This window comes from Sporolactobacillus sp. KGMB 08714, assembly GCF_036598985.1.
In the GTDB taxonomy this organism is placed as follows: domain Bacteria; phylum Bacillota; class Bacilli; order Bacillales; family Sporolactobacillaceae; genus Sporolactobacillus.
Genome location: NZ_JAUUBW010000017.1, coordinates 1 through 57,671, shown reverse-complemented (window position 1 = coordinate 57,671; position 57,671 = coordinate 1). Strand labels below are relative to the sequence as shown.

At 46.2% G+C, this 57,671-nt stretch carries 38 protein-coding genes and 1 riboswitch; of the genes, 11 read left to right on the top strand and 27 right to left on the bottom strand.

Annotation, left to right across the window (positions count from 1 at the left end):
* Window positions 1–190: 190 nt before the first annotated feature.
* The 5 genes from Q6A92_RS09325 to Q6A92_RS09305 form a co-directional block, all read right to left on the bottom strand.
* Window positions 191–958, bottom strand: coding sequence for a tyrosine-protein phosphatase (locus Q6A92_RS09325; protein ID WP_332237863.1), 768 nt, complete (start codon window positions 956–958; stop codon window positions 191–193).
* A 47-nt stretch (window positions 959–1,005) separates the two neighbouring features.
* On the bottom strand, window positions 1,006–1,704 hold the full coding sequence (locus tag Q6A92_RS09320) for a CpsD/CapB family tyrosine-protein kinase (RefSeq protein ID WP_332237861.1): 699 nt from the start codon (window positions 1,702–1,704) through the stop codon (window positions 1,006–1,008).
* Window positions 1,688–2,449, bottom strand: a complete 762-nt coding sequence (locus Q6A92_RS09315) for a YveK family protein (RefSeq protein ID WP_332237860.1) — start codon at window positions 2,447–2,449, stop codon at window positions 1,688–1,690. The genes Q6A92_RS09320 and Q6A92_RS09315 overlap by 17 nt, the downstream gene beginning before the upstream one ends.
* 726 nt (window positions 2,450–3,175) lie before the next feature.
* Window positions 3,176–6,109 carry an Ig-like domain-containing protein gene (locus Q6A92_RS09310; RefSeq protein ID WP_332237881.1) on the bottom strand — a complete coding sequence of 978 codons (2,934 nt, stop codon included), beginning with the start codon at window positions 6,107–6,109 and terminating at the stop codon, window positions 3,176–3,178.
* A gap of 559 nt (window positions 6,110–6,668) precedes the next feature.
* Window positions 6,669–9,002: an Ig-like domain-containing protein gene (locus Q6A92_RS09305; protein ID WP_332237859.1), complete on the bottom strand. Its 2,334-nt coding sequence runs from the start codon at window positions 9,000–9,002 to the stop codon at window positions 6,669–6,671.
* A 1,026-nt stretch (window positions 9,003–10,028) separates the two neighbouring features.
* Here Q6A92_RS09305 and Q6A92_RS09300 point away from each other — a divergent pair.
* Window positions 10,029–11,324 carry an O-antigen ligase family protein gene (locus tag Q6A92_RS09300; RefSeq protein ID WP_332237858.1) on the top strand — a complete coding sequence of 432 codons (1,296 nt, stop codon included), beginning with the start codon at window positions 10,029–10,031 and terminating at the stop codon, window positions 11,322–11,324.
* Between the two features lie 1,661 nt (window positions 11,325–12,985).
* Here the strand turns inward: Q6A92_RS09300 and Q6A92_RS09295 are convergent.
* The 9 genes from Q6A92_RS09295 to Q6A92_RS09255 all read right to left on the bottom strand — a co-directional run bounded on the left by Q6A92_RS09295 (window position 12,986) and on the right by Q6A92_RS09255 (window position 24,109).
* The gene (locus Q6A92_RS09295; RefSeq protein WP_332237857.1) at window positions 12,986–14,146 is read right to left on the bottom strand and encodes a glycosyltransferase family 4 protein; all 1,161 of its coding nucleotides are present in this window, start codon (window positions 14,144–14,146) and stop codon (window positions 12,986–12,988) included.
* A gap of 49 nt (window positions 14,147–14,195) precedes the next feature.
* Window positions 14,196–15,278, bottom strand: a complete 1,083-nt coding sequence (locus tag Q6A92_RS09290) for a glycosyltransferase family 4 protein (RefSeq protein WP_332237856.1) — start codon at window positions 15,276–15,278, stop codon at window positions 14,196–14,198.
* A gap of 82 nt (window positions 15,279–15,360) precedes the next feature.
* A complete protein-coding gene (locus Q6A92_RS09285) occupies window positions 15,361–16,500 on the bottom strand; it encodes a glycosyltransferase family 4 protein (protein ID WP_332237854.1) in 1,140 nt (379 codons plus the stop codon).
* Window positions 16,501–16,523: 23 nt separating this feature from the next.
* Window positions 16,524–17,429: a glycosyltransferase family 2 protein gene (locus tag Q6A92_RS09280; RefSeq protein WP_332237853.1), complete on the bottom strand. Its 906-nt coding sequence runs from the start codon at window positions 17,427–17,429 to the stop codon at window positions 16,524–16,526.
* 51 nt (window positions 17,430–17,480) lie between these two features.
* Window positions 17,481–18,884: a lipopolysaccharide biosynthesis protein gene (locus Q6A92_RS09275; RefSeq protein WP_332237851.1), complete on the bottom strand. Its 1,404-nt coding sequence runs from the start codon at window positions 18,882–18,884 to the stop codon at window positions 17,481–17,483.
* 94 nt (window positions 18,885–18,978) lie between these two features.
* Entirely contained in the window at window positions 18,979–20,355 is a 1,377-nt protein-coding gene (locus Q6A92_RS09270) for a hypothetical protein (protein WP_332237849.1), read from the bottom strand.
* Window positions 20,356–20,862: 507 nt separating this feature from the next.
* Window positions 20,863–21,558: a sugar transferase gene (locus Q6A92_RS09265; RefSeq protein ID WP_274398773.1), complete on the bottom strand. Its 696-nt coding sequence runs from the start codon at window positions 21,556–21,558 to the stop codon at window positions 20,863–20,865.
* A gap of 154 nt (window positions 21,559–21,712) precedes the next feature.
* Window positions 21,713–23,434, bottom strand: coding sequence for a hypothetical protein (locus Q6A92_RS09260; RefSeq protein WP_332237848.1), 1,722 nt, complete (start codon window positions 23,432–23,434; stop codon window positions 21,713–21,715).
* Between the two features lie 420 nt (window positions 23,435–23,854).
* Window positions 23,855–24,109, bottom strand: a complete 255-nt coding sequence (locus Q6A92_RS09255) for a hypothetical protein (RefSeq protein WP_332237847.1) — start codon at window positions 24,107–24,109, stop codon at window positions 23,855–23,857.
* A 352-nt stretch (window positions 24,110–24,461) separates the two neighbouring features.
* Window positions 24,462–24,572, top strand: a riboswitch (SAM riboswitch).
* A 95-nt stretch (window positions 24,573–24,667) separates the two neighbouring features.
* Here Q6A92_RS09255 and Q6A92_RS09250 point away from each other — a divergent pair.
* The 4 genes from Q6A92_RS09250 to Q6A92_RS09235 all read left to right on the top strand — a co-directional run bounded on the left by Q6A92_RS09250 (window position 24,668) and on the right by Q6A92_RS09235 (window position 29,083).
* Window positions 24,668–26,323 (top strand): peptide ABC transporter substrate-binding protein, encoded by a 1,656-nt coding sequence (locus tag Q6A92_RS09250; protein WP_332237845.1) that lies wholly within the window; start codon window positions 24,668–24,670, stop codon window positions 26,321–26,323.
* 395 nt (window positions 26,324–26,718) lie between these two features.
* Window positions 26,719–27,636: an ABC transporter permease gene (locus Q6A92_RS09245; RefSeq protein ID WP_332237880.1), complete on the top strand. Its 918-nt coding sequence runs from the start codon at window positions 26,719–26,721 to the stop codon at window positions 27,634–27,636.
* Entirely contained in the window at window positions 27,633–28,667 is a 1,035-nt protein-coding gene (locus Q6A92_RS09240) for an ABC transporter permease (protein WP_332237844.1), read from the top strand. Before Q6A92_RS09245 ends, Q6A92_RS09240 begins: the two co-directional genes overlap by 4 nt.
* Window positions 28,668–28,705: 38 nt before the next feature.
* Window positions 28,706–29,083, top strand: a complete 378-nt coding sequence (locus Q6A92_RS09235) for an OsmC family protein (protein WP_332237842.1) — start codon at window positions 28,706–28,708, stop codon at window positions 29,081–29,083.
* Window positions 29,084–29,616: 533 nt separating this feature from the next.
* Here Q6A92_RS09235 and Q6A92_RS09230 read toward each other — a convergent pair.
* From Q6A92_RS09230 to galU, 13 genes are all read right to left on the bottom strand, one after another.
* On the bottom strand, window positions 29,617–31,983 hold the full coding sequence (locus Q6A92_RS09230) for an Ig-like domain-containing protein (protein ID WP_332237840.1): 2,367 nt from the start codon (window positions 31,981–31,983) through the stop codon (window positions 29,617–29,619).
* A 325-nt stretch (window positions 31,984–32,308) separates the two neighbouring features.
* Window positions 32,309–34,855, bottom strand: coding sequence for an Ig-like domain-containing protein (locus Q6A92_RS09225; protein ID WP_332237839.1), 2,547 nt, complete (start codon window positions 34,853–34,855; stop codon window positions 32,309–32,311).
* Between the two features lie 403 nt (window positions 34,856–35,258).
* The gene (locus Q6A92_RS09220; protein WP_274398782.1) at window positions 35,259–36,734 is read right to left on the bottom strand and encodes a flippase; all 1,476 of its coding nucleotides are present in this window, start codon (window positions 36,732–36,734) and stop codon (window positions 35,259–35,261) included.
* 70 nt (window positions 36,735–36,804) lie between these two features.
* On the bottom strand, window positions 36,805–37,719 hold the full coding sequence (locus Q6A92_RS09215; RefSeq protein WP_332237837.1) for a glycosyltransferase: 915 nt from the start codon (window positions 37,717–37,719) through the stop codon (window positions 36,805–36,807).
* 49 nt (window positions 37,720–37,768) lie between these two features.
* A complete protein-coding gene (locus tag Q6A92_RS09210; protein WP_332237836.1) occupies window positions 37,769–38,797 on the bottom strand; it encodes a glycosyltransferase family 4 protein in 1,029 nt (342 codons plus the stop codon).
* Between the two features lie 45 nt (window positions 38,798–38,842).
* Window positions 38,843–39,724, bottom strand: coding sequence for a glycosyltransferase family 2 protein (locus Q6A92_RS09205; RefSeq protein WP_274398785.1), 882 nt, complete (start codon window positions 39,722–39,724; stop codon window positions 38,843–38,845).
* 21 nt (window positions 39,725–39,745) lie between these two features.
* Window positions 39,746–40,597 carry a hypothetical protein gene (locus Q6A92_RS09200; protein WP_332237834.1) on the bottom strand — a complete coding sequence of 284 codons (852 nt, stop codon included), beginning with the start codon at window positions 40,595–40,597 and terminating at the stop codon, window positions 39,746–39,748.
* Window positions 40,598–40,657: 60 nt separating this feature from the next.
* Window positions 40,658–41,629: a glycosyltransferase family 2 protein gene (locus Q6A92_RS09195; protein WP_274398787.1), complete on the bottom strand. Its 972-nt coding sequence runs from the start codon at window positions 41,627–41,629 to the stop codon at window positions 40,658–40,660.
* A gap of 88 nt (window positions 41,630–41,717) precedes the next feature.
* Window positions 41,718–42,875, bottom strand: coding sequence for an O-antigen ligase family protein (locus Q6A92_RS09190; RefSeq protein WP_274399186.1), 1,158 nt, complete (start codon window positions 42,873–42,875; stop codon window positions 41,718–41,720).
* 211 nt (window positions 42,876–43,086) lie between these two features.
* Window positions 43,087–44,019, bottom strand: coding sequence for a glycosyltransferase family 2 protein (locus Q6A92_RS09185; protein WP_332237833.1), 933 nt, complete (start codon window positions 44,017–44,019; stop codon window positions 43,087–43,089).
* A 193-nt stretch (window positions 44,020–44,212) separates the two neighbouring features.
* Window positions 44,213–45,532: a UDP-glucose dehydrogenase family protein gene (locus Q6A92_RS09180; RefSeq protein ID WP_332237832.1), complete on the bottom strand. Its 1,320-nt coding sequence runs from the start codon at window positions 45,530–45,532 to the stop codon at window positions 44,213–44,215.
* 114 nt (window positions 45,533–45,646) lie between these two features.
* The gene (locus Q6A92_RS09175; RefSeq protein WP_443029712.1) at window positions 45,647–46,363 is read right to left on the bottom strand and encodes a sugar transferase; all 717 of its coding nucleotides are present in this window, start codon (window positions 46,361–46,363) and stop codon (window positions 45,647–45,649) included.
* Window positions 46,363–47,244 carry a UTP--glucose-1-phosphate uridylyltransferase GalU gene (gene galU, locus Q6A92_RS09170; protein ID WP_274398790.1) on the bottom strand — a complete coding sequence of 294 codons (882 nt, stop codon included), beginning with the start codon at window positions 47,242–47,244 and terminating at the stop codon, window positions 46,363–46,365. Before galU ends, Q6A92_RS09175 begins: the two co-directional genes overlap by 1 nt.
* Before the next feature lie 2,324 nt (window positions 47,245–49,568).
* On the opposite strand from galU, the gene Q6A92_RS09165 reads away from it, so the two are divergent.
* The 6 genes from Q6A92_RS09165 to Q6A92_RS09140 all read left to right on the top strand — a co-directional run bounded on the left by Q6A92_RS09165 (window position 49,569) and on the right by Q6A92_RS09140 (window position 57,076).
* Window positions 49,569–50,345: a hypothetical protein gene (locus Q6A92_RS09165; RefSeq protein ID WP_332237830.1), complete on the top strand. Its 777-nt coding sequence runs from the start codon at window positions 49,569–49,571 to the stop codon at window positions 50,343–50,345.
* The gene (locus Q6A92_RS09160) at window positions 50,342–50,632 is read left to right on the top strand and encodes a PqqD family protein (RefSeq protein ID WP_274398793.1); all 291 of its coding nucleotides are present in this window, start codon (window positions 50,342–50,344) and stop codon (window positions 50,630–50,632) included. Before Q6A92_RS09165 ends, Q6A92_RS09160 begins: the two co-directional genes overlap by 4 nt.
* A 4-nt stretch (window positions 50,633–50,636) precedes the next feature.
* A complete protein-coding gene (locus tag Q6A92_RS09155) occupies window positions 50,637–51,542 on the top strand; it encodes a S24/S26 family peptidase (protein WP_332237828.1) in 906 nt (301 codons plus the stop codon).
* Window positions 51,543–52,495: 953 nt separating this feature from the next.
* Window positions 52,496–53,302 (top strand): hypothetical protein, encoded by an 807-nt coding sequence (locus Q6A92_RS09150; RefSeq protein ID WP_332237826.1) that lies wholly within the window; start codon window positions 52,496–52,498, stop codon window positions 53,300–53,302.
* 163 nt (window positions 53,303–53,465) lie between these two features.
* The gene (locus Q6A92_RS09145; RefSeq protein WP_332237825.1) at window positions 53,466–55,241 is read left to right on the top strand and encodes an ABC transporter ATP-binding protein; all 1,776 of its coding nucleotides are present in this window, start codon (window positions 53,466–53,468) and stop codon (window positions 55,239–55,241) included.
* A 728-nt stretch (window positions 55,242–55,969) separates the two neighbouring features.
* Complete coding sequence (locus Q6A92_RS09140; protein ID WP_274398798.1) at window positions 55,970–57,076, top strand: nucleotidyltransferase family protein; 1,107 nt, start codon at window positions 55,970–55,972, stop codon at window positions 57,074–57,076.
* Window positions 57,077–57,671: the final 595 nt, after the last annotated feature.

The following is a 57,671-nucleotide window of genomic DNA, read 5'->3' as shown; positions in this document are numbered from 1 at the left end:
CTTTAACTGATTGATTCTGGAACTTGATTCGGAAGGTCAACAAAGTTTGTCCCATTTATCTGACTTGCAATCGTTTCAGGTTTCAGTTACCAAAATCAATCGGTTTTTTCATAAATTTGTCTAAATCTGTTAAACTGGGAAAGAACGACACATCCCGTGCCCATAACATCTCATTTTGCTTCCCTCCCGGCTAAAAGATTCCCCAAAACTTTCTCTCTTTTATCTCTGACGGTTCCTCGCGCTGAACAAGATCCCCGTTAACGAGCAGTTCGGAATTTTCCTTAAATAATTGCGGAGCTTCTTTGCCAAATTCTTTTTTGAGTACAATCAGGGCTTTTTGTATATAAAAAGGACGTTCGGTCACATTGTGGGCGTCTGAAGCAACAAAATGAGTCAGATTGTTTTCAATGAACTGAAACGTTCTCTTTTTAACTCTCTTTCCGTTGATGCCGATTAAGCTTGCAGCCGTCACCTGTGAGAGCGCACCGTCTGTGATAAAGGAGTAGAGAATCTCCGGATGTTCGAATATTTCCTGATTGCGTTCAGGGTGAACAATGACGGGTGTGATGCCTTTGACCTGCAGGTCATAAAAAAGCTGCTTTGCATAACGCGGAACATGCTGCGACGGGAACTCAACAAGTATGTATTTCCCATTGTCATTAACGGTGACCAGTTCCTGCTCAGCCGTGCTGTCCGCCATTTCGCCGAAAATTCTCGGTTCCTGCCCGGGCAGTACAGTCAGATTGATCTGATGTTGAGCGAATAAGTGATTTAGGTCATTGATTTTCTTCAAGACAGAATATCGCGGATTGTCCCAGTGACGGTTGCGATGATGAGGCGTAGCGACAATCTGCGTGATTCCTTCGCTGACTGCCTGGTTGGCCATGGCAAGCGAAACATTTTCGTCTCTTGCCCCGTCATCCACTCCTGGAATAATATGACAGTGAATATCGATCATCCGGCTTCGCCTCCTTTGCTTCGGCAGTTTTTATCATGCTGTATTATTTATTCATTGCCGTAGTAATAGTAATAATGGCTGTCCGATTTTGAGACTGGCCGGCCATTGAGTACAACTCCGAGAATTCTTGCCTTTGCCTTGACGAGCAGGTCTTTTGCTTTTACAGCCGCCTCTTTTTCTGTGGCACCGCTGCGAACTACAAGTACTGTTCCGTCACAGAGATTGGCCAGCAGCTGGGCATCCGTCACCGCCAGGACCGGCGGCGTGTCCAGAAGCACTGTGTCAAAGAGTGTCAGTGCGTGATTCATAAAGCTGATCATGGCCGGAGAACTCAGCAGTTCCGCCGGATTCGGTGGGATCGGGCCGCTCGTCAGCACAAAGAGATTCTCCGCTTCCGTATTTTGAATCGCTTCATCGAAGGTGCTCTTCTTGGTCAGCAAGGTGGTTAATCCATGGGTATTGCTGAGCCGGAAAGTATAATGCATCGTCGGCTTGCGAAGATCGGCGTCGATCAGCAGGACATGTTTTCCCTGCTGAGCCATCACTGCTGCCAGATTCGCTGCTGTCGTCGACTTGCCCTCACCCGGTCCGGCCGAAGTGATCATCATCGTTTTCAGATCCCCGCTGACCTGGGAAAAATCGATATTCGTCCGGATGGTCCGGTACTGTTCCGCGATGGTCGATTTGGGCTTATAAAAAGCGATCAAATGGCGCTGCTTGGAAATCTGTTTACTTGGCTTCAACATGACCGCCCCCTCTTACCTTTTGATGACCGGCTGCATGAATAGGTGCTCTCGATTCCTTCTCATGATGACGTTTAATTTCCGAAATGCTCCCGAGCACTGGCAGTCCAAGCACCTTTTCAATGTCTTCTTCCGTTTTGATCGTGTTATCCAAGTATTCAAGCAGGAAAGCAAGCCCGATTGACACCATCAGCCCGACTACAAACACAATTGCCAGATTGATGGCCGGTTTCGGACTGACCGGAATATTGCTGGAAGCGATTGTCGCCTCGGAAAGAATGCTGACGTTATCGACATTCATGACTTTCTGAACCTGTGACTTAAAGGCCTGGGCCACGCTGTTGACAATCTTCACCGACAGCGACGGGCTTTTCGACTCTGCTGTCAGCGTGAAAACCTGAGAATTCTGAGCCGTGTCCACCGTCAGCATTTTTTTTAACTGATCTGTCGTCATTTTCAGGTTTAACTGATGGATGACCTGATTCAGCACGGTCGGATTGTTGATGATTACACTGTATGTATTGACGAGCTGTACATTCGTTTGTACGGCATTGGTTGCATAAAGACTCGCATTGTTCTCATTCGCCTGATTAACAAGAATCTGCGTCGACGCGTCATATTTCGGAGCCATTATAAAATAAGTGGTGAATGCACCGGCCGCCACGGCCAGCAAAGTAATCGTTACGATTAATGTAAAACGTTTTTTCAGAGCATGAAAAATCTCCTGAAGGCTTATCGTCTCTTCCATAATATCCCCCAACCGGCAAATAGAATTTTATTAATTAGAAAGTTTTGTCAAGATAGTAGTATTATAGCACATTTTTTGTCGGGAAAAGGCGACGCCTTCATTAAAAATAAGAGGCAGCCTGACATATTGTTGTAAAGATTTTATTCTCGTTTCTTGTTAATCTTCACACCCTTTTTCCGCTAAAGTGCTGAGCAGTAGAATGGGTTTTTTCTATTTTTCACCAATTCGTTAGTGCTTAATGACCATTACCAAATGTCCAGATGCTATTATAGCACATAATTTGTTTCCATTCTGGAAAACTTTTGAATTACTTATGAATGAATTATAAATTACTTATAAATTAATCTATATTATTTATATTTAATATAGATTTTCCAAGTCGGCTATTTTAAAGTAAACATTTGGCCTCCAAGTTGCCAAGGACTCGATTGAGACTCGTTTTCAAAATCGGCCATGAATCCTTCCTGACCAACTCTACAGACAGGATTACTGGGAAATGAGTATAAAGCGACTTCTTCAAATCAGCGTCAATAAGGGGTTTAGAGAATCCCTACCGCTAATATAATTATACCACCGCCATCATCCAGAAAAGTTTCAGGTTTAAGAATCTGGATAGAAACATGGGAAGGAAAGCTGCAACTCTATGCATTTGTTCTTCGTGCGTGTCTTAAGTCTGAAGTACCCAAATGCGTTCAAAGGCTCTATTCTCCCCCGTTCTTTTGAAAGCTAATTGACATGAATGACACGGTTGAGAGAAAGCTGATCTCCGTCAGGTCCGGTTTCTGTTATTTTAAGTAAGTGTGAGCCGGCGCCGAATAAACTGCTGTTCAGAGAATATTGATAACCCGCAGTTCTGTTTCTGTAAAGCGGATAAGCTTTGTACACGTCCGGACGGGAAAGGCCGTAGGTTGCACGGCCCTGATAGCGGTTGTCCACGTACACGTCTACTTTCGATACGCCGCCCCCGTCCAGAAACCAGCCGCGGACCAGACTGGCGCCGTGTATGGAACTGTTCCCCGCGGGATTATCAATCACCCCGCGGGCCGTCAGGTTCTGCACCGTCACTTTCCGGCCGACGGCTGCCTGCGCTCCGTTTCCTCCCGTTTCTTTGACGGAAAGTGTGTGCGTGCCGTTTGTCAGTTTACTCGTATTCAGGCTGAACTGATAACCCGAATGGCTGTTGCCGTACTTCGGATAAGCCTTGTTCACGTCCGGGCGGGAAAGGCCGTAGGTCGCGCTGCCCTGATAGCGGTTGTCCACGTACGCGTCTACTTTCGATACGCCGCCCCCGTCCAGAAACCAGCCACGGACCAGACTAGCGCCATGTATGGAACTGTTCCCCGCGGGATTATCAATCACCCCGCGGGCCGTCAGGCTCTGCACCGTCACTTTCCGGCTGACGGCAGCCTGCGCTCCGTTTCCCCCCGTTTCTTTGACGGAAAGTGTGTGCGTGCCGTTTGTCAGTTTACTCGTATTCAGGCTGAACTGATAACCCGAATGGCTGTTGCCGTATTTCGGGTAAGCCTTGTTCACGTCCGGACGGGAAAGGCCGTAAGTCGCGCTGCCCTGATAGCGATTGTCTACGTACACGTCTACTTTCGATACGCCGCCCCCGTCCAGAAACCAGCCGCGGACGGTTGTCGTGCCCTGAATCGTGCTGTTCGCTCCCGGGCTGTCGATCGTTCCGCGGGCTGTCAGGCTTCGCACCGTCACTTTTCGGCTGACGGTTGCCTGCGCTCCGTTTCCTCCCGTTTCTTTGACGGAAAGTGTGTGCGTGCCGTTCGTCAGTTTGCTCGTATTCAGGCTGAATTGATAACCCGAATGGCTGTTGCCGTATTTCGGGTAAGCCTTGTTCACGTCCGGTCGGGAAAGGCCGTAAGTCGCGCTGCCCTGATAGCGGTTGTCTACGTACACGTCCACTTTCGATACGCCGCTTCCATCCAGAAACCAGCCGCGTACAGTTGTTGTGCCCTGAATCGTACTGTTCGCGCCCGGGCTGTCGATCGTTCCTTTGGCCGGCAAATTGGCGACCGTCACCGTGAGACTTTTCGTCACCATTCCGCCGTTTGTTCCGGTTTCCTTAACAGTCAGCGTATGCCGGCCTACACGCAGTTTTCGGGTATCCAGAGCATACTGAAAGCCTGAGCTGCCGTTCCCATACTGCGGATAGGCTTTTTCGACATCCAGACGGGAAAGGCCGTACTGTGCCTTCCCCTGCAGCTGGTTATCCACGTATACCTCAACCTTCGAAACGCCGTTCCCGTCCAAGAACCAGCCGCGCACGGTTGCCGTGCCCTGAATCGTGTTCCCGTTCGCCGGCGCGTCAACGTGTCCTATTGTCTGAAGAGCGGATGCGGAACCGGCCTGTCCCAGATCCGTGTAAGTCACATCCCGGCCCTTGTCGGAAGGAACGGAAGACCCGTTTATCTGCGCAACAACCGCTCCGCCTCCGTTCAGCGTCAACGGGGAACCGCCGCTGTAAGTTCTTGGCTGAATTGCCTGAAAACCGGCGTCATTGCGGAACCCGAACAGACCTGTACTCTGGTTTAAAAACAGGGCCTCGCGAAAATCAGTCATAAATTTTCCGAATGTCAGTTTCGGATCAATGTATTTTCGAATCAGATCCTGAACAGCCAGATCATTGGTGTTCGGATCATCGATCAGCTCCTTGAAAATCTGATCGCCCTGGCCGCATTGTATTTTCAAATACTGCATGAACAAATAGGACAGCGAATAGTTGGCCAGAACGTCCCCGCTATAGTCCCAGTTGAGCAGCGACTGGCCGTCCGCTATTGAATAATCGGAATTGTAATAGTCAATACGGTCGCTCAGGGCTTCCCCGGAAAATATTTGTTCGGCCGCCATGGACAGCCCTTCGTTCATCCACGTATCCATTCCCTGCTGGTTCCCCTGCACCAGCACTTTTTCGTTGTAATTAATCATGTGCTGAAATTCATGGGCCAACGTCGAGTAGGCCTGTGTCACATCTTTGGTTGATCCCGTCCCCATCAGCGGATTTGTATCAATATAAAAAATTTCCGAATCATTGGAGTACTGTGTGGCGTACAGATCTTCCGGAGAGAAGTAGCCGCCGACATAAGAGCCGCTCCCACTGAAACCGTCCTGAATGTCGTAGCATAAAATATTGATTTTACCGGTCCCGTCGACATTCGGCGCATCGCCGAAATTTGAAACATCCAGCGGATAAATTTTACTGTCGAATTCCTTCCCCAGTTCAGCGGCTTCCGCCGAGGTAATCTGATTGGCGTTGACCCAGACGTTGGCGTACGTGCCGCTGTACTCAAGCGTTGCACTGATTTGAGAAGGCGTGTTCGTCACCAGATCGGTCACCCAGAATGATTTGCTGCCGCCCAGCTGATCCGCCTGGAACCGGCGCATTTTATTCTGAATGATCTTACTGTTATTTTTCGCGGGATTAAACGGTTTGACATAGTCGATCCGATAGGCGCTTTTGCTGAGACTCTTATCAAATGCATATGAATGGCTGTTGACCTGAAAAGAACCGCTGCTTTCGCTGCTGTTCCCATCCGCCGATTCATTGCTGATCAGGACATGATCCTGAGAAGCAGCAGCATCTGTCACTGCCGGAATGGCAAAAATGAGCTGAATCACTAAAATAATCGAAAGAGCCAGTCGCATTTTTTTCAATTTGAAGACCTTCTTCCTTCTCTGCGGCAATCGAAACCGCCGTCTCTTAATCTTGCTTCATCGTTATCAATAAAAACAGACCGATCTCTATGTATCTATCATTCTCACAGATATATTTATTTTAACATTTATTCCCTGACATAATCTTATAGACAAGATAAAAAAGCAGTTAACAAACGATGCAGCAGTAACGAAAAACAGCCGAGATCGATGAAAGAACGGCAAATAAGCCGGGGAAGTGGATGATGTTCTCACGAACTTCTGCCAGCCGCCTCAACTGTTCCGGTCATCACGGGACACTTCCATCCCGGAAGCAGATGATCACGCCGGATAAACTAATTTCTTTTCGTATAAAACGGGGAGAACGCAAAATATCCGGACATTTCCGAAACTTAACACCTGCACCTGTTCGCATAATTATCTATAGAGCTGTTTCAGAAGGCCGGAGCTATTTTTCACATCACATTCCTGATCAATAAAAGTATTTTTCGGGAAATGCGAAAGCATCAAAAAAACCGCTCCGATGCTTTCGCATGAAGCGGAAAAGTGATCAAAATATCGAATTGTAGGAAAGATCCATATCGACAGAACCGGTAATGCCATTGACACTCCCGTTATCTGTAAACTGCCACAGATCCGTTGTCGTCTGGGGCCCCAGGCTTGCCGAATGCCATGCTGCCGTCCAGACCAATAAGTCCGGAAAGTGGCTCTGCAGCGTCGAAAGATCCAGATAAGTATCGTAATAGCTTAAATAAGAATAGATCCCTATCTTGGAAATGCCGTCCTGCTTTAACTGATCAAGAAAAGCATTGACACTGTTGGTCACTGAGGCTTTCGTATCTCCGGAATTTGTGACTTCGACATCGACAAACGCATATCCGTTAAAACCGATGCTCTTCAGTATGGCTGCAAACTGATTGGCCTCAACTCTTGCATTCGCCGGATCGTTTGTTGATTGAAAAAAGTGATAAGCGCTCGTATTCAGGCCCGCGGCCATGGCATTGACTATATTTGTCTTGAACGTCGGATCCACAAAAGTCGTTCCTTCAGAAGCCTTGGCAATGACAAAACTGATTCCTGAATTTCTGACGGCCTGAAAATCAATCGAACCGCCGTTATTGTTCGAAATGTCAATGCCCTCCTGAATGGCGCCGCCCGGCGGGAGAACGACATTCACCGACCGACTGATCGTGGACTGTCCTCCGTCCTTGCCGGTTTCCTTAATTGTCAATGTATGGCTGCCCGCACTTAATAAATAGCTCTTAAGGTAGAATTGATAACCGGCATTGCTGTTCCCGTATGCAGGATAAGCGCTGCCGACATCGGGGCGCGATAAACCATAAGTCGCCGTGCCTTGATACTGGTTGTCTACATAGACATCTACTTTCGACACGCCGCTCACATCCAGAAACCAGCCGCGGACGAGGGCAATGCCTTGAATCGTGCTCCCGGCGCCCGGATTGTCAATCCGTCCCTGAACGGGGAGATTCTTCACGGTCACCGTACAGCTGATCGTCGTCTGGGCGCCGTTCTTTCCTGTTTCCCGAACCGAAAGCTGATGCGTCCCGTCTGTAAACTGTGATGTATTCAGACTGTACTGATAACCCGAATTACTATTTTGGTACTGTGGATAAGCTTTGTTGACATCCGGACGAGATTGACCGTATGCCGCACTGCCGATCACTTTCCCATCGACGAGCACTTCGATTTTGGACACGCCGTTTACATCCAGAAACCAGCCGCGTACGGTGGTCGTTCCCTGCAGCGTGCTGCCGGCAGCCGGACTGTCGATCCGCCCCTGGACCGGGAGATTCTGCACATTAACCGTGCGGCTGATCGTCGTTTGAGCACCGTTTTTCCCTGTTTCCCGAACCGAAAGCTGATGCGTCCCGTTCGTTAGCTGTGCCGTGTTCAGGCTGTACTGATAACCGGAATTGCTGTTCTGATACTGCGGATAGGCTTTGTAAACATCCGGACGGGAAATGCCGTATGTCGCATTGCCGGTCACTTTCCCGTCGATAAGAACCTCGACCTTGGACACACCGCTCGTATCCAGAAACCAGCCGCGTACCGTGGCCGTTCCCTGCAGCGTGCTGCCGGCAGCCGGACCATCGATCCGCCCCTGAACCGCAATTTTTTTCACCGTCACCGAACGGCTGATCGTGGTCTGAACGCCGTTTTTGCCCGTTTCCCGAACCGAAAGCTGATGCGTCCCGTCCGTAAACTGTGATGTATTCAGGTTGTACTGATAACCGGAATTGCTGTTCTGATACTGCGGATAAGCCTTATAAACGTCCGGACGGGAAATGCCGTATGTCGCATTGCCGATCACTTTCCCGTCGACAAGTACCTCGACCTTGGACACGCCGCTCGTATCCAGAAACCAGCCGCGTACCGTGGCCGTTCCTTGCAGCGTGCTGCCGGCAGCCGGACCGTCGATCCGTTCCTGAACCGCAAGATTCTGCACATTCACCGTGCGGTTGATCGTCGCCTGAACGCCGTTTTTCCCTGTTTCCCGAACCGAAAGCTGATGCGTCCCGTTCGTGAACTGTGCCGTGTTCAGGCTGTACTGATAACCGGAATTGCTGTTCTGATACTGCGGGTAAGCCTTGTAGACATCGGGACGAGACTGACCGTATGTAGCATTGCCGACCACTTTTCCATCAATGAGCACTTCAATCTTGGACACGCCGCTCATATCCAGAAACCAGCCGCGAACGAGAACGGTTCCTTCCAGCGTCTTACCTTGAACCGGATCATCAATCATTCCCCGAGGGCCTGAAACCGTACTCGCCGCCGACGCATGAGGATTTAAAACCAGCACGAAGCAGCTTGCAAAAAACAGCAGCCCTATAAACTTAGCAATCTTTAAAATTTTTTCCACCTCCTTTCCATACTATTCATTTTAAACAGGTGAAGGAATAAATGAAATAAAAATTTCACCAATCCATAGTAGCTATAGGAAGATTTAATGGCATTTAAAAAAATCCATGTTCTCCCCCGAATCCGATTCGTCGGGTTATTGGTCCTGATTTTCAAAAAAATCCGTTGCTTCTTTCAAATGTATTGCAGCAGAATCCAATGAACAGCTATAAAAAAACAATTCAGGTGCTCACTCATTTTGATCCGTGCTTATCGGTTGAGAGTAGCTGCCACTCGTGAAAAAATCGAACTCAAAAAAATAATCGATCACTTGCCGGTTTGAAGCAGACCCACCTGCCGGTTTCCTCCGACAAGTGTCTGTTTGCTCTGAATCATTACCTGGAATTTCAGATCCGGAAAAGCTCTTTGATACTCAGTCACCCTTCAACAACTGAATGGATCGGCGCCCGCTCGCACGTTCGATTATCCGGCTGACCCAAATACGAACTTTTATCCATTTTTCTCATATATAGGATCCCTTTAATCAGGACTATGGAAAGATAAATTCTGAGGACCATCCTTCAATAAAAAGCGATGGACATTTATTTCTACGCTGGTAGAATAGACTTGTCAAATAAGTTACTGCGTTTTCCGGCGGATATATGAACGAAGGTGTTTGTAAGAAATATAAACAGGTGAACAATATTTTGGCTCCGCCATCCCCGACAAACGGATGCCGGGACGGCTCATTTATAAATAATGGGATTATGGAATCATAAAAGCGAGAATACTATAGGCTAAAATCGTTTTTTTGAAAGGGTGTTCGAACATCCGAAGTCTAAGATTTTCAGGACCGTTGAACGAGGAAACGGCGGATCTTCCGCGGAGCGGAGAAAAAAACGGTATAAAATGCGGAAACAGCCGCATTCTCTGTTTTCTTTTTTCACGCGCTCATCACATAGCTCACGCTCAGTCGGCTTCTTCTCATCATCCCAGTTCTTTTACGCATCCCGTGCAGCGCTGCATAAAAAAGTTTAAATTTAAGATTATGGATTTACTGATCCCGTTATATATTTTTTGCGGAGCAATGGGATCGCTCATCCCTTTTTCATCGGGTTCGTTCCGTTTTTTCTATGTTTTGCTGCCTTTGATTATTCTAGTTTCCCTGTTTCATCTCAGCCGCAAAAGAACGCTGTTTTTTATCGCGCTCTTTGTTCCTTATTTATTATTCAGTGCGGTTTCCGCTTATCTCACTCATTTGAATCCCCATGCGGTCAATAGCAGCCTGAGTACCGATCAGGGCCCTGTTTCACGGATCATCCTGTTAGCCTGCCTCCTGTTTTCGACGTTTCTCATGGCCGATCACGCCATGAAAAAAGACATAAAGTCAAAAGCCAATTATATAAAAGTCTTTTTGTTCAGCTATTTTATATCGATGATCATCGGATATATTTTCTTTATCGGGTATTATCTGGGCGCTGTGAGTATCAAATGGATCAGCCGCTTTCAGGTGCTCACTCAATTCTACGGCAAAGAAAACTTGTTAAGATTTTCACCGGGCTCCTATCCCAACGAATATGGTAATGCATCCAGTTTTGTGCTGGCTGTCCTCGTCTTGCTGTTTTTATCCCGGACCGAATTAAAAAAGCAAAACCTGTTCTTTAACCGTTTCGGGTCGACCGTGTTCATGGCCGTCTACTTTTTGCTGGCGCTCGGCGCATTATTTCTGACGGAAACGCGATCCGCTTACATTACACTTACTCTAAGTTTACTGTACATCGCCGTTTCCTCTCATTTAAGTCCGAAGCAAATAATGATGACGGTTTTAAAAGTGGTACCTGTCATCGCTATCATCTATCTGGTCATTCAACGTTTTCTTTTTAACATAAACGCTGTATTTATGCTGGAGTACAATGGCTTCTTCGCGGCTTACGGAAGCACAACGACGAGATTCCTCGCATGGCATCTTGCCTATATTAACTTCAGCAAGAATATAATCCTCGGTTCCGGGTTCGGGACGGCAAGCGGCATTCATAATACCTACCTGCAGCTGCTGTTTGAAACCGGATTGCTTGGAATCGCGCTGCTGCTCCTCGCTCTGTTTATTTTTTGGCGCTATTACAGAACCGGAGTGATCCGTTTTAAACGGCAGAAGGACTCGGATATCCGATCGGATTTATTATGGAAAATAACGAATATCGGGTTCATTCACGTGCTTTGGTTTGCGACCAACAATCATAATCTCAACCATTTCCTGACATGGTTTGTTATTTTCCTGTTTTTAATCCGATATCAGGAAAAGCAAACAGCCCGTGCAACTAAATCTGCCGATCGGCAGGCCTAGCTGTGACAGCCGGAAACGGTTTCATGCCTGGGCATTGCCTGGGGTGGCGGACGGCCCGCTAGACGGCCTGCCTTATTACGAGCAGGCTGCGGGCATTAGATACGGCTCTTCATTTACAAAAAAGGTGTAGCTACTGTAAATCATTTACTGAAAACGAATGATGTCGCGCAGAAGCGTCGGGCCGAGCACAAAAATAGCGGTAAGAGCGAGATAAATCGATAGGTGCGGGGTCATTGCTTGGAAAAATTTGGGATTGTGAGACTTTTTTTCATGTTGACTGAGTTAGCCGGGTTCTATTTTGATTTCAACCGGATTGGGGGGAGTCCGACGTCATTTAGTCACTCGGACACAACTCGACTCTCCGGCATTTCGGTGCAAGTTTAGCCCGATTGGGTGCGACTGCTCTGGTTCGGTGCGAATTCCCGGCGTTTCGGTGCAAGTTTCCCCTGGTTCGGTGCGAATTCAGCCTGTTTCGGTGCGAGTTTAGCCCGTTTCGGTGCGACTGCTCTGATTCGGTGCGACTCTCCGACGTTTCGGTGCAAGTTTCCCCTGGTTCGGTGCAAGTTTCCCCTGGTTCGGTGCAAGTTTCCCCTGGTTCGGTGCGAGTTCAGCCCGTTTCGGTGCGACTGCCCTGATTCGGTGCGACTTCCCCACGTTTCGGTGCGAGTTCAGCCTGGTTCGGTGCGACTACTCTGGTTCGGTGCGACTTCCCGGCGTTTCGGTGCAAGTTTCCCCTGGTTCGGTGCGAGTTTAGCCCGATTCGGTGCGACTGCTCTGATTCGGTGCGACTCTCCGACGTTTCGGTGCAAGTTTCCCCTGGTTCGGTGCAAGTTTCCCCTGGTTCGGTGCGAGTTCAGCCCGTTTCGGTGCGACTGCCCTGATTCGGTGCGACTTCCCCACGTTTCGGTGCGAGTTCAGCCTGGTTCGGTGCGAATTTTCGATGTTTCGGTGCGACTCTCCGGCATTTCGGTGCAAGTTTCCCCTGGTTCGGTGCGAGTTTAGCCCGTTTCGGTGCGACTGCTCTGATTCGGTGCGACTCTCCGGCGTTTTGGTGCAAGTTCCCTCTGTTTCGGTGCAAGTTTAGCCCGTTTCGGTGCGACTGCTCTGGCTCGGTGCGACTCTCCGGCGTTTCGGTGCGAATTCAGCCTGTTTCGGTGCGACTGCTCTGATTCGGTGCGAATTTTCGATGTTTCGGTGCGACTTCCCCACGTTTCGGTGCAAGTTTCCCCTGTTTCGGTGCGACTCCCCAGCAATTCGGCTGTTCCTCGATTCGGCGCAGCCGCTCTAGTCCACGCAACTGGTTCAGCTTGTTAAATTCAATCAATCAGACGGTTGCGCTATATTCGTCTATCGCATAGTCGTTCATTTCTTTATAGAGCCGAAGCCATGAAGGATTTTTTCATCAAATCCGTGCGTCTATCATGGAATGGCTGTATGAGCCAGCAACCTTGGTTTGAATAATCGCTTATTTTAGCGAAGGACTGTGGATCCGTGCCCTTCTGGGTAAGCATCTTCATCTGTGCTGATATTACATGAAATTTTATACTTTCTAAGCAGAAAGACGAAAGAGCCGGGACGCTGTTTTCATCCCGGCTCTTGCTAGTTAATGTACCATACCGTGCCGGAATAACGAACCCCGGCGGCCGGTGCAGAAACATCCGTTACCGCATTCGGTTTAGCTCAAGTTTCAGCTTTTTTGTCGGCCATTTTTCTTCAATCTTTTTCTCGACATACGTTCTGAATTCTTCTCTGAATCTTTGTTCCGAGAACGGAAGCGCATTTTCTCTGCAAGACTGAGGATTAAAAAGGGCCTGCTTCGCTTCAAATTCTTTCACCGCGCCGATTAGTGAGCCCGTTGTCTGTTCGCTGTAGAAAATGCCTGTTGGTTTTCCGGAATCGATGCCTCTGACTGTTTCCAGCACTCCGCCTTTGCCGAAAGCAATGACCGGCGTGCCGCAGGCCTGGGCTTCAACGGGGGTGATGCCGAAATCCTCTTCCGCGGCGAATACGAAGGCTTTGGCATTTTGCATATAATGCGTCAGCGTTTCCGCATCCTGATAACCTAGCAGAACCACGTTTTCTCCGGCCATTCTCTTAATCTTGCCGTATTCCGGTCCGTCGCCGATCACATAGAGTTTCTTGTCCGGCATTTGCGAAAAAGCCTCTACAATAAGGCTCATTTTCTTATAAGGGACCATTCTTGAAGCCGTCAGGTAAAAATCCTTTTTTTTCGTTTTCAGTTGAAAATTATCTATATCCACCGGCGGATAAATCACGTCGGAATGGCGGCGATAGACCTTCCAGATCCGTTTTCCGATAAACTGTGAGTTGGCAATGAAGTCGTCCACCCCATTGGCGGTGCGGCAGTCCCACATGCGGATTCTGTGCAGAATATAGCGGGCGATCCAGCTTTTAATTCCCTTGGTCAGTCCCGCTTCCCGCAAATACTGATGCTGCAGATCCCAGGCATAGCGGACCGGTGAATGGACATAAGAAATATGGAGCTGATCCGGACCGGTGATGATTCCTTTTGCTACCGCATATGAACTGGAAATAATGACATCATATTGGGACATATCGAGCTGCTCGATCGCCAGGGGCATGAGCGGCAGATAGCTCCTGTATTTTTTTTTCGCGAAGGGCAGCTTCTGAATAAAGGTGGTGGTCACATGCTTGCCCTGGATAAAGTCCCGCTGATCTTCGGGCAGGAATTCAATCAGGCTGTACAGATCGGCTTCCGGATAAACCTTCAGCATCTGCTCCAGAACCTTTTCTGCTCCGCTATATACAACCAGCCAATCGGTTACAATTGCGATTTTCAATTCATGTTCCTCTTTTCATCAATCAAAATGACCGGTACCGGAACCCTAATTATAAGTCAAGATAACGGATCTGTTCCGCCAGTTCCTGTGAACATTTTACCCAGGAGAAAGCGTCCGCTCGCTTCAGGCCTTCTGTTTTACAGTATTCCCTTATTTTACTGTCTTCAAAAAGAATTGTCACCTTGTCGGCAATATCGGATGGGGCATAGGGATCGCAATAAACGGCCGCCCTTCCGCAGATCTCCGGGAGTGAAGCTTTATCGGATACGATCACCGGGCATTGGAGCGCCATCGCTTCCACAGGAGGCAGTCCGAATCCCTCATAGATTGAAGGATAAAGGAAACAAAAGGCGTGCTCGTACAAAGCCCTTAATTCTTCATCAGAAACGTATCCTAAATATTTTACATCATTATTCCTTAAAAAATCCTTAACATTGAAAATTCTCGGGTTTGTCCCTCCGGCAATCACTATATCATATTTTCGGCCTTTTAAATATTCCATCGCTTTGATGATATTTTCAAAATTTTTTCTCGGATCGATACTGCTTACGGCCAGCACATAAGGCCTGGATAACAGCTTGTTTTTGGCGAGAATGCGATTGTCCGGCTTGCAGCGAAGGATATGTTCATGCCCTTCATAAATAACTTTTAATTTTTCCGGGCGGACATGCGTGTATTTGATCAATTCATCGCGCGAAAAACGGGAAACCGTGACGATCCGCCGGGCGGATCCGAGTTCCAGTCTGAAAATAATTTTATACCAGGTCCGGAACAGCCGCGAAAAATGGTTGCCCTTCAGATAAACGGAGGCATCATGCACCGTGATCAGCTGGTTGCTTTTAAAAGCCGGGCCGAGATTGCATAAATTAATCAGCGCATGCTGCCTGACAAATAACGGCAGCTCAATCTGTTCCCACAGGTGCCCCTTCAAAAAACCAATCGGTCTGACCGCAATGTTTCTTAAATGAATCTTATCTATCTCCGTCCTCGGAGTTAATATAATGAATTCATAGTCGGATTTCAGCTTTTTTTCTTCCAGAAGCCCGTCCAGTCCTTTGACAACCTCCCTGGCATATCGCTGAACGCCCGTTACAGCCTGTGTTAAGAACCGTCCGTTGATAAAAATCTTCACAAAAAAATTGCTCCCTTCAGAAAGAAAAACGGATGCCCAAGCCGCACGCCTTATTTTCCCGGCCGTGAATACGACCGGCATTTCAGATCTTTTTTTCTTCGATCAGCCTGCGGTAAGTTGAGTTATAGATAGTACTTCGACAGGTCCAGGTCAGTTTCTGCCCTATTCCGGCGCAATAATTCCTTTTTTCTTCTAATGTTCCTTCCTGAGTAAATATACGCTCGATCAATGCGGACCACTCATGCGGATCCCGCCGGTCGAGCAGCCAGCCGCTCTTATCCTGTTCAATAATTTCGCGGATGCCCCCTGTCGAGAAGCCGAGAACGGGGAGGCCGTGATAGACGCTTTCCGCCGCCGACATGCCGAATATCTCATACTTCGAACAGGCCAGATAGAGATCCGACAGCCGCATCGCCAGTCCGATGTATTTATTGGCAATTCTGCCTGTCAGAATCACTCGTTTCTGCAGCGCCTTGTCCATGATCTTTTTCACATAAGAAACCGGCTCGCCGACGAGCACCAGTATATAACGATCCGGCAATTGTTTTAATATTTTCAGCAAAAACGGAACATTTTCCTGTTTGTCAAGGCGGCCGATATGGCAAAGCACTTTAAAGCCGGCGTTTCGCGCATCCCGGAGCTTCTTTCTCCACTCTAAATGCTCCTGAGGATCATTGACATAGACCGACTCGTCGATACCCACAGGGGCATAAATAGTCTTACGGAACCCCAGTTTTTCCGCATAGGCGGCCGAGGCCTCCGTTTTACAGAGGACGGCATCCACAAATGGTTTTGCAGTCCATGCAAAAATATGGGTGATGATGTTTGTGAATCGGGTTTTAGATCTATATTCGCCCAGCGACAGCACGAGCGGCACCTTGCTTGTGACTCTGGCAGTGACCGCCTGAAATGTGGCCGTATTCGTGATATCCTGCAGCTGAATGACATCCGGCGCGAATCGTCTGATTTCGCCGAGCGCTCCTTTCGGCCAGCCCATCCGCCGGCCGATCCGCTTCAGCTCCACCCATTCAACGTGATCGTTTATTTTCTCCCGGTACAAGCGGGGCCCGGACGAAAGAATCAGCACATCCCAGCCCCTGCCGGCGAGTGCTTTGCCGAGGCCGATTTCCTGTATGTTATACAAAGCGGGCGTCACATACTGCGACCCGCCTTTAAGGATCACTAATCTTCTGTTGTTTATCTGTTTCTCATTTGATGGCATGTCGCAAACCCCGATTTAAGATTTTAATAATTCCGATAAAATTCTCTTTCGCCGTCGCTGATCCGGTTGACGCTCCGGTTCACCGACGCACGCGAGCCGGCCAGAAGCCGGGCGGCCCGGGCAATGCTGCCCAGATGGCGTCTCGCGTTGATCCGGCTGCTGTTATTGTTGCTCAGTTTCGATGAGCCGTCTCCTTTATGCAGCAGCCGGGCGGCCGGCTGATAGTAAAATTTCAAACCGTTTTTCTTAAAGATAATGCCCAGTATATTCTCTTCATAATAGAGGAAGGTGCCCGGATACAGTCCCCTGAAGGACGCCAGATAAAGCGGCGTCAATAAAAGCGCCGAACCATGCAGCAAAAACGGCTTGTGCTCGCTGCTGAGCAGCGGCCGATCCGCCGGCTTGTCTGCCCGTTTGACAACCGCCTCTTCCGCCTTCTTAATAAACGAATAGACACCGAGGATAATCGCAAAATTTATCATTAAATCTTTCACGATTCTTTTGCCGTTCATGTCGATCGGAATCGGGTTGCTGCTCGTCCCGCCGCTGTTGATAATCTTCGGCCCGATCGCACCGACCGGCTGATCATCCGGCACGGATGCGAGCAGCTGCTGAATGAAGTCTTCCTGATCAAACAGTGTATCACTGTTGACAATCAGAACATAGTCGCACTGCTTATATTTCGTGCAGAAAGTGATACCGATATTGTTGCCCTTGGCGAACCCGAGATTTTCACCCGTACAGAGCAGTGTGATCCGCGGATCATCTCCGAACCGCTGTTTCAGAACGGCCCCGGATCCGTTCGGAGACCCGTTGTCGACAACAACGAGGGCAATGGACGGGTAGCTGAGATTCAGCGCACTTTCCACGCATTCAATTGTATCTTTATAATTTAAATAATTCAGGATTACGATGCCTATCTTCTTCATCGTCAGACTCCCATCCGGATCCGTTTCTTCGCATAGGGATAAAAAAGATGCTTAACCTTCCCTTTTCTCATGGCTCCCCCGCTGCAGTCTCCGCCCTGCCGCGCCTGCGAAGGCGCGCAGCAGAAGAATCAGATCTTTTCTGTAAAAGACGAAAATGAGAAGAGCGAGCGTCAGGTAGTACAGAACAATATTCAGGAAAATCGCGACAAATTGCGAACAGAGAAAAAACAGGAGAACGTTTACGATCAGAAAGACCGTATCTTTCATTTTAATTGAAATCTTTTGAAAGGTTCTCGCTGCAATGATAAACCAGGCATAATAAGAAAGTGTCGTGACAACAGAGATCGTCCGGTAATCATGAAAGAGAAAGACGGTCGCAATCATCAGGCATACGGATAATATCAAGATGGCGGATACCGTCGCCAGATACTTCTTCTGTTTCCTCTCGATCTTGTAAAGGTTGACATAAAGTACATTGACAACGACCATTGCGGGAAAACCGATAAACAAAATCGAAATAATATCGAGAGAAGGAATATATTTTTTTATAAAATAATAGACGATGATTTCAAAAACAAAATAGACGCCGCTGAACAGCGTGCCCGCGATCAGAACCGCATTTTTTATCGTATTCAGTCTGGTGCGGTCGGCCATTCTCGACAAATAGGGATAGAGCGTCGACGTCAGGGATGTGATCAGTATATTCACGGCGGAGAGCATCGATATGGCGAATGAATAATAAGCGAACGCCGACGTTGTGAAAAAATGCTTTACAAGCAGCCTGTCCACCGAATAATAAAACACAGTCGAAAAGTTGCCGATCATAATAAATATGCCTGCACGGAACAGTTTCCTAAAATCGGCGGCATTCCAGATCGGTCTGGTTTTTTTCAGCGGCAGCAGTATTTCCAAGGCAAAGAAGATGAAATAGTTAATGAGCACCAGCCCGTATACATAAGGTGCCGACTTCTCGGCGTGTATAATAAACAGCAGGAACAGCTGGACGAATAATGTCGCGAGCGAAGTAGCATACATGATTCGTGTATAGATACTGAATTCACCCATCGATTGAAAAACATTTCTATAGAAAGTCGTCATATTGACAGGGACGACGGAAAGCGCCAGCGCAATGATCACCAGGCTCTTCATGTAAAGGCCGGCTGCCAGAATCAGCAGCGTCACCGCCAGCTGAAAGATAAGCAGAAAGTTTTTTTCTCCGGCCAGAGAATCCCTGTCGATCCTGTTGAAGCGCTCCCCTCCATATTTGATAAACACCCCGTCGATAAACCCTAAATGAAGGATCCCGAGGTAACTGACATATAGGGTGAACGTTTTAATATCCGCGTAGGCATTAATCGGCAGAAAGGCCGGGACAAGGAATCCTGTGACGATACCGACCAGTATGTTGACAACGTTCGCACTGAATACTTTACTGAGATCCCTGATAATATGCATGACTTCTCCTGTAAAACAACTTTTCCGCTGGACGCAAATCATTCCGGACTTCTGATATTATACTCAAACGCCGCTGCCCGTGCAAGACGCGGAATCAGGCCCTGCGGAAGTGAAACAGCAGGGACAGTTTAGGATAGATCTTAGCACTCGACGGCAATGAAAAATGGCTGAGATAAAGAATCCACGCAGCCAGATAGCCCAGCAGGACAAGAACGTTTGACCAGTAAAAGCCGTCATAGAAAGCAAGATTAATGAAAAGCCCCAGAAAAGCAGTCAGAAAGATCTCGAGGTCAACGGATGTCTCCCCCGCTGCGGCGATCGTTTTCAGGCAAAATAGAAACAGCCTGATGATTATGTAAAGGAAGAAACAGATACCGACCAGTCCGAACTCATAGAACAGGGTCAGGTATTGATTGTCAACGACATAGAGACCCGGCGCATAGAGAGAAATGCTGTTCGTTTTCAGAGTGAAGGCCAGGCTTCCGACCCCGTTGCCGAACAGCAGCTGAAAGAAACTCGCTTTGTGAAACATCGAATTCATGACAAAATGAAAGCCGTTCAGCCTCTGATAGAGCGATATGCCGCCCGCACCTGTGCCGAGCTGCAGGAACCGTGAAGCAATGGTCCCGATAACGTTGAATCCCTTCAGATAAGCGGCAAACAGAAGCGCAGCGATCGCCGCAAGAACGGCGGCTATTTTCACTAAATAGGCCCTGCTCAGATAGACGGGCAGCCTGTGTCTGGCAGTGATGTTGATCAAAAAATAAAACAGCGCGGCGACCGCCAGTGCCAGATAGCTGCCCCTTGAGAAAGTCAGGAACAGCGCCGCAAGATTGATCAGCGAAAAGAGCAGCGGCCAGATCTTTTTATCCCTGGCATACAGACCGAAGTTGAGGATCACATTGACCAGCAAAAAGCTGCCCATCACAATCGGGTGCTGCATCGTTCCCGATACCCGATAAAAGAAGTCTGCATGTCGGACACTGTAGTATTGATGGTACGCCCCTGAAAAAAAGCGGCCGAACAGTGGATTATACTTAAAAAAATATTCAGCGATGCAATAAACAGCAACTAAGTTCAGCATAGAAACAATAAAACGATGGAGCCTAAAATTTCGGTTAATCGAATGCTGCCGGAAATAAATGAGATTAACGAGAACTGAAATGATAACAAAGACATAAAAAACGAATGCTTTAATCATTCTCATCCAGAGCGGCAAATCGATGCCATTTGAGAAAACACTGATCAACAGCTGAATGATCAGGTCGGCCACGAGCAGCGCAAAAAGTGTGACCATACTGTAATCGATTGTTTTATAAAAAACGACGGCTCCTGCCAGAATGACCAATTGCGTAAACACCAGGATAATTAATTTGTTGCTTAATACCAAAGGAGAAAAAAATATGAAAAAGGCGTAGAAAAGGCATAGATAAATCAGGTATATTCTTGGAAAATGAATAGTGTTCAGCATGGAATACCTTCCCACAAAAATTATTATGATTGTCCTTCTTGCTTACCCAGGGCGGCAAATCGGGGATCCGAGGTTTCCATCATACATCGGCTCCGCTCAGGCCGATTGTCCCGTACTGTTAAGATCGGGCAATCAGTGCCTGCTGAAAATCCCATTTATAATTCCGATTATTCGCTCTTATTGATTCTTTGGCCATTGTTGATTTTTCGCGTTTTATTGTAGATAGTCGGCAATTGACTCCTGATTCTATAATTGTAACTGCAGATATTGGGCAATTTACGATACTAATCAGCCAGTTCAGTTACCGACGGCTCTGCACCGTTTATATGTAATACGCGGCAGGTCAAAGGAAATATCGGGCGCTTCCAGAATTTAATGCCCTTTCGCGCATGATATCACTCTTTAAGCAAGTATATACTGCCGATCGCGTAAATTCCGCTGCCCGGCAAAAAAGTCCGCGCCGCCGATACTCTTTAAGATGATTAAGAGACGGACACTCCGGGGCTTCTAATAGGCGCCATCGGAGCCGAACATGACAAAGACGGTTTTGATCATAATTTTTGCATCGAGAAGCAGACTTCGATTCGCGATATAAGACAGATCCAGTTCCACCATCTGATCAAAACTCAGGTCACTTCGGCCGCTGACCTGCCAGAGACCGGTACATCCCGGGGTGACAAGCAGCCTCTGTCTGTCATAATCGCTATAATCCGCCACTTCCCCCGGAAGCGGCGGCCTTGGACCGACAAGGGTCATTTCCCCTTTCAGAACATTGACGAGCTGAGGCAGTTCATCAAGGCTGGATTTCCTGATAAAATGGCCGATCCGGGTGATTCGCGGATCGTCTTTGATCTTGAACATGGCACCGGTCACGTTATTCTGATCACGAAGATTATCCAGCAATGCCTCCGCATTGGGAATCATCGAACGGAATTTATAGATATAAAACGGTTTTCCGTTCTTCCCGAGACGGACCTGTTTAAAAATAACCGGATGGCCGGGATCTTCCTTTTTGATGAATAGAGCGATCACTAAAAAGACCGGAGACAATAGAACAAGGCCGGCAAGTGCTCCGAAAATATCCAGCAGCCTCTTCATGAACAGATAGCTTCTGCTTCCATTTACCGATAGGGGGCTGAAATGTTTGCAGCCGGCAGCTGTATGGGGATGGGGTGCATTCCGCTCTGTTCTTGATAAAGCCATTTTCCACTCCTCCATCAATCTTCGGGCAATCTTTTATAAAAAATTTTGGGTTCGCTCCTTCCCCCCCTCTCCGAGAAAATCGGAAATTCGCTTTTCTAAAATAAATCGACCGATTATCCATATATTAGAGGGTGGATCATCAAGGAGCGGATGATCAATCAAATTCTCCGTAAGTACTATTATATTCATTTTTTATATCTTTATGTTTTATATTGCCGAATCTGAAATGATTCTGTCCGATTTCCCACAGACTTCTGCCGGCAATAAACAGGCTCGAAAAATTAAACATCACGATTAGCCAATAACCGGGGGCAAGATACATTGGATACAGCATAAAATTAGTGCCGACATCAGAATAAGAGAGCAAAAGCATTCTTACCAAATAACTCATCCATAAACCTGTTAATATGATCCATTCAGAAAAAAAGATATATTTTTTCGTACGGATGCTGATTAAGAAACGCACAAAAATATAGAGATAGGCGGCAACGGCCAGCACAGTGGCTGCCGGATTCAAAAATTTATAGACGGAAGCCAGTTTATTGAAAAAATCCACCTTTTGCTGGGGCGGAATCGGCTCCGCAGAATTATATGCCAGATTGTTTGTTACACGTTCCAATGTACGTATCCTGTCAGCCGGACCGATAGAGTGAACATTCACAGCCCCCAGTTTTTGATGAAGATGATCTTCCATAAAAACAGTCATATGCACCGTTTCTCCCAGCGCCTTAAATAAAGGACCGATGTAGCGATTGTCCCAGGGCGACTCGAAGATCGTTATATAACCGCCGCGCGTCTGCAGCTTTCCTTCTCTTATTGCTTTCTGTATTTCTTCCGCCGACTGTTTATAAAATTTTTGCGTTGAAGAGGCGTTTCTCATGCCTGCATTCTGTACGCTGTCCAGGAGTATCCAGACAAATATATCGCATGTCGGATTCCCTTTTGTTTCCATCATCGCATGATTATTCTCTAATTGACCTTTGATTTTCGCAAAGGTCGGCGATACCGCATAAGCTTTTTCACGCGTCGATTTAGGAATCGGCACACGGGGATTCCACACATCCGGTTTAATAATCGACAGTTCTTTAATAAGCAGCGGAAGACTGCCGCTTGTGAATTCATTGGTGCCGAAATAGCCATAATCATGCTCATTAATTATTGAAACAAGCAATATAGATAAAATGAGAATGCCCGGCACAAGAGCAAGTGCGAGTAGACGCTTAATTTTCTGAACCGCTTTTTTATTGAAACAAATGCCTAAAGCTGTGATTAACAGAGCGGCAATGACAAATGGCAGCACCCATGGAGAATCTTCTCTTGCAAGCCAGACGGCAGCCAGGAAAAATCCGGAGCACGCGCTTAACCACACCGTTTTCAGCAGAGAGCCGTACCGGTTCAAAAACAGGGAAATGATACAGGAAAAAAGGAATATAACCAGATAGCTGTAAATGGAATCACGGTAAACGCGATTAAATGTCCAGTAATACGTCGCCATTGGATTGAACATTAATATCGTGTACAGAACGGCAAGCCAAAACCGATTGGGTATCAGTTTGCGCATAACCATGACAAACGTGACACAGGCGGCAAACTCTAAAAACACATTCGATAAGAGAAACGGAATGCCGAACTTATTCATAACAGTCAGGTAAACCGGAAAAGTTATTCCCTTTGCCAGGGTATATTTATCAAACGGCCCCAGCCAGTCATGAGCAATTAAACTTGAGGCATCGCGTACCATCAGATCGTCATCCGGTCCGCCCGTAAAGCCTGCAAAAACTCTGAAATCAGATACCATAAAGATCCTGAAAATAAGTACCAGCAGAAGATAACTTACAAAGAGCGCCTTGGGCGTACAATATCTCCTTAATCGCAATTTTAAGCCCGCCTTTTACAAAAAATTCCAAACACTTCATTATGATTTTCTATATATAATCTCTATCTTGTCTTTTTCAAAGCATTTTTTGTCAATCTCTGCCCTTCGGCCCATTCCGCAGATCGACTCTTTTTTTCTGCATGCCGGAAGATATTTAATTTCCGCGATCCCTCCCCAGCCTGTTCCGTGAAAATAACCGTTGAACAGTTCTGAATTTTTCAGGAAGCTGCCGAGTTGCCAATGCCCGGCCCGATAGATAAAATATACATCGGCCGGTTTTGAAGTCAGATGATGAAAACGCAGGTCTACATGAGTATAAGTCTTCAGTCTGTGCGCGGTCAATATATAATCCGACCTTCAGTTTTCTTAAATTATTAACATTCAGATTAACGAGTATTTGCCGTCTGGATCGATCAGCTTCTATTTTTTCATATCCGGATAATAATCGGTTCCGTCCAGATCCTTAATTCCAAGGGCATAGAGATAAGAACCCATGGATGAACCGTCAATGCGATCCAACGGGCATTCGGATCTTGTTTTTTTACTCTGTACCGTTGATGGCAGATTGTTATTGAACCTATCTCCAAGACCGATGTTGACGGGATTAACAAACAAACTTGAAATCATGATGACGATGAAAATAAGCATAAAAGCCAAATAATAGCGCAGTCTCACATAGCCCTTTATAGACTTAAAATCAACTGTTATAAAATAGAAGAGTCCAATCAGCAAGCTTGAAACAGTACATTCGACTAACAGACTTGCTTCGGGTAAATTACGATAACGTTCATATACTTAGATAAACAGATGCGATTCCACAAGCTATTTCGATACGATAAGTCACATAAGAAAGCAAAATCAAAACTGGTTAAACCAAGAGTGTTATTGATGCCGAATTTAAAGATATGGTATTGACATGGGATAAGTATGGATTATAATATTAGACAATGATCAGAGTAGCAAAGTTCCGGAATATGCTCGGTAATAGTTAGTAGACACAGTTTACTACAATTAAATAACAAATATATTCTTATCCAGAGCGGCGGAGGGACTGGCCCTATGAAGCCCGACAACCAGCACGTGTTGTGTATGGTGTCAATTCCAGGAGTACATCGTTATTGTGCTCAAAAGATGAGAAGAGATAATGGCAAGTCACTCTTCTCTGGCTTGTTTTTATTTTGGTTAAAATTTGGTGGCGTGTTTAACTGTTATCCATTAGGAGTGAGCAAAGAGATGAAGAACAGAAGAGTAACGCAAATACTCTTAACAGCAGTCGTAGTTCTGTTATTATCCGGATGTAGTTCAAATAGTCAAAGCAGCAGCAATTCCGAAAAACAAGGTTTAAGTGATACGCAAGAAATCACGATCGCAGATAGTCAGGAGTTAAACAGTATTGATCCGTCGAATGCAGTGGACTCTAACAGCCAAGAAGCAATTAATAATATCTATGAAGGACTCTACCGTCTTGATAAGAACAACAAGCCCATTCCTGAAGGAGCGGCAGCTCTCCCTGAAATCAGCAAGGATGGTACAACTTATATAATAAAACTAAACAAAAAATCAAGATGGTCAAATGGTGATAAAGTAACGGCTAACGATTACATTTTCGCATGGAAGCGAGCTATTACTTCTAAGAATGCGGCCGAGAACCAAACATTCTATACGTTTATCAAGAATGCAGATCAGATTATTGCAGGTAAAAAAACCGCTTCAACACTGGGAGCAAAAGCAATTAACGATGATACAATTTCGATTACGCTGAATCACGCAACTCCCTATTTCTCGTCAATCTTAGCAAACCCGGTCTATTATCCGTTAAATGAGAAGTATGTAAATAGTAAAGGAAAGAATTTTGGCTCAAATAGTAATAATGCGATATACAATGGTCCATTTATTCTAACGGGTTTTAAAGGTCCCGGAATTGGTGGCAATTGGACTTATGAAAAAAACTCGAACTATTGGAATAAAAAATCGGTGAAATTGAATAAAATCAATGTTGAAGTGCTCAAGGATACAAATACCGCGATTAATCTTTATAAAGAAGGCAAGCTGGATCAAGTAGCTATATCCGGAGAATATGCCCGTCAGGAGGCTTCTGATCCAGGATTTATTTCAAAGAATGCTCCAACACTAGCTTATATAACACCGAATCTATCACGTAAAGTATATAAAAATGAGAAATTAAGAGAAGCACTTTCTCTGGTTATTGATCGAAAACAATTAGCAAATAACATTATAGGCGATGGTTCTAAACCGGCGACGGGTATCGTTCCGAATGGTCTGTACTTTGAACCTAATACAAAGCAGGATTTTGCCAATGTATCCGGTAATCATTTGCCAACAAATATTGCAAAAGCCAAAAAGCTCTGGGATCAGGTTAAAAAGGAGCTGCATATTAGTTCACTGACTATTAATCTGGTAACATTTGACTCCGATAGAATGAGAACTGTATCAGAAAATTACCAGAATGCTGTGCAAAGTAACCTAAAGGGAATAAAGGTGAACATTAGTGTCAATCCAGTATCTGTTTTCATAAATAAAGCGACAAGCGGAAATTATGATCTCGCTTTATTGACCTGGGGGGCCGATTATCCTGATGCTTCCAGTCTGTTAAAACTGTTTGTTTCTGATTCCGGTAATAACTGGGGAAAATATGCCAGCAAAACGTATGATGATGCAGTGAAAGCTGCAGATGTTACAGATGCGAATAATCCTGAAAAAAGATGGACCGACCTTTTGAAGTCACAGAACATTATATTGAAAGATTATGGAGTTATTCCAGTCTACTTTCAAAGCAGTTCGCTTTTACAGAATGTAAAACTAAAAAATGTCAACTTTTATAGCAGTGGACCGAGTCTTGATTTTAAAGATGCATATTTGGTAAAATAATTGTCCCTGTCGATAGACATAGGGCCAAATTCAGGGAAACAGCAGCAGGCCGGATCTGAATATGAATCCATTCACTTTGGCTGGTCCGATCGATATTTGATGAAGCAATTAAATCGCAGAAATATAAATTGAATCTCTTGTAAGCTTTGTTTTCTTCAAAGTGGAATTTCATTCTGTAGATGCTGTCTATTAAATCTTAAGAGGAGATGTCCTTTTAAGATTTTTTATTACCAAGTTAGAGAAACCAAAGCTTCAATATTATTTTTATTTTAACAGATCCACTATTTGCATATTAAGAAGAAATGAGAAAAAAGTATAAGAACAAGATTAGAACGAACATTCATTTATCATGGTGGAGGTGACATTTTGTGCGTGGATTTGGCAGTTACATTCTAATGCGAATAGTTTATATGTTTATCACCCTTTTTTTAATCATTTCAATTACCTTCTTTTTAATGAAATTGCTGCCTGGATCGCCTTATGCAAACCCGGAAAAGTTAACCCCAACACAAATTGCATTATTGAACAAACAGGTTGGTTTAGACAAACCAGTTGTGGAACAGTATTTTATATATCTACGGAATCTGATGTCTGGAAATATGGGTGTCTCTTTTCAGTTTAATAATCAACCCGTGTCCGCCCTGTTAGCCAGTCGGATTGGACCGTCACTTCAATTGGGCATTCAGGCTATTGTTCTTGGAACGGTTGTCGGAATAATATTAGGTGCGGTGGCCTCCATAAGACAAAATACTTGGATTGATACACTTTGTTCTGTCATCGCAATAATTGGGAAATCAATACCCAATTTTGTTTTTGCGGTTGTCATGCAATATCTGTTAGCTGTTAAATTGAGATTATTTCCCATCGCCATGTGGGATGAGGGAATCAAGTCAACCATATTGCCGACCCTTGCGCTTGCCATGTCGCCGATGGCTGATGCTGCCAGATTTATTCGGACAGAAATGGTTGAAGTTTTGCATAAAAATTTCATTGAATTCGCAAGAGGAAAGGGAATGACAGCACTGACAGTTGCTTTCAAGCACGGGCTGAGAAATAGTTTAATACCGCTCGTGACATTGCTGGGTCCAATGGCAGTTGATTTAATGACAGGTTCGCTTGTGATAGAAAATATTTATGCTGTTCCTGGTATTGGTGAACAATTTGTTAAGTCAATTATGACTGATGACTACCCAACAATTATGGCTGTAACCATCTTGTATTCAGCAATGTTAATTGTTGTTATTTTAATTGTTGACCTGCTGTATGGATTAATTGATCCTCGTATTCACATCCAAGGAAGTGGGAAAAGATGACGGAAAAGGACTTGAGTCTAAAGAAAGTGTCGGGTAGTGAATTTGTCTCATTACAAAACTCTGAAGGACAAGAATGGGAAAAAGCTTTTGGGCCTTCATTAAATGTATTTCAGGACTCATGGCGAAAACTTAGGAAGAACAAAGGTGCAGTTATTTCATCATTCGTCTTATTCGTTTTTATTCTTATCTCCATTCTTTCAATCTGGTGGACTCCGGCTAATCCGATTAAACAAAATGCTGATTACAGCTATCTGCCGCCTAAGATTTATGGGAGTACTTTAAATGGATTGAATGGTACCGCATTAGTTGCAGGAAAAAGGGTTGATGTATATAAAAAAGCAGGTGTTCCAAGTGATATAAATTATGTCTTTGGTACTGATAAATTCGGTCGTGATGTATTATCACGGTTAATGGTTGGTATCCGCAATTCTTTAACCATTGCTTTTGTCTATGTACTTCTGGTTTTAGCAATTGGTGTCACATTTGGCCTTATGTCAGGACTTTACGGCGGAAGAATTGATCTGGTGATGCAACGAATTATTGAAATCATTTCAGGGATACCTAATCTAGTCGTGATGGTTCTGTTGCTTTTAGTATTGCAACCAGGTATCTTCTCAATAATCTGTTCAATGGCTATCACAGGTTGGACTTCAATGGCCCGTGTCGTTCGAGCCCAAACCTTGAAATTGAGATCCGAAGAATTCGTGCTTGCTGCGAGAACACTTGGAGAGAACAATTTAATCATCGCTGTAAAACATATATTACCTAATATTTTGGGGCTGATTATTATCCAGATCATGTTCAGCGTTCCCTCTGCGATTTTTTTTGAAGCATTTTTAAGCTTTATCGGACTTGGTCTGCCTGCTCCGATACCATCTTTGGGGACAATGTTGAACGATGGATATCAGACGTTCCTCTACATGCCCTATTTAATGTGGATTCCTGCTGTAGCGCTTTCTATTCTCATGATTTGTTTCAACTTATTGGCTGATGGCTTGCGAGATGCATTCGATCCGAAAATGGAAAACTAATGGGATACAAATATTAATCATACAGGAGGGTTTTCAAAATGAAACTAGTTAGTGTAAAAGGCCATGTTGAACTGGTAAATGAGAATAATAATTGGATTTTATCAAAAGAAACAGGATTTTCTCCATTAGAGACTTTAATTGCTGCAACGGCTGCATGTAGTACTTATGTCTACTTAGGGATTCTTGATAAACAAAGAATTGATTGTACTTTGCAAAGTGTTCATGTCGATTATGAAAGAAACGAAGATCAGGAATTATGTCCCGTTTCAGAGATAAACATTCAATTTTTATTATCAGTTGATTCGGCAAATGAAACAAAGGCCACGAAGGATCTCCAGTTAATTGCAAAAAACTGTACAGTGGCTCGTTCCCTAAACCCTGAAATTAAGGTGGTTGAAAGTGTCCAATTTGTGTGATCATTCTCTTAGAATGTTGAAAAACTTCTCAGACAAATTTTCAGTGATGTTATCGAACAGTACCAGCCCGCTTAGGTCACATACATTAGAACTGACTGTTGATCTATCATTCCGGAAAAATTTGCTTCAGCCGAGCTAATTGTCTATCCTTTTCAATTGTACACTTAGTGATCGCGTGGTCGTGGTTAAGATCAAGATCATTTATTATATAAAAATATATGGCTGCTGTCGAGCAGTCCTTTTAAAAATTCATTTTTGATTAACGTTAACTTGACTAAGTCACTCAAGCCCCAGAATTTTGGCATCCTTACATTTTTTCACATACTAAACGATTTTCTTTGTTTTAAAAGAGTGAAATTGGTTCCACCGGCTATCTTAACAAGACAGTCTTATTTTGGATGGTCGGTGGACACGTCTCCGTCAAACCAATAGCCTATCATTTTCTGGACATTAATGAGCAGCAGTAACAACTTTGTAGAGCGCGAAACATATAAACAACCCCCATCCCGAATATTCTCGAAATGGGGGTCGTCTTAAAAATTGTAGTTAAAGGAGAAATCCATATCGACAGGCCCGCTTATACCGCTCACACTGCCATTATCCGTATACTGCCACAGGTCGGTATCGAAGCCCGGGCCGCTGCTTGCCGAGTGCCAGGCTGCCGTCCAAACGAGCAAATCCGGATTTGATTTTTCCAGCACTGAAAGACTGATGTTGTTTTCGTAAAAACTTAAATAGGAATAGATTCCAAGCTTAGTGATGCCGTCTTGCTTCATCTGATCAAGAAAGGCATTGACACTGTTCGTTATTGCGGTACTCGAGGCACCGTTTGTGATCTCGACGTCAACGAATGCATAGCCGTTAAACCCGACGCTTTTCAATAAAGCTGCGAACAGATTGGCTTCTTTTCGTGCATCCGACGCATTATTAGTGGACTGGAAAAAATGATAGGCATTTGTTTCCAGCCCTGCGGCCCTGGCGGCTGTCACATTGTTTTTGAATGTCCAGTCCGTAAATGACGATCCTTCAGATGCCTTTTGCACAATAAAATTGATGCCCGAATTTTTTACGGATTGAAAATTAATGGCACCGTTATTATTGGAAATATCGACACCTTTTTTCAATGCGCCGCTTGGCAGCTGGCTGGCATAGACCGTCCGGCTGACAGCCGCCTGTTCCCCGTTAACTCCGGTCTCCCGTACCAGCAGCGTATGGCGGCCGGCGCTTAACGCTGTCTTAAGGTCATATTGATAGCCTGAGTTATGATTGCCATAGGCCGGATATTTCTTGTAAACATCCGGCCGCACCAGGCCGTATTGCGCTCTTCCGACTATCTTGCCGTCGACAAAAACTTCAACCTTGCTGACACCGCTGCCATTCACAAACCAGCCCTTAACCGGTACAGTTCCCTGAACGGTGCTGTTTTGTTGCGGGCTGTCAATCGTGCCCAGGGCCGGGGCATTGCGTACAGTCACTGTTCGGGTGACCGCGGACTGCGCTCCGCCATTTTCTGTTGCTCTTATCTGCAGCGTATGGCGGCCGGTAGACAGCTTTCGCGTATCCAGCGTATACTGATAACCCGCATTGCGATTCTTATAGTCCGGATAGGCTTTCGCCACATCGGGCCTTGAAATTCCGTAAACGGCTTTTCCTGCAATCTTGCCGTCAACATAAACCTCTACCTTGCTGACCCCTTTTCCACTCAGGTACCAGCCTTTAATATTGATAGTGCCTTGAACCGCCGCATTATTATTCGGCGATTCAATAACGCCGCGGACCGGTGTGTTGCTTACATTTACCGTTCGGTTGACCGCCGATTGTTTGCCGTTGCCCTCTGTTGCTTTAATCGACAGCGTATGACGGCCATTCGTCAATTTCTTTGTATCCAGGGCGTACTGATAACCCGCATTGCGATTCTTATAATCCGGATAGGCTTTCGCCACATCGGGCCTTGAAAGGCCATATGCGGCTCTCCCCGCGATCTTGCCGTCGACGTAAACCTCTACCTTGTTTATCCCACTTCCGCTGAGGTACCAGCCCCTGATGTTGACAGTGCCTTGAACCGCCGCATTATTAGCGGGCGAATCGATGATGCCGCGAACCGGTGTACTGCTGCTGTTGCTTACATTCACCGCCCGGTTGACTGTCGATTGTTTGCCGCTGCCCTCTGTTGTCCTGACCGACAGCGTATGACGGCCGTTTGTTAATTTTTTTGTGTCCAGTGCGTACTGATAGCCCGGATTCCGATTATTATAGTTGGGATAGGCTCCTGCCACATCGGGCCTTGGAAGCCCATATACGGCTCTTCCCGCGGCCTTGCCGTCCACCAGGACATCTACTTGACGGACACCGTTTATGCTGAGATACCAGCCTCTGATATTAATGATACCCTGTACGGCGGCATTTTGGCGCGGGGCATCCATAACCCCATAGGCCGGAGCGACACGAACGTCGATTGTCCGGGTAACGATCGACTGATTTCCCTTCGTTCCCGTTTCTCTGATCAGCAGTGTATGACGGCCTGTTGACAGCTTTCGCGTATCCAGCGTGTACTGATAGCCCGCATTGCGATTATGATACTTGGGATATACCCGTGCCACGTCGGTCCTCGGAAGTCCATACCTGGCTCTCCCGACAATCCTGCCGTCGACAAACGCTTCAACTTTACCGACGCCGTTTGCATCCAGATACCAGCCTCTGACATTAATGACACCTTGAAGAGTGCTGTTCTGCCGGGGGCTGTCAATGATCCCTCGAACAGGGAGGTTAACAGCCGCGGCTGAGGCACTATAACTGAAAAGCGCCATAAAGCAACTGACGAAAAAAATAAGAGCTGCTAGCCTAATGGTTCCCTTAATATTTTTCATCTCCCCCAATAACTTTTCTGGCGGACAGAACACTTTTCCCCCCTCCTGTTCATAAGCCGGTCTGAAGAACGAACGAAACAGGGAAAACGATGATTCAAAAGATTCCGTAAAAAACCGCCTATTATTCGTCCGATACTTCAGATTTCTTCATTAAATCTGTCCTCATCATTATTCTCGGCTGCTTGTTCCTTGAAGTTAATCAGTCGGGTACTCTATTGGGGCCTGACGCGCATAAAATAAAAGAAAGAGCCTCCCAGTGGATCATTTGGGAGGCTCAATCATCATAATTTATTATTGACAGCACCGTTTTCGGATAGCGGTTGAGAAAAAAAGGATTATTCAGCTGCCTGGTTCAGGATTATTTTCCTACTGTCAGATACTGTCCATAGATCCATCCGGTGCGGCCGTTGACGCTGACCCTGTACCAGCGATAAGCGTAGTTGTCCGATCCGCCCGGATCATATCTTACGTCCGTATTGTACCCTAATACATTGACTTGGGTGCCTTGCGCTATTGAAGTTATATAGGTACTGTCGGCCACGTACGGCAAAGACCTCATGTTTACGGATGAAGTATTCACCACTGTTCCGACCGTTCCGCTTGAATAATTGATGACTATATCCGACGGAACCGGCTTTCCCGCAGGAATATCCGTACCGTACACAGTCGTGTCCGCGGCCGATGATGAAATTTCCGCGGTTTTTTGATAATAGGAAGCATCGTACGATTTAATTTCCGCCATGATTGATGCAATGCCGTTTTTCCAGTTCGGATCGGTCGCATAATACTGGTTCATACCGATCAGAGTCGGTCCGTAAGCGGCACTGTAGTAGCTGCCGCCGGCATTCAAATAATTGCTTCTGATCTGCGAAGCGGCATAATTGATGCTGTTCGCATCTGTCGGAAAATAATAGCCGCACGTAAACGGGGCAATATCGAAAGCTCCGTAACCGTAAAGATTATGTTTATACTTGTATAGATCCGATGTCCCCCAGCCGGTTTCCCAAATCGCCTGAGCCAACAAGTATTGTGCATTTACTCCATAGCGGTCCTGGGCATCAATAAAAGACTGGGCATCCGCTGCAAGAGGGCTGTTCGGACTGCTGGCATTAAGGAAATTCAGAATATCCTGTTTTGTTATGTCGGCCGGTTTCTTCAGGTCCACTTGTTCATAAGGGTAGTTTTTAATGTTGACATTCCTTGTTAATTCGACAGCAGCCCCGCTGCCGCCCGTTTCTTTAACGGAAAGTGTATGATTTCCATCAGAAAACTGTGTCGTATCCAGACTGAATTGATAACCGGAATGACTGTTTTTATATTGCGGATAGACCTTGTAGACATCCGGACGCGACTGGCCGTACGCCGCATTGCCGACCGCTTTCCCATCGACAAGCACTTCAATCTTCGACACGCCGCTTACGTCCAGAAACCAGCCCTGTACCGAGTACGACGAACCTTGTATTACGCCGTTCTGAGCAGGATTGTCCATTCGGCCCTGAGCCGGAAGATTCTTCACGGTCACGGTACGGCTGATTGTCGTCTGTCTGCCATTCGCGCTTGTTTCCCGGACCGACAGCTGATGGCTCCCATTTGTGAGCTGCGTCGTGTTCAGATTGTACTGATAACCCGACTGACCGTTCTTATATTGCGGATAAGCCTTGTAGACATCCGGGCGGGAAAGACCGTACGCCGCGTTGCCGATCGCTTTCCCATCGACAAGCACTTCGATTTTGGACACGCCGGCTCCATCCAGAAACCAGCCGCGTACCGCAGCCGTTCCCTGCAGCGTACTGCCCGCTGCCGGACTGTCGATCCGCCCCTGAATCAGGAGATTCTTCACAGTCACCGTGCGGCTGATCGTCGTCTGAACACCGTTCTTGCCTGTCTCCCGGACTGATAGCTGATGCGTTCCGTTCGCCAGCTGCGTTGTATTCAGACTGTACTGATAACCGGAATGACTGTTTTGATACTGCGGGTAAGCCTTATAGACATCCGGACGGGAAAGACCGTACGTCGCATTGCCGATTACTTTTCCGTCGACCAGAACCTCGATCTTGGACACACCGCCCCCATTCAGAAACCAGCCGCGTACCGCAGCCGTTCCCTGCAGCATGCTGCCGGCACCGGGACTGTCAATCCGGCCCTGGACCGAAAAATTATGTACATTCACCGTGCGGCTGATCGTGGTTTGAACGCCGTTCCCGCCTGTCTCCCGGATCGACAGCCGGTGCGTTCCGTTTGCCAGCTGCGACGTATTCAGATTGTACTGATAACCCGACTGACTGTTCTTATATTGCGGATAAGCCCTGTAGACATCCGGACGGGAAAGGCCGTACGTCGCATTGCCGATTACCTTTCCGTCGACCAGAACCTCGATCCTGGACACTCCGCTCCCATTCAGAAACCAGCCGCGTACCGAGGCCGTTCCCTGCAGCGTGCTGCCGGCGCCGGGGCTGTCCATCCGGCCCTGGACCGAAAGATTCTTCACAACCACCGTGCGGCTGATCGTGGTCTGAACACCATTCTTGCCCGTCTCCTGGATCGACAGCCGATGGGTCCCGCTCGCAAGCTGCGCCGTATTCAGGCTGTACTGGTAGCCCGACTGGTTGTTCTTATACTGTGAATAGGCTTTGTAAACATCCGGACGGGAAAGACCGTACGTCGCGTTGCCGATCACTTTCCCATCTACCAGAACTTCAACTTTAGATACGCCTGTTCCGTCCAGAAACCAGCCGCGCACTGTAACCGTTCCCTGCAGCGTGCTGCCGGCAGCCGGATTATCAATAACACCGCGCGGACCCAGGGTACCGCTTGAAGCGTATGCACTCTGGCCGAACAGCACCGCCATGCAACTGACAATGATAACTAAAGCTAAATCTCTTAATCTTTTAATAATAGGACTCACCTCCCCCCCAATTTATATTAATCTCCTCTTCCGATTTCAGCAATGCGTTCAATAAGAAAGTAAAAAAAATTTACTTTCCGGTGAAATTTCTGAAATTATAGTATTATTTTTCAATAGCTGCAATAAAACCAGCGCCGACAATTTTTATCAGCACTGGTTTGGTTGCCTATATTAAAGATAGGACAGATACACCGCCATTTTACAGCGGATCTCCTATTCTGTGAAAAAGGATGTATCTAAACAATGTCCGTTTGTCATTCAGCCTTCATTAAGATATCCCGCCGGCATTTTCTCAATTTCTCATAGATACAAGCTTAAAACCATTCTGAATGCCACTGTCTGTCAGCCTGCGGACAGGCGATGCTCCCTTATCCTGCATCATCGGCAGCCGATTTAGAAAATATCATTCCGTGCCGCGTTTTTTTCGTTTTGACTGGAACATGGAAATCAAATACCATAAAGAATCATTTTTCAATAAGAGAAGGGCGCCGCAGTACACGGCTGCTCCTGATATGACCTGAACGGCCGTCACGATAATAGGTTTGGCAGAGAATAAAAAGTATTGTTCCGCTAAGACAAGCGCCAGCATGATCAGCGCCGATAATACTGCAGTCGCCATATCCATCAGATTATCTTTAATCGACAGGATCGATTTACAATGTATTAACTGCACGACAGTAACGGTCAGCTCGGAAGCAACATAGCTCACTGCCGCCCCAACCAGCTGATATTTTTGAATTAAAAAGTAATTAAGTACGATATTGACGATCGCACCGTAAACGACCGACAGGGTGTAAGCTCTGTTTCTCCCGCTTGGGACAAGATATTGCAGAATGGCTACGCTTGCCAAAGATATTGGAATGACGGAAAAGGCCAGTATAGGTAAAATCACGGCAATGCTCTCGTAGCCGGGGCCAAAAAACCAGGTGACGAAATTTTTGCTCGTTCCGATAATCCCCGCACAAAACCCGATCGAAATGACCAGGGATATCTTCAGAGAGATATTGAACTGTGCCTTCATTTTTTCATGATTTCCGATTGAATAATAATAGGAGGCCCTTGGAAACATAACCGTTCCTAGAGAGGTCAGGATGGTCAGAGCAATTGTCACGATTTTCAGAGCATTGTCGAAGAAACCGACATTTGTCGGGTTTGTATAAAAACCGAGCATGACTTTATTCAGCACGGTATAAATCATCGTGAAAGATGACGGTATAAATAACTGTAAAGACGGAATCACATGCTGTTTAAAATTCAGCCATTTAAAAAGAGAACGGCCGAAGTTGGAAAAGACCTTATATTTTCTCAAGTAAGGAAATAACATGATATTCCCGAAAAATACCGATCCTTGAGTTAAAAAGATGTATGTATAAAGATCGTCAGGCGTTTTTACAAAAATAAACATAAGAATCACGCTGGCAATTCTGACGATAAAATTTCTTGTCACAATTTTTTTAAACTCTTCCAGGCCCTGAAAAAACCACGATATATCAAATACCGCCGCAAAGATGCCGATCCCCTGTACTAAATACAGAAGCCATTCACCGGGAGACATCGCAATAACCCAGCAAACATAGATAATTAAAGCCAGGAGCATCGATGCCGTTCTTAACAAATAGATCTCCCAAAAACGGCGGATAATCGCCGTGTTGTCGTTCCTTGACGTTGCAATAACCTTATTGCCCTGGAACTGAAAGCCAAGGCCCCCTAAAAGAATGACATACGATACAATTGCTGCGGAATATGAATTCAGTCCGACACCCGCAGGCTTTAATACTCTTGAGATATACGGAACGGTAATAATCGGCAAAAGTATGATCAGGATTTGATAGGACAGATTGAATAAATAATTTTTAAATAAACTGCTTTTTATTTCCATTGGGTTCTCCCATTAATATCCGGCTCAGATTGTCATCTGCTCTTCAGTGATGCCGCTTTTTTATGATACATTATCCGGCTTTTATGATTCTCTTGACCATCTTTCTGAGAAAGCGTCCGATAAAATATCTGTAAAAAAGCACTAAATGTTGATAAAAATGTAAAAGATAATAGATGATCAAATCGAAGCGGCTAATACGGTAGTATTTTTTCAGCATATAAATATTTGATTTTGAAATTTTTTCAAAGAGAGTCCGCGTTTCGGTATAACTCGGGTTTTCAGGTTTATGATAATGAGAGACGAAATCCGTTAATGAGACGGCCTCCCTGAAACCCAGTTTTTTTAATTTGAAAGCTAAAATATTCTCCTCGTTGTAAAGAAAGGTGCCTTCATCGAACAATGTATTTTGGAACAGGCCGTTGTCCAAGTAATCCAGCTTGGTCATAAAAAAACACCCTGCCACCACATCGACAAAAGACATCGGCCATTTCCCCGCTGCCAGTGAAAAAGCGGCTTTTTTATTTCCACGCACAAATCCGGAGAATATGTAGAATTTGGATGGCAGGCTCCACCCAGAATATTCGTAGGAAAGCACGCCGTTTTGACTGATAACACTTCCGGCCAGCTTAACCCTGTCATCAGATTGAAGAATGGCCATCAGATGACTGTATGTATGAGCTGAAATCAGCCGGACATCCGGATTCTGTATCACAACATAGTCAAGATCCGGAAACCGACTTTTTGCATAGTTGACACCGAAATTATTGCCATAAGCATAGCCCTTGTTCGCGTCGGTTGAAATCACATGAACGTTTCTATACTTCCGGGATAAATTCAGCAGAATTTTATACGAATCATTCGGCGATTTGTTATCAACGACAATAATAGGGCTTGTAACCCCGAAAGAGATCGCATTTTCTACACATGCCGCTGTTTCCTGATGATGTTTATAGTTTAAAATAATTGTCGCGATGTTCTCGGTCATCAAAATTTCCTCCTGCCAAAGCCGGATCTGACTCGTGTGCGTTCAGGGGCTACAATGAAAGATAAAGGTTCTTAATATTTTCCCCCGCTTTTTTCCAGCTGAGTTTGCTCAGAAAGGCACGGTATGCTTCATCGGGAATATCTTTATTTTTTCGGTCGCTCATGCAACCTTTCAGAGCGTTCAATAAACCGTTCGTATCGCTGCCGTCATACATTATTGCGATCGAATCATTAAAATATTCTTTCATAAACGGTGTGCTCGGGCATATTATTTTTTTCCTGAGAGAAGCCGCCAAGATTGCACTGCCCGAAGTGGTAATATTTTTAAAAGGCAGCACAACAAAATTACTGCTGAGAATCAGGTCCGCTAATTCTTCATCAGGAATAAATCTTAAATCAAGGATCACTCCATTTTTGCCTTTAAATTGCATGATTGATTTCTCCAGACCGTCATACACTTTGCCTGCAATGATTAAATTTGAATTTCTGTCGTCCAGATTCGTAAAATCTGTTAAGAGGGGGATAACACCCTTGTATTCCTTGACGGCTCCGACAAATAAAAAGACCAGTCTGTTTTCATCAATGTTGTATTTTTTCCGATAAGAAAGATGATGGGCCGGATAGGCTCCATAATAATGGCCGTGCAGGATAATCTCTATTTTCTCCGGAGCGATACCGAATTCTTTGACGACTTCCTGTTTAATCGAGTCCGCCGCAACAATCAGTTTATCGCATAGCCGCATCATCTGCGCCCGAATTTTTTTCTCCAGCCCCGGCCATTTATAATCATGCGGATAGAGGTTATGTACGGTCCATACAAGCTTTATGCCGCGCAGTTTCAAAATGTATAAAAAAGAGAAGAATATTTTCGATTTAACAAGCATGCTCCATCGATTATTCTTCTGATAATAGGAATCGATCCAATGAAAATGGACAACATCTCCCCTTTTCATTTTCGCGATTTTTTTAAAAGAAAATTCCCTTACTTCTACACCTTCGTTTTCCAGCGACCGGGAGAGTAAATCATTATATTTATTTGTCGGATTGAATTTTGGATGCATCCAGACCCTTATACCCACTTTATTTTCCTCCTGAAGAATTCAAAAAACTTTTCGTCCGATCGATTACTTTTTCCGGCGCTGCGCTAAAAGCTGCATATATTTCAGCGATAATTTTGCTATTAATATGAGATTATAATTGCATTTTTTTAAACTTCCAAAAAGAGCGGATTTAAACTCTTCTGTGCCGTAGAAAAACATCGCCCGGTAAAAATAGAAATCCCGTTTGACCCGAGGGTTTCTGTTCCTGTCCTCTTCGAATTCCCGCTCGATCAAATGATAGCTCTCATACGCCGCAGTTATATTATTAGACAAGTGGCCCGAACCGAATTGATAGGTGTCGGTCAGAATTTCATCTAAAAAAAACAAGTTGTATTTCCGGGAGATCTTTGTAGCCAGCTCCCAGTCCTGAAAGCGCCGCAGCTCTTCATTAAAGCCGCCCATTTCCTGAATCACTTTTTTTTCTATGATAAAATTGGGCGTATTCACGACATTAGCCACCATTAACTGATGATAGAGCGGTTTCTCTACTCTTTTAGGTCTGACCAAGGATCTGTTTTCGTTCACGTAGTGCAGTTCGAATTTTGAAAAAACGCCTCTGTATTCCCGGCGGTTCTGCAAGATTTCCAATTCCTTTTTTATTTTATCCTGTCTCCAGATGTCATCCGAATCGTTGAAGGCAACGTACTTTCCTGCCGCCAGCCGAATGCCCAGGTTTCTTGCTTTATTTGCGCCGCCGTTTTCTTGTTTATAGTATTTGATGCGCGGGTCTTCGGCGGACAAGGTTCTGATGACTTCCCCAGTGGCATCCGTCGACCCGTCATCAATGACCAGAACTTCTATATTTCTTACAGATTGGTTTGCTACACTCAGCACGGATTTTGAAATGGTTTTCTCCCGATTATACGTTGGAATGATCACTGAAACCATTACTTTATTATGATCCACTTGAAACACATCCTACACCTTTCATGGCCTGCCGCCAAAAATTCTGTTCAGGGTCATTTTAAAAATTCTTTGGTTTTTGACCTTTAATTTCTGCTTTACTGCCCGTTTCATGAGCCGTACTTTATAAAATCCATAATTCATCTTACTTGTATAAGTCCGATAAAATAATTGTTCGGCATCCAATATGCTTTTGTATCTTTCCTCTGAAACATAGATATCTGTATTATTGATTGACAGTTCATGCACGATTCGGTCATGTGTCAGATAGACCCGTTTCTTTTTCTGATAAATTGTATGGAATAACCAATGATCAAGACAATCCAGTTGAAATGCGTTATTAAATCCGCCGATTTCATGAAGGAAACGGACATTGATTAATGAACAGGAGTTAATCGTCCGCACTTCTCCGGAAATCAGGTGATTGTCTGGTTTAAAAAACGAATAGCGCCCCAGAATTTTACTCACTTTAACCGGAACGATAAAATCTCCCCGCTCATTAAAAATATCCGGAACGATTGCCGCTATATTTTCATCCAAAGCGTTGTTTTCAGTGAGTCTGCCGATACTTTCAAAAAACAGGTCGGTGATCCGGGTATCCTGATCCATTAGCAACAGCCATCGATCCTCTTTGCCGCATCGGCCCAGGGCATAATTATAGGCGGCAGCCAGTCCGGAATTCCGCACATCGGATTTATACGCCACGGATTTAAATCCGCTCAGGCACTCTTTGTAGTCAATGCCTGCCGGCTCGGGACTGTTGTCGTATATATCGATATTGATCTTCTTTTTGAACCGGCCGTCAATATGCTGAAGGGATTTCAGAGTCAGTGAAGAGTGCATATCACGATTATATAAAACAATGACCGCTCTCATAAGAAAGCACCGGCTCCTTTCACACATTTAACTGTTCGTAGAGTTTATAAAAAGCTTTGATTACTTTCTTCTTCTTTTGAGCAGCATTAAAAGAATAAATCCAAGATTTTTAACGGCACCGGTTTTGCGAAGATGGTATTTGTTTAAAAATCTAAGCCGTTTGACCGGCGGTTGATTTAAAATAGTCGAATAACCAATGATCAGCTGTTCGGCTTCTTCGTTTTCAAAGCGGCATTCATCCAGATACTTTCTGATCTCCTGTGCTTGATTCACAGCGTTGTTCAGTGTAAAATTTTTATCTTTTACATATTTTTCTGTCAGCATTGAAATTAAGTTTTTCTTATTCAATCCAATCGTGTTTTTACTGTGCTGTCTGTATAAAACCAGCGTTTCTTGAATGAACGCTACCCTTCCGAAGGCAGAAACGATCAGCGCACTCCACCAATCATGCATCACAAGTTTCTTCTTATTGGCCGCACGGCTGATCCGGACGATCAGATCGGCTGCCTGTTTATTTAATGCCAGTGTGCAGCCTGTGACATTATTTTCAACCAAGTAATTATTTATTTTATTATTCCGCGGATTTGTGCCGCTTGCTAACCACATCGAAGGATAGATCGTCTTTAAATGTTCATCAACAATCTCAAGATCGCTGTGAACGAGCACGGATTCCTGATTATTTTCGGCGGCAACCTCATTTATTTTTTTTATGGACGTTTCCAGCTTGAAGGGTTTCCACACGTCATCCTGATCACAGAAAAATAAATAATCATAATTCAGTTCCACCGCCGCTTCCAGCAAGGCCAAAAAGCTTCCGGCAGCTCCATATTTCAAATGATCCTCCATAAAAATCACTTTATGAGCCGTTTTATCCTGATATTTCTTTAGAATGGCCAGTGTATCGTCCTCAGACCCATCATCCCGAACAATCAGATCCCATTTTTGATCCGTCTGATTTTCAAGCGAGTCCAGTTGCTGTTTCAGATATTTTTCGCCATTATAAGTTGACAATAGTATTGCGCTTTGCGCCATCTAACTTCATTCCTTGCTGCAGCTTGTCATGTCAGCTTTATCCAGATGATCGAACACGATTTTACAGATAAAAAGAGACGGGCAGCAATCAGGAATACTCCCCGATCTTTCCGGCCCCTTGATAACAAAATGAGACGATAATTATTGAAGCAATAATTGATGCAGACGTGCTTGACATTAAGCCGGGATTGTAAAGTGGCTTGATTAACCAGATGGCAAGGTTAAATAAGATCATTACCTGCACCATTCTATCGGAAACTTTTCTTATTGAGATTAATTTTACAAACACGAGCACAGTTCCGATAATGATTAAAATAAATCCTACAATTCCGAGCTGCATCAGTAATGCATAATACTCCTTTTCATACGAATATTTATTTGTCTGTGATCGGATCAGCTGTTTATCATAAGCACCGATCCCCATTCCAAAGATTGGGTTCTTTTTAATATCCCTCAGCAAATACGCACTCTGTTCCGTCCTTGTGTTGTCGGATATTTTTGTACCGGCACTGTTAAATCTGTTGTTGAATGCCGAAGCGACAGATGAATGGCCGCCGGTTGAAGAACCGACGCCGCCGGAATTAAACGTTTGAAAAATTGCCAGCATGATCAGTACGGACGAGGCAATCAGCAGGATTTTTTTCTTTGAGCGGCTCTTGAAAAACGCGACCGCGAGAACGATAAACATCAGTCCGGCATATTGTGCAAAAAATACACGGGAATAAACAATTAACACGAAATAAGTGCCGGCTAAAGCCGCAAATAATTTACTGTAAAATCCAACCCTTTTATCAATCAGATAAAAACTCAGCAGGGCCAGTACCAGAGAATCATTCGCCGAATTAATTCTGAATAAGTTTAGTCCCGGTACGGATAATGTTATATTATTGGCTCCCAGAAGGCTGCCATAAAGAAATCTAAAGCTCTGAAGGCTTAGTAAATGACCGACCACAAACAGCTCTACAATTATCTTGCCCAATATCATGACGAACATGACAATATAGAGTGTCCGCCTGGCCATCTCCTGATTGACTAAGCGATTGGCTACTAAGAAATAGACGATCATTACGGTGCTGATCAGGAAGAGAATGGTCGTGAACTGCTGAACGGCCTCCCCGCGGAATCCGTTCATAAACCCGATCACGAACCAGATTCCCGTACAAAAGAGTACGAACAGGACCAGCCAATATATTTTCTCAAATTTAATCTGATGCTTGAACCATAAATAGACGATTGATGCGGCCATCAATAAAAAAAGTATAGTCCTTACCGGCAGCCCGAACAGATCTTTTGAAGGCAGACACATTGTAAAAACAAAAACATAAAATAGTGCATTAAATGCCGATTTAATAAAAACCGCCCCTCTCACATGTTATAAAGCATGCTCTTTTCAGCAAGATATTTTCGATAATTGCTGCTTCTTTATTGAGTCGTATACAAAACAGGTTCTTCTTCACTTATCCTTTATTGTTCCAGTACTGTTTGTTCATACTCAATTTCTTTTTTATGAAAAGAGGCAAGAGCTTCTCGTTCATGCCCAGCTTATAACCCAGATATTTCAAGAAATTTCTCAAAACAAAGCCTGGGATCAAGGATAATTGTTTGTCAGCCAAGAGCGAACGGAATTGATGGACGACAAATTTCGCTCCTTCACCTTCCGCCTGTGAGAATTCCTCCAGAATCCACTTTTCTTTGCCAAAAAAAACGCCTATATCGAAATATCTTTTAAATTCCTGACTGTGGGTGTAGTTGTGAGAGTGGTAAACACAGGCATCGGCACAATAGGCAATCGACCATCCATGCTCAATCATTTTTGCCCCTACATATTGATCCTCGTTCATAATGACATCTGTCGGAAACCCGTGGATCTCATCGAGGGCACGCTTTCTGTACGCTGCAAAAGAATTGGATACAAAAATCGTCTTAATCCCCAGCTTCGTTTTGTCAACGAGCGACTTGATCTGACTTTGCGGCGGATAATTGATCTGCCTTGACGTCCGGCCCAGAAAATCGGCATTGCTTTTGGGCAGCTGCCTGCCGTAGGCAATCCCGATTTTCGGATCTTCTTCAAATGTGCGGATCAGATTACCAAAACACTGGGAATCCCGAATGACGACATCCTGTGTTAAAAAGATGAGGTATTCCCCGTTGGCTAAGGATGATGCGGTGTTTCTTGTCCCTCCGTGATTAAAATCGCTTTTTTTGATTTTAATCAATTTTATGGAAGGATCATTTTCCATAAACCGGGTTGAACCGTCTGTCGAAGAGGAGTCAACCACCAGGATTTCTGTCCCCTCTTTATTTTTCAGAGAGAAATCCTTGATGCAATCCACTAATTCCTTTATGTCAGGCCCGGGATTATATACAGGAATGATAAAAGAGACTTTCAACGCAATCACTCATTTTATTTGATTTAAATAACCAGGATTCATGCTGCATCCGGGAAGGGTATCCAAGGGAGCCAATACAGACCTGGACAATAACGATTGCTCGCCACTTTCCCAGACAGAAGACCCGGAATTGAATGAATGCCGCAAACAGCTTGTCTAACTCACATGTAACGTGAAAAAGCATCCTGAATGTTTATTTTGTCAGTTCAGGTGTATGGCTCGGACGTCCGATCGAATAGTATTCCACTTCCGATTTCCTGACTCTATCCAAACTGTAGCAGTTCCTGCCGTCAAAAACAACCGGCGTCCGCATGGCCGCAGCAAAGGCAGAGAGATCGATGTTCTTCACATCCGCCCAATCGGTAATAATCACCGCAAAATCTGCGTCCTGCAGAGCCTCATTCAGATCTTCCGTGTACTCGATCTCTACACTGAACTGTTTTTTGGCGTTGGAGACGGCAATCGGATCATAAGCAATGACATCCGCACCGAGCTTAACCAATTTCGGAATCATGACTAAAGCCGGCGATTCTCTTAAATCGTCTGTGTTCGGCTTAAAAGCGAGGCCCAGGACAGCGGCCCTCTTGCCCCTTACGCTGCCGAAGCGCGACAGGATCTTATCAATCAGGAGAAGCTGCTGATTATTATTGACTTCAATAACCGACTTCAGCAGATTGAATTCATGGTCGGCGTTCCCGGCAAGCTGTACAAGCGCATTTGTGTCTTTCGGAAAGCAAGAACCACCATAACCGATCCCTGCCTTGAGAAAGTCGGGACCGATCCGGTGGTCGAAACCCATGCCCTTGGCAACCTCTTCCACGTTGGCGCCCAAAGATTCACATAAATTGGCGATTTCGTTGATGAAGCTGATTTTCGTAGCCAAAAAAGCATTCGAAGAATACTTGATCATCTCCGCGCTGGAGATGTCTGTCTTCAGAATGGGCATGTCAAAAGGTTTATTAATTTCAGCAAGGATATCAGCCGTTTCCCCATCCTCGGTTCCGATCACGATCCGGTCGCCGTGGAATGTATCATGAACAGCCGATCCCTCTCTCAGGAACTCGGGATTCGAAGCAATCCTCACATGCACACCGTTGACCGTGTTGCGGTTAATCAGTTCTTTTATATGAAAATTCGTCCCGACAGGAACGGTACTTTTTATGACGACGATCACATTGCGCGTAATATTGGCGGCGATATCGACGGCCGCCTGCTCCACATAGCTGAGATTGGCAGAACCGTCCCGGCGCTGCGGCGTGCCGACAGCAATATAAACAACATCGGCGCCTTCCAGTCCTCTTCTATGTTCCGAGGTAAAGAATAAGCGCCCATTATTAATATTTTTTTGGATCAGTTCTTTTAGCCCCGGTTCATAAATCGTCGGGATCCCCTGACTCAGCTTTTCCACTTTCTCAGGGTCTACATCAATACAAATAACCGTATGGCCAATCTCCGACAGAGCGACTCCCGTAACAAGGCCGACGTAGCCCGTACCGATAACCGCAATTTTCATGAGCTTTTTTCACATCCGTTAAGATCGTATATTTTTTAATGATTGATTTGCCCGTCTTTCATCCATCATAACCTGAAGGCAAAAAGAAATATGGTTTTTTCTTATCATTTAATTTTAGTATGCACCTTTTCGGCTGATAACAGACAAGACAGTCCGAAAAATAATTTTAAGGTCAAACATAAAGGATTTGTGGCGGATATAGTAGAGTTCTACATCAACGCGTTCGGGATATTCAATATTGCTGCGTCCGCATACCTGCCAATATCCGGTCAATCCCGGTTTTGCGGACAGGAACAGACGGGTGCTGTCGCCGTATTCCTTCAGTTCTTCGGACACGACGGGTCTCGGTCCGACAATGCTCATCTCGCCTTTAATGACGTTAATCAGCTGTGGGAGTTCATCGAGACTCGTTTTCCGAAGAAAGCGCCCGACTGCCGTGATTCGCGGGTCTTCCGACGGCTCCAATTTATAATTGTTTTCGATATACTTTTTATACAGAAGCTTATTAGCCTTTAATTCCTTTTCAGCATTCACAACCATCGAGCGGAATTTATAAATATAGAAAGGGCGGCCGTACTGCCCTATTCTCTTCTGCTTAAAGAAAACCGGGCCCTTCTGACTGCCGAAAAGATAAAGTACCGAGATGATCAGAAACAGCGGCAGACTTAAAATCAGTCCGATCGTTCCGGCAAACAGATCAAATGCTCTTTTGCCCAACAAATAAGACATGCTGTCATTTCTTGCATGATGCACAACAATTAAGCGGCCCGTTCGTTTAACATAATGCGCTTCAATTTCCGACTTTGATAAAGCCATCGTATGTTCCTCCATCATTTTAGCAGCAATTTATTTTCATGAAGAATCCGCTCAATGCCTTTAAGCACGTCCTGCTGCAAATCTTTGTCTTGCAAAGCCATTTCGATGTTTGTCAGAACGAAACCGAGCGTTTCCCCGACGTCAAAACGTTTGCCTTCAAACTGATAGGCATAGACGCCCTGCAATTCATTCAATTTCTGGATTGCATCGGTCAGCTGGATCTCTCCGCCCGCGCCGATTTCCTGTTTGTCGAGAAAGCCGAAAATTTCGGGTGTCAGGACGTAACGGCCGATAATTGCCAGATTGGAAGGCGGATTGCTCTTCGGTTTTTCAACAAAACGGCTGACATTGAACAAACGGCCTTCCTGCGATTTCGGATCGATGATCCCGTAACGCTGCGTCTGGTTTTCAGGCACTTCCTTGACGCCGAGCACCGAGCAGCCGGTCCGTTCATACTGTTCGGCAAGCTGCTGAATGCACGGCTTCTCCGACTGAACGATATCGTCGCCCAAAAGCACTGCAAACGGTTCGTTGCCGATGAACTTCCGCGCGCACCAGACAGCATGGCCGAGACCTTGCGGAGACTTTTGCCTGATGTAGTGAATATCGATTTTCGATGATTCACGGACCTTTTCAAGCAGATCCAATTTATTTTTATGAATCAGATTCTGTTCCAGTTCGTAAGCAGTATCAAAGTGATCCTCAATCGCCCGCTTTCCCTTACCAGTTACGATGATGATGTCATCGATTCCAGCTGCAACGGCCTCCTCAACGATATACTGGATTGTCGGCTTGTTGACAATCGGCAGCATTTCTTTCGGCAGTGCTTTCGTTTCCGGCAAAAACCTTGTCCCCAGACCCGCGGCCGGAATGACCGCTTTCCTGACTTTTCTCATACAAAAACCTCCTGATGATCAAAAAGCTTCAAGTCCTTCATGCTGTCTATAAACTATTCGCACGCACAGTGCTTTTTTTTCTGGCGATGGATCTATTTAATTCAAATTCTCTTATTTCCCCGCTCTTTTACCTGAGAGAACGGGAAATCGTCAGATATCTTAGCTTGATAAGCTATAAGAATTATAGCATATTATTTTCCAAAGAAAAGAGGAAGTTATGGGAAGAAGATAACGGAGTTTGTCTTATGCGTGCTTATTCGACATTTCTTTGGCATTATTACGTTTTAATTACGTTTATATGACTTATAATTGCTTTAACAACGGAGATTTATCGGACCTCAGCCCCCGTTTATTGCAGAGATTGTTCATCAGTACTTTTTACAGCGCGACGGTATTTTTTATCGCCCGTCGCAGCCTCCCGTGCAGACATTCCGCAGCAGCCGGCCAAATGAGGAAGACGATTCCGTTTGAAACTGTATTTTATTTTTATACAGGCCCGGCCTATGCTTCTCTTGCCGCAGGCCGACAATATTTATCCGAAAAAAGCAGAAGCTTTTTCAGATCATCCGATTGTTCGTGCCGTTGATTCTTTTGAAAAACGATTGGTTGGCGCGGGCGACCGTCTATTGCTCTGAATGGTTCTGCGAACAGCGATTTATTCCGCTGAAAAGGAGGATAGTCTGCACGGGCAGGCGTTACATGGCGAAAACGTCCGGTCTTTTTTCGGGCCGGCGCGGATTCCTGTGAATCGTAGTAAAAATCGCCGGGAAACAATGGTGTATCAGTAAAGTGCTGCTTCTTCTCATCAGTAACGCGCAAAATATCAACAGTTATCGGCAGACAATTGACAGTAAGCAGACTGGAATCCATGAGTGCGAATAATAATTGTACGCGATTGATTGAATCAGCCGCGGCAAAGAGATCAGTCGTGGCTTTTTATCCACCGTGCCAGACCGTTTAGCGGGGTTTCGGTCGGGGTGCTCAGGGCTTCGGTCGGCAGGCCGGAGTTTTCGGTCGACGAGCCCGGGTTTTCGGTCAGCTCAGGGTTTATCGGTCGGCATGGGGAGGTTTTCGGTCGGGGTGCCCGGGTTTTCGGTCGGCGCAGCAACTTTATCGGTCAACGCACGCTATTTTTCAGTCAGCGCAAGGGATTTATCGGCCGGCTCCGGTTTTATCGGTCGACGTGAAGGGGGTTTCGGTCATTGTTTTCGGTTTATCGACCGTTAGAAGCAGGATTTCGGTCGGCTCCGGCAGTTTTTCAGCCATTACACCCGGAGTTTCGACTGCTGCAGAAATTTATTAATTGCGGAAGCGTTTTCCGTCTTTTAAGAGACAGATGGTTTCAGGAAAAGCCGATCATCAATTGACGGCGCAGCAGGACAATGGGCTAAAGGAATACCCATTTTTTTACAGGCCCGGCCCGCGCTTCTCTCGCCGCGGGCCGGCAATATTTATCCAAAAAATGCAGAAGCTTTTTCAAATCATCCCGATTGTTCGTGCCGTTGATTCTGCCCCGGTTCTGGTTCATGCCGATTTTAAGCCGTCATGAGCTGCCGGTTTTGCCCGAAAAAGCTCTTCTGCTTTTATTGTCTGTCGGTCCTATCTGCCTAATTTCCGGAAAAGAATTTTTTTGTTCATGACTTCTTAACGGCGGCCGCATGGTCGTTGTCCGTTAAAATTCCGATGTCAACGGTACATTTTTATGCTTTTTATCTTTGATAAAATTATTTTTTGCGGTGATATATATCACATTTCTTAATATTTTTTATGTCGTAAGCGCAAATTTGTAACGATTGTGTAACGCTGTGAAAGGTAGGATAAGACTATTCGTTGCGCAGGCTATGCCGGAACAAGGAAACTTTCTTTAGGAAGCGGGGCGGGGAAATCGGCTCCGTTGAAAAGAGGTGGGCTATCAAATCTTTTAAATAATGCCGCCCTTTATTTTGCGGTTCTACAGCATGCATGCCGTCGAAGTCCAGGCCTTGGAACACGACGGCATCCGTTATCTAAAAACAACTGTCCGTTTTCATTTTTTCATGAAAAAAGCACGCCGCAACGTGCCCTTGGGCATCCGTCAAAGCCGGACGCCGAATCAAAAAGTTCTATCTTCATGCTCTTTAGCCGCAACCAGATCAGCGTGCCGACTCCAAACTGCCCGCTGACTTGGCCCATTCATTCATGTTCATTTTTCGTGTGTGTTAAAACCGGAGGACCGGTTTTCAGGAACCCGATGCAGGTGGTGCTGCGCAGGGTTGACAGAAAGCCGATCAGCATCAACCGGTCTTTAAAGCACGATTTTACACACAGACAAGGAGAATCGTTGCATGCATAAAATCTACACGAATATCGGCGAACATATCTTTGAAGTCACAGCAGATTCAGCCAACTTTATGAATCTTGTCATACGCCAGTTTACATCGTTGAAAAAGATTCCGGACAGGCCCGTCGATATGGTGGTGCATATCCACGGCGGATACGGAACACCCCTTGTCACTTCTGATTTTAGCATAACCGAACAAGCACGTAAACTTCTTTTTCGACGGGATGACTATTTGATCGACATTGATCCCGACTACTATTCGGCAAATTTATATGTTTATAACGGCCCTGCGCTTAGACAGGCCTTCATCAGTCTTTACAGCTCTTTTATCGTTTTCCGCAACTGGGGGTTTCTGATGCACGGGGAATGTGTTGTCGACAACGGCCTGGCCCACCTTCTTTGCGGGGGCGGCTCCCTTTCCATTTCCGATGATTCGGAAAATCCGTCTCGGCCCGTTTCAGAAGGTATCGTGCTGATTAAGATCGCGTCTGAAGGGATACGCGTCTTTGATTCTCCGTTCGATGAAGCCGCAACTAAGCGTAACAGCCGATCGAACCTGATCGGCAGCGTCCATTTTATTCAGCAGGCGTTTCAGAATAAGCAGATGAAGGCCGGCCGTACATACAGCTTGCTGCGCCTCCTCGACGCTGTGTTCTATTGGCCGCACAGTACAGAACAAACGCGGCGTGTCATTACGATGCTGCGCAGATTTGTTCAGGCCGCCCCCGTTTACAGCAATTATTTTCAGAAAAGAGAAGAAATTAAGGAGCTGATTTCATGAACATGTACTATATTAGAAAGAATAATTGTGAGGCCATGGCGCTTGACGATCATCTGATGGTCGTCAACCCTGATAACTTTACCGTCACTGATCTGAATGAATCCGGCGGAAAATGCTGGGGGCTGCTGGAAAAACGGCAGAGTGCAGACACGCTCATGAAAAAACTGCTGAGCAGCGAGGATCATGCGGCAGACGGACAACAAGATGATCTTGCCCGGCTTCGGACGGATGTTGAAGCGTTTCTTATGCAAATGACGGCATATGGTCTTATTGAACATGTCGGATAAAAACATGCCGATTCACAGAGAAGGCCTCCTTCCCGCCGCAAAAGTCCGGCCTGCCGGACGGGCAGACAATCGCTGCTGTGCTTTGCCCGTGTCCCGTCTTTTTCCCGATAAAAACGGAAGGCAGGTGCCGGGCAAATGGGCCGGCATGGATGACACCCGGGAAGCTGACGGCGCCGTTGTCCCTCTGAAGAAAGCCGCGGAAGCCCCGATACCGGAAAACGGAACGGGCCCGGACGGCACAGGGACGGAAAACCGCAGGAAGGCACTGATCGATCAGATTCTGCGTGACCCGCAAAAGGACATTGACAGGCTGATCGCTCGAATCAGAAAGCAGAATGCAGCGCCGATTGCCGGACGGCCGTCGTATGGGTGCGGGACCGCCAATAGCCAAAAAGGAGACACAAAACACATCGATTTTTACTGCAGCAATCTGTCCGGAAGCACGCGCCGGCCGGAATCGAATTTCGACCGGCAAGCCGGCCTTGCCGTCCGCCAGACCATGGATCGTTACGGGCAGGTGCGGCTCTCCTCACGCGGCCGGAGCATGTACCCGTACATCAAGGAAGGCGACAGCTGCACCTTCCTTGCCCGGGACGCGGCGTTTCTTAACCGGGGCGACGTCTTGCTCTACCAGGACCCGGCCGGCGCGCTGATCGCGCATCGTTTTATCGGAACGCGGCGGGACGCATGCGGGCTGACCGTCTATATTTTAAAAGGAGACAGCAATTTGAAATCCGATTCCCCGGTGTACGCCGGGCAAATTTTCGGCATCATGACGAAAATCGAACTGGCCGGCCGGAAATTCCGGCTTTCCCATATTTTCTGCCGGAGCTGGCAGCGGCTGGTTATGGACTTCCCGCTGATGTCGCGATGTCTGAATAAATACCTTACCTTCCGCAGGATGTTTTAAAAAAGATAATAGGTGCATCCCTTCGCTCATTCAGACACGAATTTTTTAAAAACAACTTTTTAAAGAATTTTTATTTCTAAATTATATATTTATAATAAAAACATTTTTTAATTTGTGGGTGGTTTTCCTTATTTCAGGCTGATTGCCTCCGAGTCCGGACGATTCTCTTCGTGTTTCAGCCCCCCCTACCGGCGCGGCCGTTCGGATCGCAAATTGCCGATAAACGAAAACCCGGATTCCCTACGGGACTGCGGGAATCCGTATCCCTTAGATTTTTTTAGTTTAACGAATCGCAGCGGCCGGCTATGGTACAAGCCGCTGTTGGCCAAAGAATCCTATCATATCAGGATTTCGGGAGCCCCGGCATAGGATCATGGAGAGGCTGGCTAAAAATGTGAAAACAATTTAAAGAGTAGCGCTTTTTTCGAAAAAGAGGACCAGCCTGATGAAAAGGTGCTCTTTTTGTGCGATGGCCGCTTCACACCTGCTTCCCCATAATTAGGAAAAGCAAATAGGTTTCCGGAACAACGGCATGGATCGGCATTTGCGGAACTCTTTCGTTTGCCGGTACATCGGGAAGTTTTTCAGTAAAAAGCAATCGTTTATCGCGCTTTTTGTAACACTTGTGTAATGGACCGTTCATTATAGTGAATTTGTTGATATTTTCCAGATATCATCAATTAAAATGAAAAAAATGACTGACTGGAGGTGAACATTGATGAAAAAGGAAAACAACAATTCCAAGAAAGTTTTGAGCCCGATCGTCCTCAGCCATCGGACAATCCGATTTGAAACGAAAATCAGCAAGCCGCACGGCGGCTGTAATTAATCAGCTGATCCGGCAGTCGTGAACCGCGAGTGTATGTGCATGATGGTTTCCGGCGGGAGAGACATGGGTTCCTACTCTATCTCTCCCGCCGTTTTTTCCATTTTCTTTTGAAGGAGTTCATACCATGATCCTAAAAACAGCTCAAGTTGACGAACATCTGATTCGGTTTTTCTGTGATTCTGTCCGGCTCGAGAAGATGATTGAAGAAAATTTCCGGTTTGTTCCTTCTTCAAAACCGGCTGATCTGTCCGTAACCCTTCGCGACGGTTACGGTGCCCCGTTTGCCGGTTTTGACGTAGAAGCGAAGAAAACCGGACACTCAGTCGTATACACACGCCCGGATTACCGCATCGAATCCGATGCCGATTTCAAACAGGCGGACATCCGGTTTCACGACAGGCTGGCGTTGAAACACGCGCTGATGAATCTGTACAGCTCTTTTATCGTCCGCCGCCATTGGGGGCTGATGATTCATTCTTCCTGCGTGATTGACGGCCGCACTGCCCACCTGTTTTCCGGAACGTCCGGGGCAGGCAAATCGACGGTCGCGCAGCTCTCGCGGCCGCGGCCGCTTCTTTCCGATGAGGCATCGCTTCTGAAAATCGCGCCGGACGGAGTCACTGTCTTCAATTCTCCATTCCGAAGCGACGTGAGCGCACTGAGCGGCGGAAATCCCCGCCCGCTCGCCAGCATCCAGCTGCTCCATCAGTTTCCGGTGAATCGGCGTGACCGGCTGGACAAAGCGAGCGGCCTGCTGCATCTGATTGATAAAGTGTTTTATTGGACGCAAAGTCAGGAGGAAATGCTCAGAGTCATTTCAATTCTGAGACAGTTAACCGAACAAGTACCCGTCTACGATCTCTATTTTCAAAAAAATGACAGCTTCTGGGAACTGATCTCCGATAACAGACACTGTGCAAAAGTCGAGTAAATCTGACATCGTGCTGTCGGTTTATCTGATCTTTGCTGACATGCATTTTACGTAACGATTGTGTCATGATCGTCATTTTAAAATGACATCAGCGGCATCGCGGAAGCCGCCGCTTTGTTTCGGGCGGTCCGGCCGGGCGTTTAAATTTTAGGAGGTCATCCTGTTGCATATTAAAAAATGGGTATTGAGCAGCCATATCGGAAATACTGCCCGGCTGATCGGCCCGCTGATTCTGAAACACTGGCGTGCCTACACCGGACTGACGGCAGTGATGCTGGCCGACATTGCCCTGACTCTCGGCATGGCCTCTTATTTCGGCAAAGTCACGGACGCAGCCGTTGGCAGCCGTCTGTCCGAACTGGTCCGGCTGGTGCCTGTCGGTGCCGGTCTGCTGCTGTTCACGATCGCTGTCAATTTTTTCGATACTTTTTTTGAATCTGCCGCCGTATTCGCTGTGACACGCGATCTGAAAGAAACGTTGTACCGGCATATATTGCTGCTGCAGACGGGAACGATGAATTCACTTCGTTCCGGCGATCTGCTGTCGCGGTTCGGCAACGACATCACGGCCATTCAGAATATGCTGGGTACCCGGCTCGTGGATGTGATCCGTTTTCCGCTGATCTATCTTTCTGTTTTTATCTATCTGTTCCGGATCAGTCCCCCCCTTTCCATGGTCAGTTTGGGCATCGCGCCGGCAGCTGTCGCCGGCAGCGCAATCTTCGGCTTCCTGCTCCGCCGCAACAGCCGCAGAGTCAATCGGCTGACCGGCGACAACACGCAGCTGGTCAGTGAAACGCTGCAAGGATTTCACGTCGTCCGCTCTTTTGCTATGGAGCGCCTGCTGCTGCTGCGTCATAATAAACAGAATCAGGATTTGTACGATCTGGAAATGAAGAGCGCTAAATTGCGCGGTTTCTATTACGCAGGCGGAGCGACGGCAAGCGCTTTGACTTTTCTCGTCAGCCTGTGTCTCGGCGCTTACTTCGTTTCCCAGAAGGAGCTGACCGTCGGTGCGCTGCTGACTTTCATCGCGCTCGTCGAACATCTCGTCTATCCGCTGACCGGCGCGGCAGCCAACTGGGTCAATTTTCAGAAAGCGACAACGGCCGTCGAGCGCGTGCAGGAAATTCTCCGGCTTCCCGTCGAACAGAACCAGTTTCTCTCTCCCCTTCAGACTGCGGACGATCCGGACGGGCCGGCACGATCGATCGAATTCCGCCATCTGACATTCAGCTACGAACCGGGAAAACCCGTTTTCAGCGATCTGAATCTGCAGATTCCGGCCGGGAAAAAAACGGCGGTTGTCGGTCTGAGCGGAGCCGGAAAATCGACGCTTTTTGCTCTTCTCACACGGCTTTACACGCCGCAGCAAGGTTGCATCCGAATCAACGGGCACCCGATCGATTCCCTGTCTCTGAACGTGCTGCGCAGATTGATCGCCCAAGTCCCGCAGGAAACTTTTCTTTTCAATGGCACCATCCGCGACAATCTGCGGCTCGGGCGGGACATAGCTGAAACCGATCTCATTCAGGCAGCGCGGACGGCCGCCCTGGACGATTTTATCCGCGGGCTGCCGCAAGGCTACAACACGGAAATCGGCGAACGCGGGCTGCTCCTCTCCGGCGGTCAGAAACAGCGGCTGGCCATTGCCCGTGCACTTCTGAAAAACGCGCCGATTTTGCTTCTGGACGAAGCAACGGCCGCCCTGGACACCGAAACGGAAACGCGGGTAAAGGCAGCGCTTGACCGGTTGATGGACGGGCGCACCACGATTGTCATCGCGCACCGGCTCTCGACAATACAAAACGCGGATCATATCGTCGTTCTCGAAAAAGGGAAGATCGTCCAGCAGGGGCCGCATGAACGTCTGATGGCGGAAAAAGGACTCTATCGCCGGCTCCAGCTGATCGGAAAAGACACAATCGCGACTATGTAAAGAGCGCCGCCCAGTAAATGGCGAGTACTCCGTCAGTTCATGTCACACTGCGGCGTGAATTCACCGCCGATTCTTCCTGAGCCCTCTTATCGAAAGGCGATAAGCCACAGAGCACAGTCGGTAAATCCGCTGACGGCAGTCATCCTGCGGACAAACGATAAACTCGAAGAGCACCAGGAAGATTACCGGGAATGCTGATAAACCATCGGCAAGGACGATCAATCCGGATAACGATTGATAGATTCTCACGGTCAGCTGATCAATCGGATAACGACGGATCAATATCGGGAACAACCGATAAATCACTGGGAACGACCGTTAAATGCCGGATAGCGACCGATTAATCATCGGAGACGACCGTTAAATCACTGGAAATGACCGTTAAATGCCGGATAGCGGCCGTTAAATCACTGGGGACGACCGTTAAATGCCGAATAACGACCGATTAATCATCGAGGACGACCGATAAACCACTGGAAATGACCGTTAAATGCCGGATAACGACCGTTAAATCATCGAAGACGACCGTTAAGTCGAAAGACGGGTTATATTTTTTTCCGGCTGCCGTCGATTCATGCGGATTGCGGTTTATCCCGGTCCAGCGGGATCATCAGTCAGAAACCCATTGACCGATTGCTCCCGCTATTTAACTGGCAGCTTTGAGGCAGGACCCGTGCTGCAAATTATTCCTGCCGTTCATGAAAAATCACGGATTGAGGTGGCCAATATTGCTGGAACTGCTGCGCACTCTTTACGACGGGCAAACAGAATTTAAAAAAGAACCGGATTTCTATCGGCAGATTATGGAGGACCGGCAATTCGAGCGGGTCTGCTCACAGATCTATTTTTTTCTTAAAAAACAGAAACGGCTCGACCGGCTCCCCCCTTTTTTCCGGAACGCGCTGAAAGAGCGGTTTATAAGAAACATCTCGGCCAGCCTGTTGCTGAAAGCCCAGCTGAAACAGCTGCTGAGCCGATTCGAATCGCTGGGTATCGATGTTATTCCGCTTAAAGGGCCGCTTTTTGCAGAAAAGTATTACGGCGACCTGGCGGCAAGAGATTCGGGAGATATCGATATTCTTATTAGGCCGGAACAGATGGACGCGGCCATCACAATTATTCGGGCAATGGAATTCGTACCCGGGAAAAAATACGAGCCGTACCATTTCCATCGCATATTCTGTAAAAAAATGCCGGACTGGCCGGATGAACTGACGATCGAAGTGCACTGGGACCTTCTGCGCAAAAAAACATCGTCGCTGAATGCGGCCGAGCTCTGGCACGACTCGGTTCCGCTCAGGCCGTATCGGCACGTTTTTGAATTGTCGGATTTCCATACGTTTTATCTGATCTGCCTGCACGGCTGGAATCATGATCTCAACAGCTGGAAGTATTTTATCGATATCATTCAGCTCATTCATGTGATGAAGGACCGGCTTGATTATGGACAGCTGCTTGAGCTTGCCCATAGACAACTGACTTGGAGACGGGTCTCGCATACACTCATGATCGTCTATCATGAATTTCCGCATCTTGACAACGTGCTGCCGTTCCCGATCAGCCATGGCACAACGCTCTGGTGGAGAAGACGCGATCTGCAGTGTGCGGATGCGCCGAAAAAAACCGTGCCGACGAGCATCAGACGCCTTAAACAGCTCCGGGACTACGACAGCCTGTTTCAAAAATGGATCTTTTTAAAAAGAGAAATGATGCCGGATCCGGCTAATTTCGCAGATATTATCGGCAGAGAAGCTATGGCGCGGCCTCGCTTTGTTCAGTATCTGCTTATCTACCTGAAGCGCTTCGAAGGGATGTTCTACCGGGCGCGCAGATAACCGACCGTTCCGCCGCCCCGGACCGCATTCCGATCTCCCCCTTTTGCATGACCGGTAAAATGCTTCAATAAATGGGTATCTCCTCAACTCAGCCATCCAGTCGGCCGCGGCGCGAAAACGCCGGTGATCGTTTTGCACGGGCGGCGGTAGTTTGTGGTTCAGAATGTTCAGATGGGCAGCGGTTTATTCCGCTGAAAAAGGGGATATCCTGCGCGGACAGGCGTTACCTAGCGGGAGAACCTGTTCTTTTTCTTCGGCCTGCTGTGACTCCCTATAAATCGTAGTGAAAATCGCCTGGAAACGATGGCGCATCATCAGTAATCGGTAGAAAATCGCCAGTAACAGCCAAAAGATCAACAGCAAACGAATTGGAATCAATTAGTGAGGATCATCGGAACAGCAAGCTGTACCCGATTGATTTAATCAACCGTGGCAGAGAGTTTACTTTCGATTTAAACAGGGCGATACTCCGCCGGAATAGGGCGAATCAAGCTCATTTCGGGGCGATCATTCACTGTTTTAGGGCGATTCATTCTTTTTTCGGGGCGATAAACTCTTGATGAGGCGATACTCCGCCGGAATAGGGCGAATCAGG

Coding starts and splice junctions, on each gene's coding strand:
- Q6A92_RS09240 (WP_332237844.1), top strand. CDS start 27,633: ATGACGGAAAAGGACTTGAGTCTAAAGAAAGTGTCGGGTAGTGAATTT.
- Q6A92_RS09190 (WP_274399186.1), bottom strand. CDS start 42,875: ATGGCCGCATCAATCGTCTATTTATGGTTCAAGCATCAGATTAAATTT.
- Q6A92_RS09180 (WP_332237832.1), bottom strand. CDS start 45,532: ATGAAAATTGCGGTTATCGGTACGGGCTACGTCGGCCTTGTTACGGGA.
- Q6A92_RS09160 (WP_274398793.1), top strand. CDS start 50,342: ATGAACATGTACTATATTAGAAAGAATAATTGTGAGGCCATGGCGCTT.
- Q6A92_RS09165 (WP_332237830.1), top strand. CDS start 49,569: ATGCATAAAATCTACACGAATATCGGCGAACATATCTTTGAAGTCACA.
- Q6A92_RS09245 (WP_332237880.1), top strand. CDS start 26,719: ATGCGAATAGTTTATATGTTTATCACCCTTTTTTTAATCATTTCAATT.
- Q6A92_RS09285 (WP_332237854.1), bottom strand. CDS start 16,500: ATGCCATCAAATGAGAAACAGATAAACAACAGAAGATTAGTGATCCTT.
- Q6A92_RS09270 (WP_332237849.1), bottom strand. CDS start 20,355: ATGCTGAACACTATTCATTTTCCAAGAATATACCTGATTTATCTATGC.
- Q6A92_RS09325 (WP_332237863.1), bottom strand. CDS start 958: ATGATCGATATTCACTGTCATATTATTCCAGGAGTGGATGACGGGGCA.
- Q6A92_RS09175 (WP_443029712.1), bottom strand. CDS start 46,363: ATGGAGGAACATACGATGGCTTTATCAAAGTCGGAAATTGAAGCGCAT.
- Q6A92_RS09195 (WP_274398787.1), bottom strand. CDS start 41,629: ATGGCGCAAAGCGCAATACTATTGTCAACTTATAATGGCGAAAAATAT.
- Q6A92_RS09235 (WP_332237842.1), top strand. CDS start 28,706: ATGAAACTAGTTAGTGTAAAAGGCCATGTTGAACTGGTAAATGAGAAT.
- Q6A92_RS09150 (WP_332237826.1), top strand. CDS start 52,496: ATGATCCTAAAAACAGCTCAAGTTGACGAACATCTGATTCGGTTTTTC.
- Q6A92_RS09265 (WP_274398773.1), bottom strand. CDS start 21,558: ATGGCTTTATCAAGAACAGAGCGGAATGCACCCCATCCCCATACAGCT.
- Q6A92_RS09275 (WP_332237851.1), bottom strand. CDS start 18,884: ATGCATATTATCAGGGATCTCAGTAAAGTATTCAGTGCGAACGTTGTC.
- Q6A92_RS09200 (WP_332237834.1), bottom strand. CDS start 40,597: ATGAGAGCGGTCATTGTTTTATATAATCGTGATATGCACTCTTCACTG.
- Q6A92_RS09300 (WP_332237858.1), top strand. CDS start 10,029: ATGGATTTACTGATCCCGTTATATATTTTTTGCGGAGCAATGGGATCG.
- galU (WP_274398790.1), bottom strand. CDS start 47,244: ATGAGAAAAGTCAGGAAAGCGGTCATTCCGGCCGCGGGTCTGGGGACA.
- Q6A92_RS09220 (WP_274398782.1), bottom strand. CDS start 36,734: ATGGAAATAAAAAGCAGTTTATTTAAAAATTATTTATTCAATCTGTCC.
- Q6A92_RS09250 (WP_332237845.1), top strand. CDS start 24,668: ATGAAGAACAGAAGAGTAACGCAAATACTCTTAACAGCAGTCGTAGTT.
- Q6A92_RS09315 (WP_332237860.1), bottom strand. CDS start 2,449: ATGGAAGAGACGATAAGCCTTCAGGAGATTTTTCATGCTCTGAAAAAA.
- Q6A92_RS09215 (WP_332237837.1), bottom strand. CDS start 37,719: ATGACCGAGAACATCGCGACAATTATTTTAAACTATAAACATCATCAG.
- Q6A92_RS09280 (WP_332237853.1), bottom strand. CDS start 17,429: ATGAAGAAGATAGGCATCGTAATCCTGAATTATTTAAATTATAAAGAT.
- Q6A92_RS09310 (WP_332237881.1), bottom strand. CDS start 6,109: ATGCGACTGGCTCTTTCGATTATTTTAGTGATTCAGCTCATTTTTGCC.
- Q6A92_RS09155 (WP_332237828.1), top strand. CDS start 50,637: ATGCCGATTCACAGAGAAGGCCTCCTTCCCGCCGCAAAAGTCCGGCCT.
- Q6A92_RS09320 (WP_332237861.1), bottom strand. CDS start 1,704: ATGTTGAAGCCAAGTAAACAGATTTCCAAGCAGCGCCATTTGATCGCT.